52 protein-coding genes and 1 pseudogene (1 of these 53 only partly in view) are annotated in these 55308 nt (G+C 73.3%); 27 read left to right on the plus strand and 26 right to left on the minus strand.

Annotated elements, in window-relative coordinates; all coding sequences use genetic code 11:
- The 8 genes from ACFWI8_RS16765 to ACFWI8_RS16800 all read right to left on the minus strand — a co-directional run.
- The coding region (locus tag ACFWI8_RS16765; protein WP_387091468.1) for an SCO3242 family prenyltransferase at positions 1-564 on the minus strand (564 nt) is incomplete at its 3' end.
- Positions 561-1742 (minus strand): inositol-3-phosphate synthase, encoded by a 1182-nt coding sequence (locus ACFWI8_RS16770; protein ID WP_387091471.1) that lies wholly within the window; start codon positions 1740-1742, stop codon positions 561-563. The genes ACFWI8_RS16765 and ACFWI8_RS16770, both read right to left, overlap by 4 nt.
- Before the next feature lie 90 nt (positions 1743-1832).
- Positions 1833-3950, minus strand: coding sequence for a PQQ-dependent sugar dehydrogenase (locus ACFWI8_RS16775; RefSeq protein WP_387091474.1), 2118 nt, complete (start codon positions 3948-3950; stop codon positions 1833-1835).
- Positions 3951-4087: 137 nt separating this feature from the next.
- A complete protein-coding gene (locus ACFWI8_RS16780; RefSeq protein ID WP_387091477.1) occupies positions 4088-5032 on the minus strand; it encodes a sugar phosphate isomerase/epimerase family protein in 945 nt (314 codons plus the stop codon).
- Positions 5033-5118: 86 nt separating this feature from the next.
- Entirely contained in the window at positions 5119-6336 is a 1218-nt protein-coding gene (locus tag ACFWI8_RS16785) for a Gfo/Idh/MocA family protein (protein ID WP_387091479.1), read from the minus strand.
- 64 nt (positions 6337-6400) lie between these two features.
- Positions 6401-7468, minus strand: coding sequence for a substrate-binding domain-containing protein (locus tag ACFWI8_RS16790; protein ID WP_387091482.1), 1068 nt, complete (start codon positions 7466-7468; stop codon positions 6401-6403).
- A gap of 91 nt (positions 7469-7559) precedes the next feature.
- A complete protein-coding gene (locus tag ACFWI8_RS16795; protein ID WP_387091666.1) occupies positions 7560-8552 on the minus strand; it encodes an ABC transporter permease in 993 nt (330 codons plus the stop codon).
- Between the two features lie 130 nt (positions 8553-8682).
- Entirely contained in the window at positions 8683-10218 is a 1536-nt protein-coding gene (locus tag ACFWI8_RS16800) for a sugar ABC transporter ATP-binding protein (RefSeq protein ID WP_387091669.1), read from the minus strand.
- Between the two features lie 216 nt (positions 10219-10434).
- Between ACFWI8_RS16800 and ACFWI8_RS16805 the strand changes: the two genes are divergently transcribed.
- Entirely contained in the window at positions 10435-11649 is a 1215-nt protein-coding gene (locus ACFWI8_RS16805; protein ID WP_311598396.1) for an ROK family protein, read from the plus strand.
- 22 nt (positions 11650-11671) lie between these two features.
- On the opposite strand, the gene ACFWI8_RS16810 is transcribed toward ACFWI8_RS16805, so the two are convergent.
- Complete coding sequence (locus ACFWI8_RS16810) at positions 11672-12514, minus strand: SDR family NAD(P)-dependent oxidoreductase (RefSeq protein WP_387091486.1); 843 nt, start codon at positions 12512-12514, stop codon at positions 11672-11674.
- Positions 12515-12548: 34 nt separating this feature from the next.
- Complete coding sequence (locus tag ACFWI8_RS16815; protein WP_311598392.1) at positions 12549-13574, minus strand: LacI family DNA-binding transcriptional regulator; 1026 nt, start codon at positions 13572-13574, stop codon at positions 12549-12551.
- A gap of 199 nt (positions 13575-13773) precedes the next feature.
- Here ACFWI8_RS16815 and ACFWI8_RS16820 point away from each other — a divergent pair, with 199 nt between their 5' ends.
- The 6 genes from ACFWI8_RS16820 to ACFWI8_RS16845 all read left to right on the plus strand — a co-directional run bounded on the left by ACFWI8_RS16820 (position 13774) and on the right by ACFWI8_RS16845 (position 19434).
- On the plus strand, positions 13774-14835 hold the full coding sequence (locus tag ACFWI8_RS16820) for an asparaginase (protein ID WP_387091488.1): 1062 nt from the start codon (positions 13774-13776) through the stop codon (positions 14833-14835).
- Between the two features lie 90 nt (positions 14836-14925).
- Positions 14926-15813, plus strand: a complete 888-nt coding sequence (locus ACFWI8_RS16825; RefSeq protein ID WP_387091491.1) for a polysaccharide deacetylase — start codon at positions 14926-14928, stop codon at positions 15811-15813.
- 85 nt (positions 15814-15898) lie between these two features.
- Entirely contained in the window at positions 15899-17245 is a 1347-nt protein-coding gene (locus ACFWI8_RS16830; protein WP_387091493.1) for an MFS transporter, read from the plus strand.
- Positions 17238-18008 (plus strand): SDR family NAD(P)-dependent oxidoreductase, encoded by a 771-nt coding sequence (locus ACFWI8_RS16835; RefSeq protein ID WP_387091495.1) that lies wholly within the window; start codon positions 17238-17240, stop codon positions 18006-18008. Before ACFWI8_RS16830 ends, ACFWI8_RS16835 begins: the two co-directional genes overlap by 8 nt.
- A 23-nt stretch (positions 18009-18031) precedes the next feature.
- Positions 18032-18745, plus strand: coding sequence for an SDR family NAD(P)-dependent oxidoreductase (locus tag ACFWI8_RS16840; RefSeq protein WP_387091498.1), 714 nt, complete (start codon positions 18032-18034; stop codon positions 18743-18745).
- Positions 18745-19434, plus strand: a complete 690-nt coding sequence (locus ACFWI8_RS16845; protein WP_387091500.1) for a hypothetical protein — start codon at positions 18745-18747, stop codon at positions 19432-19434. The genes ACFWI8_RS16840 and ACFWI8_RS16845 overlap by 1 nt, the downstream gene beginning before the upstream one ends.
- Positions 19435-19533: 99 nt before the next feature.
- Here ACFWI8_RS16845 and ACFWI8_RS16850 read toward each other — a convergent pair whose 3' ends face one another.
- On the minus strand, positions 19534-20319 hold the full coding sequence (locus ACFWI8_RS16850) for a lytic polysaccharide monooxygenase (protein WP_387091503.1): 786 nt from the start codon (positions 20317-20319) through the stop codon (positions 19534-19536).
- Positions 20320-20707: 388 nt separating this feature from the next.
- On the opposite strand from ACFWI8_RS16850, the gene ACFWI8_RS16855 reads away from it, so the two are divergent.
- Positions 20708-21262 carry a hypothetical protein gene (locus tag ACFWI8_RS16855; RefSeq protein WP_387091506.1) on the plus strand — a complete coding sequence of 185 codons (555 nt, stop codon included), beginning with the start codon at positions 20708-20710 and terminating at the stop codon, positions 21260-21262.
- Here ACFWI8_RS16855 and ACFWI8_RS16860 read toward each other — a convergent pair.
- Together ACFWI8_RS16860 and ACFWI8_RS16865 are read right to left on the minus strand one after the other, a co-directional pair.
- A complete protein-coding gene (locus tag ACFWI8_RS16860) occupies positions 21207-21551 on the minus strand; it encodes a GNAT family N-acetyltransferase (protein WP_387091508.1) in 345 nt (114 codons plus the stop codon). The two genes, ACFWI8_RS16855 and ACFWI8_RS16860, sit on opposite strands and share 56 nt — an antisense overlap.
- Positions 21548-22549: a pirin family protein gene (locus tag ACFWI8_RS16865; RefSeq protein WP_387091511.1), complete on the minus strand. Its 1002-nt coding sequence runs from the start codon at positions 22547-22549 to the stop codon at positions 21548-21550. Before ACFWI8_RS16865 ends, ACFWI8_RS16860 begins: the two co-directional genes overlap by 4 nt.
- Positions 22550-22657: 108 nt before the next feature.
- Here ACFWI8_RS16865 and ACFWI8_RS16870 point away from each other — a divergent pair, with 108 nt between their 5' ends.
- The gene (locus ACFWI8_RS16870; protein WP_387091672.1) at positions 22658-23170 is read left to right on the plus strand and encodes a carboxymuconolactone decarboxylase family protein; all 513 of its coding nucleotides are present in this window, start codon (positions 22658-22660) and stop codon (positions 23168-23170) included.
- A gap of 97 nt (positions 23171-23267) precedes the next feature.
- The gene (locus ACFWI8_RS16875; RefSeq protein ID WP_387091514.1) at positions 23268-25094 is read left to right on the plus strand and encodes a proprotein convertase P-domain-containing protein; all 1827 of its coding nucleotides are present in this window, start codon (positions 23268-23270) and stop codon (positions 25092-25094) included.
- A 7-nt stretch (positions 25095-25101) separates the two neighbouring features.
- Here ACFWI8_RS16875 and ACFWI8_RS16880 read toward each other — a convergent pair whose 3' ends face one another.
- The 4 genes from ACFWI8_RS16880 to ACFWI8_RS16895 form a co-directional block, all read right to left on the minus strand.
- Complete coding sequence (locus ACFWI8_RS16880; RefSeq protein WP_387091516.1) at positions 25102-26421, minus strand: geranylgeranyl reductase family protein; 1320 nt, start codon at positions 26419-26421, stop codon at positions 25102-25104.
- A 45-nt stretch (positions 26422-26466) separates the two neighbouring features.
- A complete protein-coding gene (locus tag ACFWI8_RS16885) occupies positions 26467-28056 on the minus strand; it encodes a multicopper oxidase family protein (protein WP_387091520.1) in 1590 nt (529 codons plus the stop codon).
- A 253-nt stretch (positions 28057-28309) separates the two neighbouring features.
- Positions 28310-29257, minus strand: coding sequence for a M56 family metallopeptidase (locus ACFWI8_RS16890; protein ID WP_387091523.1), 948 nt, complete (start codon positions 29255-29257; stop codon positions 28310-28312).
- Between the two features lie 126 nt (positions 29258-29383).
- A complete protein-coding gene (locus ACFWI8_RS16895; RefSeq protein WP_387091526.1) occupies positions 29384-29788 on the minus strand; it encodes an ATP-binding protein in 405 nt (134 codons plus the stop codon).
- Positions 29789-30049: 261 nt separating this feature from the next.
- Between ACFWI8_RS16895 and ACFWI8_RS16900 the strand changes: the two genes are divergently transcribed.
- Positions 30050-30706: an HAD family hydrolase gene (locus ACFWI8_RS16900; protein WP_387091529.1), complete on the plus strand. Its 657-nt coding sequence runs from the start codon at positions 30050-30052 to the stop codon at positions 30704-30706.
- Between the two features lie 190 nt (positions 30707-30896).
- Here the strand turns inward: ACFWI8_RS16900 and ACFWI8_RS16905 are convergent, their stop codons facing one another.
- Genes ACFWI8_RS16905 through ACFWI8_RS16915 form a run of 3 tightly spaced genes read right to left on the minus strand, consistent with a single transcriptional unit; the run spans position 30897 to position 32253 of the window.
- Positions 30897-31175, minus strand: coding sequence for a hypothetical protein (locus tag ACFWI8_RS16905; RefSeq protein WP_387091531.1), 279 nt, complete (start codon positions 31173-31175; stop codon positions 30897-30899).
- A 37-nt stretch (positions 31176-31212) separates the two neighbouring features.
- The gene (locus ACFWI8_RS16910) at positions 31213-31413 is read right to left on the minus strand and encodes a DUF397 domain-containing protein (protein WP_387091534.1); all 201 of its coding nucleotides are present in this window, start codon (positions 31411-31413) and stop codon (positions 31213-31215) included.
- Positions 31414-31419: 6 nt separating this feature from the next.
- Positions 31420-32253, minus strand: a complete 834-nt coding sequence (locus tag ACFWI8_RS16915) for a helix-turn-helix transcriptional regulator (RefSeq protein WP_387091537.1) — start codon at positions 32251-32253, stop codon at positions 31420-31422.
- Between the two features lie 336 nt (positions 32254-32589).
- Between ACFWI8_RS16915 and ACFWI8_RS16920 the strand changes: the two genes are divergently transcribed.
- The 3 genes from ACFWI8_RS16920 (at position 32590) to ACFWI8_RS16930 (ending at position 36166) form a co-directional block, all read left to right on the plus strand.
- Positions 32590-33174, plus strand: coding sequence for a hemerythrin domain-containing protein (locus ACFWI8_RS16920; RefSeq protein WP_387091540.1), 585 nt, complete (start codon positions 32590-32592; stop codon positions 33172-33174).
- Between the two features lie 82 nt (positions 33175-33256).
- A complete protein-coding gene (locus ACFWI8_RS16925; RefSeq protein WP_387091543.1) occupies positions 33257-33919 on the plus strand; it encodes an RNA polymerase sigma factor in 663 nt (220 codons plus the stop codon).
- Between the two features lie 264 nt (positions 33920-34183).
- Positions 34184-36166, plus strand: a complete 1983-nt coding sequence (locus tag ACFWI8_RS16930) for an amino acid transporter (RefSeq protein ID WP_387091546.1) — start codon at positions 34184-34186, stop codon at positions 36164-36166.
- Between the two features lie 45 nt (positions 36167-36211).
- Here the strand turns inward: ACFWI8_RS16930 and ACFWI8_RS16935 are convergent, their stop codons facing one another.
- On the minus strand, positions 36212-37660 hold the full coding sequence (locus ACFWI8_RS16935) for an MFS transporter (RefSeq protein ID WP_387091549.1): 1449 nt from the start codon (positions 37658-37660) through the stop codon (positions 36212-36214).
- A gap of 227 nt (positions 37661-37887) precedes the next feature.
- Here ACFWI8_RS16935 and ACFWI8_RS16940 point away from each other — a divergent pair, with 227 nt between their 5' ends.
- Positions 37888-39465, plus strand: coding sequence for a class I tRNA ligase family protein (locus tag ACFWI8_RS16940; protein ID WP_387091552.1), 1578 nt, complete (start codon positions 37888-37890; stop codon positions 39463-39465).
- Between the two features lie 52 nt (positions 39466-39517).
- Here ACFWI8_RS16940 and ACFWI8_RS16945 read toward each other — a convergent pair whose 3' ends face one another.
- Positions 39518-40582, minus strand: coding sequence for a LuxR C-terminal-related transcriptional regulator (locus tag ACFWI8_RS16945; protein ID WP_387091554.1), 1065 nt, complete (start codon positions 40580-40582; stop codon positions 39518-39520).
- A gap of 272 nt (positions 40583-40854) precedes the next feature.
- On the opposite strand from ACFWI8_RS16945, the gene ACFWI8_RS16950 reads away from it, so the two are divergent.
- The 5 genes from ACFWI8_RS16950 to ACFWI8_RS16970 are packed head-to-tail and all read left to right on the plus strand — an operon-like array spanning position 40855 to position 46921.
- Complete coding sequence (locus ACFWI8_RS16950) at positions 40855-41838, plus strand: LacI family DNA-binding transcriptional regulator (protein ID WP_387091557.1); 984 nt, start codon at positions 40855-40857, stop codon at positions 41836-41838.
- 47 nt (positions 41839-41885) lie between these two features.
- Positions 41886-43097, plus strand: coding sequence for an extracellular solute-binding protein (locus ACFWI8_RS16955; RefSeq protein WP_387091560.1), 1212 nt, complete (start codon positions 41886-41888; stop codon positions 43095-43097).
- A complete protein-coding gene (locus tag ACFWI8_RS16960; protein WP_387091563.1) occupies positions 43094-43981 on the plus strand; it encodes a carbohydrate ABC transporter permease in 888 nt (295 codons plus the stop codon). Before ACFWI8_RS16955 ends, ACFWI8_RS16960 begins: the two co-directional genes overlap by 4 nt.
- A 5-nt stretch (positions 43982-43986) precedes the next feature.
- Complete coding sequence (locus ACFWI8_RS16965; protein ID WP_387091565.1) at positions 43987-44823, plus strand: carbohydrate ABC transporter permease; 837 nt, start codon at positions 43987-43989, stop codon at positions 44821-44823.
- Between the two features lie 43 nt (positions 44824-44866).
- Entirely contained in the window at positions 44867-46921 is a 2055-nt protein-coding gene (locus tag ACFWI8_RS16970) for a TIM-barrel domain-containing protein (protein ID WP_387091568.1), read from the plus strand.
- Between the two features lie 4 nt (positions 46922-46925).
- Here the strand turns inward: ACFWI8_RS16970 and ACFWI8_RS16975 are convergent, their stop codons facing one another.
- Both ACFWI8_RS16975 and ACFWI8_RS16980 read right to left on the minus strand, forming a co-directional pair.
- Entirely contained in the window at positions 46926-47765 is an 840-nt protein-coding gene (locus ACFWI8_RS16975) for an arylamine N-acetyltransferase (protein WP_387091571.1), read from the minus strand.
- Positions 47766-47799: 34 nt separating this feature from the next.
- Positions 47800-48297: a YbaK/EbsC family protein gene (locus tag ACFWI8_RS16980; RefSeq protein ID WP_387091573.1), complete on the minus strand. Its 498-nt coding sequence runs from the start codon at positions 48295-48297 to the stop codon at positions 47800-47802.
- Positions 48298-48580: 283 nt separating this feature from the next.
- Here ACFWI8_RS16980 and ACFWI8_RS16985 point away from each other — a divergent pair, with 283 nt between their 5' ends.
- Positions 48581-49054 (plus strand): nuclear transport factor 2 family protein, encoded by a 474-nt coding sequence (locus tag ACFWI8_RS16985; protein ID WP_387091576.1) that lies wholly within the window; start codon positions 48581-48583, stop codon positions 49052-49054.
- A 10-nt stretch (positions 49055-49064) separates the two neighbouring features.
- Here the strand turns inward: ACFWI8_RS16985 and ACFWI8_RS16990 are convergent, their stop codons facing one another.
- On the minus strand, positions 49065-49412 hold the full coding sequence (locus tag ACFWI8_RS16990) for a YybH family protein (RefSeq protein ID WP_387091675.1): 348 nt from the start codon (positions 49410-49412) through the stop codon (positions 49065-49067).
- Between the two features lie 99 nt (positions 49413-49511).
- Positions 49512-49898 (minus strand): annotated as a pseudogene (locus ACFWI8_RS16995) (YybH family protein); the annotation flags it as partial.
- Positions 49899-50075: 177 nt separating this feature from the next.
- On the opposite strand from ACFWI8_RS16995, the gene ACFWI8_RS17000 reads away from it, so the two are divergent.
- From ACFWI8_RS17000 to ACFWI8_RS17025, 6 genes are all read left to right on the plus strand, one after another.
- Positions 50076-50582, plus strand: a complete 507-nt coding sequence (locus ACFWI8_RS17000) for a SigE family RNA polymerase sigma factor (RefSeq protein ID WP_387091579.1) — start codon at positions 50076-50078, stop codon at positions 50580-50582.
- Between the two features lie 10 nt (positions 50583-50592).
- Entirely contained in the window at positions 50593-50994 is a 402-nt protein-coding gene (locus ACFWI8_RS17005; RefSeq protein WP_387091581.1) for a cellulase, read from the plus strand.
- On the plus strand, positions 50991-52214 hold the full coding sequence (locus ACFWI8_RS17010; RefSeq protein ID WP_387091583.1) for a mannosyltransferase family protein: 1224 nt from the start codon (positions 50991-50993) through the stop codon (positions 52212-52214). The genes ACFWI8_RS17005 and ACFWI8_RS17010 overlap by 4 nt, the downstream gene beginning before the upstream one ends.
- 237 nt (positions 52215-52451) lie before the next feature.
- Positions 52452-53138, plus strand: a complete 687-nt coding sequence (locus ACFWI8_RS17015; RefSeq protein ID WP_387091585.1) for a hypothetical protein — start codon at positions 52452-52454, stop codon at positions 53136-53138.
- Positions 53135-54085, plus strand: coding sequence for a copper resistance D family protein (locus ACFWI8_RS17020; protein ID WP_387091588.1), 951 nt, complete (start codon positions 53135-53137; stop codon positions 54083-54085). Before ACFWI8_RS17015 ends, ACFWI8_RS17020 begins: the two co-directional genes overlap by 4 nt.
- 65 nt (positions 54086-54150) lie before the next feature.
- Positions 54151-55308, plus strand: the 5' portion of a protein-coding gene (locus ACFWI8_RS17025) for a plastocyanin/azurin family copper-binding protein (RefSeq protein ID WP_387091590.1). The gene runs 6 nt beyond the window's last position; the window shows 1158 of its 1164 coding nt (coding positions 1-1158); its start codon is at positions 54151-54153; its stop codon lies beyond the right edge, outside the window.

Here is a 55308-nt window from a genome sequence, read left to right on the forward strand (position 1 = left end):
GCCGGCGAGGGCGGCGAGGGCCGCGCCGCGCGGTGCGCCGTGGACCTCGCCGCGGCTGAGGACGGTCACGCCGGCGGTGTGGGTGGCCATGGCGAGCGCGGGGACGGCCGCCGCCGAGGCGTGGCCGCCGGCGCCGAGCAGGACGTCGAGGCCGCGGGCGGCGGCCATGAACGCCGGCCCGGCGGCGGTGCGTTGGGCCCACAGGTCGTAGGCCCACACGGTTCCGGCCAGCGGCACCGCGACCCGCAGGGCGCGGCGGCCGCCGGCCACGGCGGCCAGGCCGAGGCCGGCGCCGGTCAGCACCGTGGCGAGGCCGAGCGCCTCGAAGGCGTCGACGCGTCCCGAAGGGATCGGCCGTTCAGGCCGCTCCCGCGCGTCCAGGTCGCAGTCGGCGAAGTCGTTGAGCGCCATGCCGGCGAGGTACAGGCAGACCGACGCGGCCGGCGCCGCCCAGCTGCGGCGGCCGTAGGGCCAGCCGGCCGCCGCCGCGCCGGCCAGGCTGTCGCCCGGCGCGGTCAAGGCGGCCGGCAGCCGGACGAGTTCGGCCGCGTCGCGAGCCCTCACGCCCGCTCCCCGAGCGCCGCGCACCACTCGGTGAGGGCGCGCCACTGGGTGCCGAGGTCGTGTGCGACGCCGTCGCCCGCCGGGTCCTTGAAGAAGAAGCCGAGCGCGGCGAGCGGCCCGGTCTCGCCCACCTCGGCGGCGCGTGCCGTGAGCCGTGCCAGGTCGAGCACCAGCGGCGCGGCCAGCGCCGAGTCGCAGCCGCTCCAGGTGAACTGGAGCGTCATGCGGGTACCGAGGAAGCCCTCGAAGGAGACGTGGTCCCAGGCGGTCTTCCAGTCGCCGAGGTCGGCGACGTAGTCGATGTGCATGGGCCCGTCGACCGGTCGGCCGAGGATGGCCTCCAGGCCCTGTCCCTTGGTGCGCAGCTTGCTCTCGGCCGCCGCCGGGTCGGCGAGGGTGCGGCCGTCGCCGCCGCCGAGGAGGTTGACCGAGGTCCAGGAGCGGACGGTCAGCGCGCGGCTGGCGAACATCGGGGCCAGCGCGGACTTGAGCAGGGTCTCGCCGGTCTTGCCGTCCGAGCCGGCCCACGGCAGGCCCTCGCGGGCGGCGAGTTGGACGAGCGCCGGCGGGCGCGGGCCCGGGCTCGGGGTGAAGGCGACGACGGGGCAGCCGGCCCGGTAGGCGGCGTAGGCGTACAGGGAGCTGGCCGGCAGCGGTGACTCGCCGGCGTCCAGGGCGCGTTCGAGCGCGTCGAGGTCGGCGAGCGCCGGGGTGTCGGGGGCGGGCGGCTCGGTGCTCGACACGTCGACGACGACCACCCGGTCGAGGCCGTGGCGGTCCCGGAACGCGGTGATGTCGTCGCCGATGCGGCGCGCGGCGGCCCGCTGGGTCTCCCCACCGGGGCCCGCGCCGGGGCGTATTCGACTGTCGGCCTCGGCGAGTTCGGTGCTGAGCGCGCGGGCGAGCTGGGCGGGGAACACGCCGCCGGCGGCCAACTCCTCGGCCCGCTTGGGCAGCGAGCCGTGCCCCAACTCGTGCCCGCCGGTGATCAGTTCGGCGAGCCCGGGCAGTCGGGCGGCGGCCACCTCCGGGAGTTCGGCCACGCAGCCGTCGGGCGAGCCGAGCCCGGCGCGCAGGGCGAGGGCGCCCACCGTGGCGGTGGTGGCCACCGAGCCCCTGGCGCCGACGAACCAGACGCCGATCCGGGGAGCGGGAGAGGGAGGGGACAGCGCGGACATGTGCGGACCTCCTGGTCGGTGTTTCCATGGGATTGCCCCGGCCGGGCCCCGGTGTCACCCGGGGCCCGGCCGGGGCTCACCCGGTCCCGGTCAGCCGACCGGGACGAGCGTCACCTCGGCGGTGCCGGTGAGCGGGGGAAGCCCGTTCACGCCGGGGTCGGTGTAGCTGGCCGTGAACACGCCCCGCAGGTTGTCGTGTTCCGGGTCGTGCGAGTCGTCCAGGGCGGTCGTGATCGAGCCGACGCAGCCCCTGGAGGTGGTGAGGGGGTGACCGTGCGTGTCGTGGCCCAGGGTGTAGGTCACGGAGACCCGCGAGCAGTCGAACGGCTGGTCGTCGGTGACGGTCACCTCGTAGGCGATCGTGTCACCGAAGGAGAACTCCTCGCCGCCGACCGGGGTGACGAAGGAGACCTGCGGCACGTCGTTGCCGATGACGATCTCCACCTCGGCGTTGGCGGCGCGGCCGGTGCGGTCGGTCACCCGGAGGGAGGCGAGGTGGACGCCGTCCTCGGTGTAGGTGAAGGTCGGGTTGGCCTCCCGGGAGTCGATCCGACCGTCGGAGTCGAAGTCCCAGGCGTAGCGCAGCCGGTCGCCGTCGGCGTCCTCGGTGCCCTCGCTGGAGAAGTTGACGGTCAGCGGCGCGTGTCCGCCGGTGACGTCGGCGGAGGCGCGCGGCACCGGGGTGTGGTTGCCGTCGCGTCCTATGTAGTCGATGCGGGCGAGCTGCGCCTCCGGGTTCTCGGCGAAGAAGCCCTTGCCGTACTCCAGCACGTAGAGCGCGCCGTCGGGGCCGAACTCCATGTCGATCAGCGAGGAGAAGTCGAGGTCGGCGAGGACCTCCTCGATACCGTTGAGGTTGTTGCGGCGGTCGACGTCGAAGCCCCAGATCCGGTCCCGGCTGAACTCGTAGAACAGCGGGTGCCCGTCGTACTCCCGGGGCCAGGCGCGGGAGCTGTTGCGGGCCTCGACCCGCCGGTCGTACTCGTAGGCCGGGCCGGCCATCGGGGCGATGCCGCCGGTGCCGAGCTCGGGGAAGTTCTCCGACTCGCCGTAGCCGTACCACATCTGCGGCTGGACGACGGTCGGCAGCTCACGCAGCCCGGTGTTGTGCGGCGACTCGTTCACCGGGGCCGCGCAGTCGAACGGCTCGCCCGAGGTGTTCGTGGCGAAGTCGTAGTCGACATAGGGGAGTTCGGGGGTGACGCAGTAGGGCCAGCCGTGGTTGCCGGCCTGCGTGGTCGCGAACCACTTGCCGGTGCCGTCCGGGCCGCGCCCCGGGTCGGCGACGCGCGCGTCGGGCGAGTAGTCGGCGACGTAGAGCGCGTCCGTCTCCTGGTCGATCTCGATCCGGAACGGGTTGCGCAGGCCCATCAGGAAGATCTCGGGCCGGGCGCCCTCCGTGCCGGGCCGGAAGAGGTTGCCGCGCGGAACGGAGTAGGAGCCGTCCCGGTTGACCTTGATCCGCAGCACCTTGCCGCGCAGGTCGTTGGTGTTGGCGGAGGTCCGCTGCGCGTCGTAGGCGGGGTTGCGGTCGGTCCGCTCGTCGATGGGGGTGTAGCCGCCGGAGGCGAACGGGTTGGAGTCGTCGCCGGTGGACAGGTAGAGGTTGTCGTCGCTGTCGAAGACGATGTCGCCGCCGACGTGGCAGCAGATGCCCCGGGTGGCCGGGACCTCGATGATCCGCTGCTCGGTGGACAGGTCGAGGCTGTCGCCGCGCAGCTGGAAGCGGGAGAGCTGGGTGTAGCCCTCGAACGGCTCGAAGTCCTCGGGGGTGCCGGTCAGGGGCGCGTCGCCCTCGTTGACGCCCGGGGTGGCCGGGTCGTCCACGGGGGTGTCGAGCGGCGGGGCGTAGTACAGGTAGACCCAGCTGTTGCCGCGACCGTTGAAGTTCGGGTCGATGGCGATGCTCTGCAGGCCCTCCTCGTCGTGCTCGTACACGTCGAGCTCGGCGGCGAGGGTGTTGAGGCCGTTGTCGGGGTCGTTGATCCACACCTGGCCGCCGCGGGTGGTGTGCATCACGCGGCCGTCAGGCAGGACGGCGAGGTCGATGGGCTCGCCTGGCGTGTCGTTGAGGGTGACCTTCTGGAACTCGGCTTCGGGCGCGTCGGGGGTCGGCTCGTGCCCCTCGTGGGCGTTGGCGGCAGCGGGTACGCTCAGCAGCGCGCCCACCATCACCGCCACGAGGGCTGGAATGGTTTTTCTTCGCATTGCTTCCTCTTCGTGCGCGTGTGGCCGGCGGTTCGATCGCCCTGCCGTTCGGTGCCAGCGAGCCGGCGGGGCGTTGCCTGGTGGCGGCCGGTGGGCCGCCACCAGGAGCGAGGGGGTGGCTGGGCCCTGGTCGCGCGTCAGGAGCTGAGGTAGCCGTAGCCGACCTCGGCCGACTGCAGCGGCGTGACGTCGGGGGTGTCGTTCTCGACGATGTACTCGTCGACCTTGTGGGCCCGGAAGATGCGGGGGAAGTCGATGACGCCGGTGCCGAGGTCGGCCATGTCGCCGTCGGCGGCGCTGCGGTCCTTGACGTGGAACTGGATGACGCGCTGCGGCGCGCGGCGGATGACGTCGAGCGAGAAGCGCTCCGGGTCGCGCTCGCCGAGCTCGACGGCGGCCCTGACCGTCCAGTAGAGGTCGATCTCCAGGTGGACGTAGCGCGGGTCGAGCTCCTGGGTGAGGATGTCCCACGGGGTGCGGCCACGGCCCAGGTCGGTGGTGAACTCGTGGGCGTGGTTGTGGTAGCCGTAGCGCAGCCCGAGGCGGCGGGCGGCGCGTGCCTCGACGTTCATCCGCTCGGCCCAGGCGTACCAGTCCTCGGCGTTGGCCGAGTTGAGGTAGGGCACGTTGACGTACTTCTGGCCCAGGATCAGGGCGTTCTGCAGCTTGGTGCGCAGCGCCGCGTCGTCCGCGCTGATGCCCTCGTGGCTCGAGGTGGTGCGGATGCCGAGGCTGTCGTGGAAGCGGCGCAGCTCGGTGGCGGTGCGGCCGTAGTAGCCGGCCTGCTCGACCTTGCGGTAGCCGATGCGGGCGAGCGAGCGCAGGGTGGCGTCGTAGCCGGCGGCGCCGCCCAGGTCCGAGCGGAGGGTGTACAGCTGGACGCTGATCTTGTTGCGGGGCACCAGCGAGTGGCCGTGGCCGCCGCCCTGGGACTGGGCCGCCAGCGCCGCGGGGGCGGCCGCGAAGGCCGCGCCGGCGCCGATGGCGCCCAGGGCCGCGCCGCGCAGCAGCGTGCGGCGCCCGAGGCCGCGCGCGGCGAGCGAGTCGGTGAGGGATCTGTCTCCGTCGAATCCGTAGCACATGACGGCTCCTGTGTTTCTCTGGTGGTTCACATGGGGGGTCGCGCGGCCAGGGCCCGAGAGCCCTGGCCGCGGCGCCTTGGGGAGGGTCAGGGAGCGGTGGCCGGCGTGGTCGGGGCGGGCAGCGTGGTCCAGGCGCCGCCGGCCTCGTGGGACTCCTCGACGGCGGCCAGCACCCGCTGCACCCGCAGGCCGTCCTCGAAGGACGGTTCCGGTTCTGTGCCGTCGGCGATGGCCGTCAGCAGGTCGACGGCCTGGTGGGCGAAGGCGTGCTCGTAGCCGAGGCCGTGCCCCGGCGGCCACCAGGCCTCGATGTAGGGGTGGGTGGGCTCGGTGACCAGGATCCGGGTGAAGCCCTGGACGTTCTGGTCGACGGTGGCGTCGTGGAAGTGGAGGACGTTGAGCTCCTCCAGGTCGAACGCCAGGCTGCCGCGGTCGCCGTTGAGCTCGATCCGCAGCGCGTTCTTGCGCCCGGTGGCGAACCGGGTGGCCTCGAAGGTGGCGAGCGCGCCGCCGTCGAACCGGCCGAGGAAGACGGCCGCGTCGTCGACGGTGACCTCGCCGGTGCCGCCGCCGTCCGGCAGCGGGCGCTCCCGCACGAAGGTGTCGGTGACGGCGCTGACCCCGGTGACCAGCTCCCCGGTGAGGTACTGGGCCAGGTCGACGGCGTGCGCGCCGATGTCGCCGAGCGCGCCGGAGCCGGCCCGCTCCTTCGACATGCGCCAGGTGTAGGGCGCCGACGGGTCGGTCAGCCAGTCCTGGAGGTAGCGGGCCCGCACGTGCCGCAGCCGCCCGAGCCGGCCCTCGGCCACCAGCCGGCGGGCCAGCGTGAGGGCCGGGACCCGCCGGTAGGTGAAGCCGAGCATCGAACGCACGCCGTGCTCCCTGGCCTTGGCCGCCGCCTCGACCATGGCCTCGGCCTCGGCGACGGTGTTGGCCAGCGGCTTCTCGCACAGCACGTGCTTGCCGGCCTCCAGGGCGGCGATGGCGATCTCGGCGTGCGTGTCGCCCGGGGTGCAGACGTCGACGAGGTGCACGTCGTCCCGCGCCACCAGTGCCCGCCAGTCGGTCTCCACCACCGGCCAGTCGAACCGGTCGGCCAGCTCGCCGGCCGCCTCCCGGTTCCGGCCGCCGAGGGCGGCGAGCCGGGGGCGCAGCGGCGGGGCGAAGAAGCTTCTGGCGTTGCGCCAGCCCTGGGAGTGGGCCATGCCCATGAAGCCGTAGCCGACCATGCCGATGCCGAGCGTCTCGCCTGCGGCTGGTGGGGCGGTGCGTGGGCGGTTGTTCGAGCTGCTGAGCGTGCTCATGCGACCTCCGTCGTCGGGGAGTGGGGACCTCCGGCTGGGCCTGCGGCCGTCGTGCCTCCGGCCGTCAGGACTCGAAGCCCATCGGGAGGTACTCCTCGACGTTCTCGGCGGTCACCACGGGGGCGTCGAGCACGATGCGGCGCGGCACCTCGACCTGGACCAGGTCGGACAGGCCGCGGTCCTGGGCGATCAGCCGGGCGAGCTTGATGCCGTCGCCGGCCTGGGTGGCCGGGTAGATGACGGTGGCCTCCATCTCGCCGCTCTGGATCCAGCGCATGGCGTTGGCCGAGCCGGCGCCGCCGATGAAGAAGAACTCGTCGCGGCCGGCGTTGTCGAAGGCGGCCTTGACGCCCACGCCCTGGTCGTCGTCGTGGTTCCAGATGATGTCGATCTCGTTCGCCGCCTGGAGCAGGTTGGAGGCGGCCTCCTCGCCCGACTCGACGGTGAACTCGGCGGCGACCCGGTTGTCGACGTCCTGCCCGCAGACCTCGAGCGCGTCGGCGAAGCCCTGGGAGCGCTCCTGGGTGAGCGGCAGCGAGTCGATGCCGGCGATCTCGGCGATGACGGCGTCGTCGCCGAGGTTGTTCTCGGCGACCAGCTGGCAGGCGTACTCGCCGGCGGAGACGCCCATGCCGTAGTTGTCGCCGAGGATGGTGGTGCGGGCGGCGGCGTCGTCGGAGAACTCGCGGTCCACGTTGACCACCGGTATGCCGGCCTCCATGGCCTGCGTTGCCACCTGGGTGAGCGCGGCGCCGTCGGTGGGCAGCAGCACGATGGCGTCGACGCCGTCGTTGATGAAGGTCTCGATGTGGCTGATCTGGGTGGACGGGTCGTTGGTGCCCTCGGCCATCCGCAGCTCGACGTCGGAGTACTGCTCGGCGGCCTGCTCCGCGAAGGTGTTGATGGCGGCCAGCCAACCGTGGTCGGCCTGCGGACCGGAGAAGCCGATCACGACGTTCTCGCCGGGCTCGTCGTTGGAGCTGGCGGCGTTCTGCTGCCCGCCGTCGGTCTCCTCCTCGCTCTCCTCGGGCGTGTTGCTGGTGCAGGCGGCGAGCAGGCCGACCGCGGCCAGACCGACGCCGACCCTGGTGAAGATCCGGCGGGCGCCGCTGCGGGGGAGGTTTCTGGACATGGCTGTCTCCGGTCAGGACGAAGGGGTGGTGAGCAAGAGAAAGGGGGGTGGCGGACGCCGGGCCCGGTGGATCAGGGCTCGACGGCTCGCCCTATGGGGTGCCGCGCCCGGCGACGCGCTGCTGGAGCAGCACCGCGGCGACGATGATCGCGCCCTTGGCGACGTTCTGCGTGGAGTTGTCGAGGTTGTTGAGGGTGAACACGTTGGTGAGCGTGGTGAAGATCAGCACGCCGAAGACGGTGCCGACGACGGTGCCGCGACCGCCGCTGAGCAGCGTGCCGCCGATCACCACGGCCGCGATGGCGTCCAGCTCCAGCAGGCCACCGTGGGTCGAGGTGCCGGCGGTGGTGCGGGCCAGGATCATCACGGCGGCCAGGCCGCAGGCGAGGCCGAGCAGCAGGTAGAGGATGGCGCTGTGCCGACGGACGTCGATGCCGGCGAGCCGGGCCGCCTCCGGGTTGCCGCCGACCGCGAGGGTGCGGCGGCCGAAGGTGGTGCGGTTGAGCAGCACCCAGCCACCGGCCGCGGTCAGCGCGAAGATGATCACCAGGACCGGGACGCCGAGCACCTCGGCGCCGAAGAAGTCGACGAGCCCGGTCTCGGTCACCACCTGGGTCTGCCGGTCCGAGATGAGCTCGGCGAGGCCGCGCGCCGCCGCCATCATGGCCAGGGTGGCGATGAACGGCGCCATCCGGCCGTAGGCGATCAGCAGCCCGTTGATCAGGCCCGCGCCGGCGCCCACCAGCAGGGCCGTGGTGACCATCACGATCCAGTGGAAGTCGGCCGCCATCTGCTGGGTGGACAGCGTGGTCGCCCAGACCGAGGCCAGCGCCAGCACCGCGCCCACGGACAGGTCGATGCCGCCGCCGGTGATGACGAACGTCATGGCGACGCTGACCACGCCGACCACCGAGGCCAGGCGCAGGATCGTCATCATGTTGTCGAGGGAGGCGAACCGGTCCCCCGCCGTGGCGACGCCGATCAGGCACAGCAGCAGCAGGGCGATGACCAGGCCCAGGTTGCGGCCCGCCGGGCTGGAGAGCAGCGCGCCGATCCGCGCGGCGCCCTGCGGCGCGACCCGCACGGCGTCGCCGGGCCGCTGCTCGGCTTCTGTCTGAGCGCTCACTGTGGACTCTCCTCGATCACTTCTCTGTCGGCGCTGTGCGGGCCGACGCCAGGTCGTACGCACGGGGCGGCGGCGACGGGCGCGCCGCTCACCGCGCTTCCCCGATTCCACTGGGCCCCGCGCCAGCGGTTGACGCGGCCACCGGCTGGCCCTCCATCACCAGGTCGAGGACCCGGTGTTCGTCGATGTCCTCGGCGGCCGACTCGGCGACGACCCGGCCGTCGGAGATCACCAGCACCCGGTCGGAGAGGCCGATGACCTCCTCGATCTCGCTGGACACCAGCACCACGCCGATGCCCTGGTCGGCGAGGTCCCGGATGAGGGCGTAGATCTCGGCGCGCGCGCCGACGTCCACGCCGCGGCTGGGCTCGTCGAGCAGCAGCACCTTGCAGCCGCGCAGCAGCCAGCGGGCCAGCACGACCTTCTGCTGGTTGCCGCCCGACAGGTTGCTCACCGGGCGGTTGACGCCGGCGGGGCGCACGTCGAGCGCCTCGGTGTGCTCGGTCGCCGCGCTCCGCTCCCGCGCGTTGTCCATGAAGCCGGCGCGGTGGAAGCGGGCCAGGCTGGCGAGCGTGACGTTGCGGTAGACGGCGTCGCCGAGGATCAGCGCCTGGCTCTTGCGCTCCTCTGGGCAGAAGCCGACCCCGGCGGCCATCGCGGCGCCGACCCGGCCGGGGCGCAGCGTCCGGCCGGCGACGCGCACGGTGCCGGCGGTGGCCTTGCGGGCGCCGTAGACGGTCTCCAGGATCTCGGAGCGCCCGGAGCCGACCAGCCCGGCGAGGCCGAGGATCTCGCCCGGCCGCACGCTGAACCCGACGTCGGTGAACTCGCCCTTCCTGCTGAGCCCCTCGACCTCCAGCACCGGCTCGGCCGGCGCCTCGGACGCGGCGGCGCGCTCGGGGAAGACGTACTCGATGGACCGGCCGGTCATCAGCCGGATGATCTCGAGGGTCGGGGTGTCGGCCGCCGGCAGCCCGGAGGCCGCGGTGCGGCCGTCCTTGAGCACGGTGATCCGGTCGCCGATCCGCCGGATCTCCTCGAGACGGTGCGAGATGTAAATGATCGCGATGCCCTGCGCCGCGAGGTCGGCGATCACCGTGAAGAGGCGGTTGACCTCCTCCTGGTCCAGGACGGCCGAGGGCTCGTCCATCACGATCAGCTGGGCGTCGTGCGAGAGGGCGCGGGCCATGCTGACGATCTGCTTGCCGGCCGCGGAGAGCGAGCCGACCTCCTGGGTCGGGGACATCTCGGGGTGACCGAGGCGTCGCAGCAGCTCACCGGTGGCGGCGTTGATCTCGCCGCGCGCGGTGAAGCCGAACTGGGCGCGCTCGTGACCGAGGTAGACGTTCTCGGCCACGGACAGACCGTCCACCAGGTCGAGTTCCTGGTAGATGGTCGCGATGCCGCGGTCCAGGGCCGCCACCGGGCGCGGGAAGCGGACCTCCTCGCCACGCCACAGGATCCGCCCGGCGTCGGGCTGGTGGGCCCCGGCCAGGACCTTGATCAGGGTGGACTTGCCTGCGCCGTTCTGGCCCAGGAGGCAGTGCACCTCGCCCGGCAGGACGTCCATGTCGATGCCGTCGAGGGCCTTCACGCCGGGGAAGTGCTTGACGATTCCGTGCATCGCCAACAGCGGTTCACGTACGTCCTCCGCCGCGGACGGGCCGGACGTCTTCGGGGGGCCAGTCATGGGCGACAAGGTAGGAAGGCTTTTGCCGGACGTCAATAGAAAGCGCAGCGGTTTCTGATCGAAGCTTGTGCGGTAACTGAACTAAGCCCCCTACGTTGTATCGTTGACCACGCACTTAAGGTCCGCAGGCGACAGAAGGGCAGGGCCACCATGGCGGAGAACGGCTCCCTCCCCGCCGGTCAGGCGGCGGGCACGGCCGCGCTGCTCTGGCTGGTGCGCGACGGCCGGCCGCGGACCCGAGCCGAGCTGGTCGCGGAGACCGGCATGGGCCGCTCGACCATCGCCGAGCGCGTCGACACGCTGCTCGGCTCCGGGCTGCTCACCCAGACCGACAACGCGCCCTCCACCGGCGGGCGGCCGCCGTCCACCTTCGTCTTCAACGCCGCCGCCCGCGTCGTACTGGCCGCCGACATCGGCGCCACCCACGCCAAGACCGCGATCACCGACCTGTCCGGCACCGTGCTGGCCGAGGAGGACCTGGCGCTCGACGTCGCGGCCGGCCCCGAGACGGTACTCAAGCAGGTCACCGAGCACGGCGAGGGGCTGCTGACCAGGGCCGGGCGCGGCCGCGCCGACCTGCTCGGCATCGGCCTCGGCCTACCGGGCCCCGTCGAGCACGCCTCGGGCAAGCCCACCAACCCGCCGATCATGCCCGGTTGGGACGGCTTCGACGTGCCCGGCTTCGTGGAGGAGTTGGTCGGCGCCCCGGCGCTGGTCGACAACGACGTGAACCTGATGGCGCTCGGCGAGCACCGCACCCAGTGGCACGACCAGCAGCACATGATCTTCGTCAAGATCGCCACCGGCATCGGCAGCGGCCTGATCGCCGACGGCCGGCTGCACCGCGGCTCCCAGGGCGCCGCCGGCGACATGGGCCACGTCCAGCTCCCGCACGAGGCCGACGTGCCGTGCCGCTGCGGCAACACCGGCTGCCTGGAGGCCGTCGCCAGCGGCGCCGCGCTCGCCGCCCGGCTCACCGAGCTGGGCAACGAGGCCCGCACCAGCGCCGACGTGGTCGCCCTGGCGCGCAACGGCTCGGTCACCACCCTGAAGCTGGTCCGCCAGGCCGGCCGCCACATCGGCGAGGTGCTGGCCACCGCGGTCAGCTTCTTCAACCCCTCGGTGATCGTCATCGGCGGCGCCCTCTCCCAGGCCGGCGAGCACCTCGTCGCCGGCATCCGCGAAGTCGTCTACCAGCGCTCGCTGCCGCTGGCCACCCAGGACCTGCGCATCGTCCAGTCCCGCGCCGGCGAGCGCGCCGGCGTCTACGGCGCCGCCGCCATGGTCGTCGAGCACGCCTTCGCCCCGGCCCACCTCCCCCGCTACCTGATGACCCCCGAGGCGGCCGACCCGGTCACGGCCTGACGCCCGGTCACCGGCCCTGGGCTCAGGCGGGCGTCGGAGCCCCGGTGAGCTCCACGCTCCTGTCCCACAGGCGCCGCCGGGCCGCGGCGTCATACGCCTGGGCGTGCGCCTGACTCTCCCGGATCCGGTCGTAGAACCGGCCGGTGGTCGTGGCGAGTTCGGGAGCGAGGACGAGGCGGCGGGTGGCCGCCAGGCCCTCCTCCAGGGTGTCGACGCTGCGGCCGAGGTCGGCGAGCACCATCTTCGTCGGCATGTAGGTGGCGGGATGGAGGCTGTTGACGGTCACCTCCCCGGCGGGCAGCCGGCCGGCGAGCTCGAAGCCGCACATGATCTGCGCCAGCTTGCTCTGGCGGTAGGCGCGCCAGCCGTCGTAGCCGTGCTCCAGCATCAGGTCGTCGAAGTCGATCGGGTACTGGCCGAGGGACGCCACGTTGACCACCCGGGCCGGCGCCGACGCCCGCAGCAGCGGCAGCAGTTCGAGGGTGAGCAGGAATCCGGCGAGGTGGTTGACCGCCAGCCGCAGCTCGTGGCCGTCCGCGCTGGTGCGGCGGGTGCGGCCGTCCGGCTCGCCGCCGCCGACGCCGGCGTTGTTCACCAGCACGTCCAGCCGCCCGGCCGTCGCACGGACCTCTTCCGCCATCCGGCGGACCTGGGCGAGCTCGGCGAAGTCCGCGACGACGGTCCGGGGTTCGCCGGCGCCGCCGGCCACCAGCTCGGCGACGAGGCGGTCCAGCCGCTCCGGGCTGCGGCCGTGCAGGATCAGCTCGGCGCCGCTGGCCGCCAGGTCGTGGGCCAGGGCCCTGCCGAGGCCGTCGGTGGCTCCGGTGACGAGAACGGTGCGAGGCGTTTCGGTGGGCTCGGTCACGGGTGGTCCTCCCGTTCGACGAAGTGGGTGGGGGTCAGCCGGTCGTGGAGGCGCGGACCTTCAACGTGGGGATGAGCCGCTCCGACTCCGCCGGCTCGCCGGCGATCAACCGGGCCAGCAGTTCCAGCGCCCGGCGGCCCATCTCGTGCATCGGGGAGCGCACGCTGGTCAGCGGCACCGGCAACTCGGCGGCCAGCGGCGTGTCGTTGAAGCCCATCACCGCCACGTCGGAGCCGACCTGACGGCCGTGGTCGCGCAGCGCGCCCATGGCGCCGATCGCGGCGAAGTCGTTGGCCGCGAAGATCGCGGTGGGCGCGGGTCCTGGCAGCGCCAGCAGCCGCTCGGTGGCCGCCCGGCCGCCCGCCGCGTCGAACGGCGAGTGCACCACGTGCTCGGGACGCACCGTCACGCCCGCTTCCCGGCACGCCTCGACGAAGCCCGCCGTGCGGTCGATGCCGGTGCTGGCGTAGGGCTCGCCGGCGAGCACCGCCATCCGCCGGTGCCCGAGGGAGAGCAGGTGCTCGGCCGCGAGCCGCCCGCCGAGGCGGTCGTCGCAGGTGACCGCGACATGGTCGGCGACATGCCGGCTGACCAGCACGAACGGCACCCCCCTGGCCGCCGTCTCGGTGAGGAACGCGCCGTCCGCGTGCGCGTCGCCGAAGATCATGCCGTCCACCCTGCGGGCCAGCACCATCTCCGTGTGCTCACGCTGGAGCCGGGGCTGGTCACGGGTGTTGGTGACGAAGGTCGACAGGGCGCGCTCGGATGCGGCCTCCTCGATCCCCTCGTAGATGGTGGCCAGCACCAGGTCGGACAGCCGCGGGACGAGCACCCCGACGAGGTTGCTGCGCTGGGTGCGCAGGCTGGTGGCGTGCGGGTTGGGCTGGTAGCCGAGCCGGTCGGCGAGCTCCCTGACCCGGGCGATGGTGGCCGGCGAGGCGGCCCTGCGGCCCTCGTCCGGCTTGGCGTGCAGGACCCGGGAGACGGTCGACACGTGCAGCCCCAGCTGGTCGGCCAGCGTCCGCAGGGTCACCTGGGGCCGGTGCGGGTCCGTGGCCATGGCTGATCGTGCCTCCGCTGCAGGGATCAACGACGCCGGGCGGGCGCGCCAGGTGCCAGGCGTGCACTCGGGGGGACGGCGCTTTTCCGCGATCGTAACAGCGGGGTAATTGACCGCGACAGGAAGGCCGTGCACACTGACGCAATCGATTGGGCCAATCGATTGGCCAAACCGCTCGCCCAACTTCGGGAGGCGCCCAGTGCGCAGGGTCGTAGTCCTCACCACCGGCGGAACCATCGCCTCGCGCCCGGACGGGCGCGGCGCGAGCCGGGCCGTGGACGGGGCCGGGACGCTGCTGGCCCGGCTGGCCGGCGAGCCCGGCGTGCCGGTCGAGGGCGTCGACGTGTTGCGCGTGGGCAGCTACCTCCTCACCCCCGGCGACATGGCGGGGATCGTCGCCCGCGCCCACGAGGCGCTGTCCGACCCCGACGTCCTCGGGGTGGTCGTCACCCACGGCACCGACGCCCTGGAGGAGACCGCCTTCCTGGCCGACCTGGTGCACGACGACCCCAGACCCGTCGTCTTCACCGGCGCGCAACGGGACGCCGGCGCCGTCGACACCGACGGACCGCGCAACCTCGCGGACGCCATCAGCGTCGCCGCCGCACCGGAGGCCGCCAGGCTCGGCGCCCTGGTGGTCTTCGACGGCCGGATCTACCCGGCGCGCGGGACCCGGAAGACCCACACGCTGGCCCCCGCCGCCTTCGCCGCCCCCGACTCGGGCCCGGTCGGCCTGGTGCGCGACGGGGTGGTGACGCTGACGGCCCGGCCCGTCCGGCTCCCCGGGCTGCCCCTCGGCGAACTCGACCTGGACGGCGTGCGGGTGGACATCGTCCCCTGCTACCCCGGCTCGGACACCGTGGCCCTGGACGCGGTCACCGCCGCCGGTGCCCAGGGTGTGGTGCTCGAGGCCACCGGCGCCGGCAACGCCAACCACGCCGTCTGCGCCGCCGTCGCCCGGCTGACCGCCGCGGGCGTCGTCATCGGTCTCTCCACCCGCGTGCACGCCGGCCCGGTGGCGGCGATCTACGGAAACGGCGGCGGCGTGGACCTGATCGAGGCCGGTGCCGTCCCGCTGGGCAGCCTGCGCCCCGCCCAGGCCCGCATCCTCCTCATCGCACTGCTGGCCCGCGACCGCGACCCGGCGCGCGCCACCCGCGACCTGCCGCTACTGGCCGGCGTCTCCCCCGGGCCCACCCCTCACCCGCTCACCGCCCACCGCGCATCCGACCACCCCGCTCCCGACCCGTCCCTGACCTGACCCGCCCCACTCTCGCCGCTCCGGAAGCGACTCCCCACCACTCTCCCCGGCCACCGACTCCGCCCATACCCCCGAAAGCAAGGACCGATCATGACGAACGTCAAGAAGGACATCCGTGTCGCCTTCGGCGTCGACGTCGACGCCGTCGCCGGCTGGCTCGGCTCATACGGCGGCGAGGACTCGCCCTGCGACATCTCGCGCGGCATGTTCGCCGGCGAGGTCGGCACCCCGCGCCTGCTGCGCCTCTTCGAGCGCTACGAGCTGCCCACGACCTGGTTCATCCCGGGCCACTCCATCGAGACCTTCCCCGACCAGACCCGGATGGTGGTGGACGCCGGCCACGAGGTGGGCGTCCACGGCTACTCGCACGAGAACCCGATCGCCATGACCCGGGAACAGGAGAGCGCCGTCCTCGACCGCGGCATCGAGCTGGTCGAGAGCGTGACCGGGCGCCGCCCGACCGGCTACGTCGCCCCGTGGTGGGAGTTCTCCCCGGTCACCAACGAGCTGCTGCTGGAACGCGGAATCACCTACGACCACTCCCTGATGCACAACGACTTCACGCCCTACCGGGTGCGCGTCGGGGACAGCTGGACCAAGATCGACTACTCCCGTCCGGCCCACGAGTGGATGAAGCCGCTGGTCCGCGGCGAGGAGACCGACCTCGTCGAGATCCCGGCCAACTGGTACCTCGACGACCTGCCGCCCATGATGTTCGTCAAGGCCAGCGCCAACAGCCACGGCTTCGTCAGCCCCCGGCATCTCGAGGAGTCCTGGCGCGACCAGTTCGACTGGGTCCACCGCGAGATGGACTACGCGGCCTTCACCATGACCATCCACCCCGACGTCTCGGGGCGCCCACAGAACCTCCTGATGCTGGAGCGCCTGATCGAGTACATCAACGGCCACGACGGCGTGCGCTGGTCGACGTTCGACGAGATCGCCTCCGACTTCAAGGCCCGCTCCCCCCGCGCCTGAACCCCCTCCCCCGGGTTCCCTACCCCCGTCCCCTGCCTTCTCCTCCCCTCCCTTCTCCGTCCCCCGCTCCCCGGAAGGGCATCCCATGTCCCCTGCGTCACCCCGCGCGGTGGCCGAGTCGGCCCCGCCGCCCGCCACCAGAACGTTCCCCCGGGTCGGCGTCCGCGCCACCCGCAAGGCCACCTTCATCGCCTTCCTCGCCTGGCTGTTCGCCGTCTACGACTACATCCTGTTCGGCACCCTGCTGCCCGAGATGTCCGACCACTTCGGCTGGAGCGACACCCGCGCCTCGTTCATCTCCACCCTGATATCGGTCGGCACGGCCGTCGTCGCCCTCGGCGTGGGCCCGGTCGTGGACCGCATAGGTCGCCGCAGGGGCATGATCCTCACGGTCTCCGGCACCGCCCTCGCGTCCGCCGCAACCGCCGTCACCCCCGGCGCCGGCTACCTCGTCGGGGTCCGCTCGCTCGGCGGCCTCGGCCTCTCCGAACAGGCCGTCAACGCCACCTACCTCAACGAGATCTACGCCGTCACCGAGGACGAGAAGATCAAGAAGCGGCGCGGCCTCGTCTACAGCCTGGTGCAGGGCGGTTGGCCGCTCGGCGTGCTGCTCGCCGCCGCCTTCGTCGCCGTCTTCCTGCCCGTCGTCGGCTGGCGCGGCTGCTTCCTCATCGCCGTCTTCCCCGCCCTCGTCATCGCCCTCGCCCGGCGCGGCCTCAAGGAGTCCCCGCAGTTCGAGCTGGAGTTGAAGCTCCGCGAGCTGCGCAAGCGGGGCCGGGACGACGAGGCCCGCGAACTCGCCCGCTCCTACGGCGTCGCCGAGGAGGAGTCGGCCCCGCTCGCCGCCATCTTCCGCGGCCCGGCCCTGCGCAACACCCTGGTGCTCGGCTTCGCGTGGATCGTCAACTGGTTCGGCATCCAGGTCTTCAGCGTCCTCGGCACCACCGTGCTCACCGAGGGCAAGGACGTCAGCTTCACCGGCTCGCTCGTGATGCTCATCGTCATCAACGCCGTGGGCTACCTGGGCTACGTCTTCCACGGCTGGGTCGGCGACCGCTTCGGTCGCCGCAACGTGGTGGGCGTCGGCTGGATCCTCTCCGGGCTCTTCTTCGCCCTCACCCTCACCGTCGCGCACGGCACCTTCCTCGTGGTGGCGCTCTACTCGCTCGGCATGTTCTTCCTCGTCGGCCCCTACGCCGCGCTGCTGTTCTACATGGGCGAGTGCTACGACACCCGCTGCCGCGCCACCGGCACCGCCTTCCTCAACGCCCTGTCCCAGCCGGGCGCGATCGTCGCCGGCCTCATCGTGACGGCGCTGCTCGCGGCCGACGTGAGCTGGAACGGCGCGGCCCTGCTCGTCGGCGCCGTCGGCACGTTCCTCTCCGGCTTCGTGATGTTCGCCGCCCGTCCCGTGGAGACCCTCGATGACTGACGCACCCTCCCAGGTCGCCCTCATCACCGGCGCCGCGAGCGGCATCGGCCGCGCCCTCGCCGTCGCGTACGCCGAACGCGGCGTGGCCACCGTCGTGGGCGCCTACCCCGGGGACCCGCACGACCCTGAGGAGACCGCCGCCGCCGTGCGGGCCGTCGGCGGCCGGTGCGTCGTCCACGAGGTCGACGTGCGCTCCACGGCCCAGGTCGACGCCTTCGCCCGGCGTGCCGTCGACGCCTGGGGCCGGCTCGACATCGCGGTGGCCAACGCCGGGGTGCTCCGCCGCGCTTCGCTGGCCGAGCTCGACGACGCGGCCTGGGACGACCTGGTCCAGGTCGACCTGACCGGCGTGCTGCGCACCCTGCGGGCCGCGGCCGCCCTGATGACGGGGCCCGGCGCGATGGTCGCCGTCTCCTCCATCGCCGGCGGCGTCTACGGCTGGGGCGAGCACGCGCACTACGCGGCGGCCAAGTCCGGGGTGTTCGGCCTGTGTCGCAGCCTGGCGGTGGAGCTCGCGCCGCGCGGCGTCCGCGTCAACACCGTGGTCCCCGGCTATGTCGTCACCCCGCAGTCCCTCGACCCGGTCAACTCCCTCGGCCCCGAGGGCCTGGACCGGGCCGCCGCCGGCATCCCGCTCGGGCGCGCCGGTCGCCCCGAGGAGATCGCCGCCGTGATCCGCTTCCTCACCTCGCCCGAGGCGTCCTACCTGACCGGCCAGGAGATCGTCGTCGACGGCGGCCTCACCGTCCGCATGCCGGCCTGAACCCTTGAACCCCGAGGATGACCATGGCTGTTCTTCGTGACCGCACCGCCCTCGTCACCGGCGGCGCCAGCGGCATCGGCGCCGCCATCGCCGCCGCGTTCACCGCCGAGGGCGCGCGCGTCATCGTCGCCGACCGCGACCCCGCGCCCGGCGACGCGTCCGCCATCCGGCTGGACGTCACCGACGAGGCATCCGTCTCGGCCGCCGTGGCCGAGGCGGAACGCCACCTCGGCGGCCTCGACGTGCTGGTCAACTCGGCCGGCATCCTCACCGAGTCGCCACTGGCCGAGATGTCGGCGGCGACCTGGGCGGAGACCATCGCGGTCGACCTCACGGGCGTCTTCCTGTGCTGCCGGTACGCGGTGCCGGGGATGATCGCCCGCGGCGGCGGCCGGATCATCAACATCGCGTCCCAGCTGGGCATCAAGGGCGGCGTCGGCCTCGCCCACTACGCCGCGGCGAAGGCCGGCGTGATCGGCCTCACCAAGTCGCTGGCCCTGGAGGTCGCCGGGCACGGCGTCCTGGTCAACGCCATCGCCCCGGGGCCCGTGGAGACCCCGATGGTCGACGGCATCACCGAGGACTGGAAGCGCGCCAAGCGGGCCGAGTTGCCGCTCGGCCGCTTCGGCCGCCCGGCGGAGGTGGCCCCCACCGCCGTGCTGCTGGCCAGCGATCCGGGCGGCAACCTCTACGTCGGGCAGACGCTCGGCCCCAACTCGGGCGACGTGATGCCCTGATGTGCGGGGGCTGCGGCGGCCGGGAGCCGACCGACTGGGCGCGCGGCCTGCACGCGGGGCCTCCCGCGCGGGCGGCGCTGGCCGCCGCGGCGACCCGGCTGGCCGACCGCCGTGGCCTGCGGGCAGTCGCCCGACCCGGCGGCTGGCTGGTCACCACCCCGACCGGCTCCACCGTGCCCTGCCACCAACTCACGACCCTGGTGGGCGCGTTGCGGCGGGCGGTCGGCGCCCCGCCCGCGCCGCCGCCCCCAGACCCGGGCCACGTGTCCGGCCGGCTGACCGTCCCACCGCCCGACGCCCGAACCCCCGTCCACCTCCGGATCGCCCCGGGCGCGCCGCCGGTGACCGGCGCGGACGGCCACTGGACCGCCCCCACCGACGAGGCCGCGCTCCCCCTCCTCGCCTCCCTGGCCACCGGGCCGCACGCCCTCCGCCACTACCTGGCGGAGATCTCGGGAGGCACCGCCGCGTGGGCCGGACCCGCCCTCTCGCCCTCCGAGTTCGCCGGCGCCACCCCGGAGCGCGCCGCCGACCTGCTGACCTGGGTCGAGTGGTGCCGCCAGGCCGGCACCTTCACCACGACCCCGCTGGCCGCCCGCCTGCCCCTCGCCCCGGAGGCCGAGCTCGACCTCGAGATCCGGGCCGGGCAGGTGGTCAGGGCGACCACCGCCGGGCGCCGGCCCGCGTGACCCGGGCAAGGCTCAGGGCCCGCCCCGTGGATCCTCACGATCCACCGGGCGGGCCCTTTCGCAACGCGTCGCCTGCCCCGGCCGAATGGCCGGCTGGGCCTAACGCATCAGGTCGAACGACGCGTCACGTGCTCGCTGCAGCACCCGGAGCGCCAGCGGGACGCTGGTGGGCGAGGAGGCCTCGGTGGCCTGCTCGCCGTGGCCCGCGTGGCTCGACTGGGCCGAGGAGCTGGCGTTCGTCGCCGCGTCGGCCGCCTCGGCGACCTCCTCGGCGCTCAGCGTCTGGCCGTTGCCGTAGGTGACCTGGCCGTTGCCGCCGTCGAAGACGATGTCCGAGCAGGAGTAGAAGTTCTCCTGGCTGTCGGACCGGATCCAGTGCACGAACATCAGCGCCGAGCCGCTGCGGCTGGGCAGCTGGACGTTCCAGTAGTAGTGGCCCGCCTCGCTGCCCACGTTGCCCCGCTGCGGCGGGTTGGTCACGGAGCTGATCCGCTCCAGGTCGCCCCAGCCGAGCGACTGGCTCGGGGACCAGCCCTGCCGGGTGATGTAGACGTCGAACCGGCCCGGGTGGTGCGCCCAGTTGCTGTGCCGCAGCTCGATGTTCGAGCCCGAGGTCAGGTGCGTGACCGGCCAGTCGGTGCGGGTCGCGTTGTAGGACGAGAAGTTGAACGGGCCGCGGTTGCCGCCGCTGCACAGCGTGCCGTCCGCGATGTAACCGGTCGTCCGGCCGCCGCCGTTGGAGTCGAGCACGGCGAACCAGTTGTACAGCGGGGTGGTGCCGGACTGCCGGACCGCGTTGGCACAGGCCGGGTTGGTCGGCATCTGGGTGCCACTGTTGCGCTGCAGGTCCAGGTAGCACAGGTACGTGCGCGAGCCCGGCAACATGGTGGCCCCGTGCGCCGACGCCGGGGACGGAAGCGACGCCATCACGAGAGCGAGCAGGCCCACTCCCAGGACGCTCGCCAGGCGGAACTTGCGGACCGGAGACCTTCGCCGGCCGGTGGGGGGTTGAATCGACACTGATTCTCCTCTGGAAGAGTCGTCTGCCTAGGCAGGCAGCCGACAGCACCGGCCCGCTGGCTGGCCCATCGGTGCACCGACGGCCCGTCGCCGGTACTGCGACCGCACATGGAAGCGCTCCCATAGCCAACGTAGCGTCAGCCGGCCCGTTCCGAAAGCGTCTGTTCGACTGAAAGCCGTGGCGCTCGCGCCGTGCCCGAGGCGAACCGACGGTCGGGTACCGCCACGAGCATTCGGGTGGGATGATCCGCGCATGCTGCACGGCCGGCTCGACCCCTACATCCCACTGCCACCCCGGCACCGACTGCCACCCGGCCCCGCCCGGAGCAAGCGGGGGCTGGCCGCGATCGCCGGGCTCATCGTGGCGATGCCGGTCCAGGCGCTCTTCGAGTTCGTGCTGGGGTCGGCGTTCCGGCTCGTCGGCAGGACGGTGCACGGGCGCCCCTGGCGAGGCGGCTGGGACAGCGACGCGGGCCGCTTCGCGCTCACCGTTTTCGGCTTTTACTGGGAGCGCTCCCGCATCACGGGGCGGGAGCTGCGGCTCGTTGTCGCGGACGCTGGCCTCGTTCCGCTGCCGCCCTGGGAGCCGGCGGAGCCGACGGCGGCGGTCCCCTGCCGGCTCCGGCCGGGCCAGCCGCCGGCCCGTCAACGGTCTCGGGTGGACGTGGCCTTCGGCGACGGGTCCTGGCTGGCCCTCCAGATGGACAACCCTCAGGAGGCCGGGCGGTTGCGCGGCCTCCTCGCGGGTGGGCTCAGCCCAGGGTCTCCTTCAGCCAGGCCAGGACCTCCCGGTCGACCGGATCGGTGATGTCCGCGAACTCCCCGTGCTTCTTGAGGTACTTGGCGACGTACGGGCAGACCGGCACGATCCGCATACCCGCCGCGCGGGTGTCGTTCAACGCGGCGGTGACCAGCGTGGCGGCGAGGCCGCGGCCGCCGAAGGCGTCGGCGATCTCGGTGTGGTAGAAGACGCGTCGGTCGCCGCGGTCCCGGTAGGCGGCGAGGCCGGCCGGCTCGTCGCCGACGCTGATCTCGTAGCGGTCGCGGTCGGCGGCCCGCGCGACGCGGGGGGTGGGCTCGGTGGCTGGCTCGGTCATCGGTCGCCTCTCCCTGGGTGGGGTCGCGGTGCGGGGTTGCGGCGCGGGGTGATGGTGGCGTTGGGCAGGGCGGGGGCCGGCAGGCGCTCCCCCGGGTACCCCTCGACGGCGCCGAAACGCTCGGAGGCGCGTTCCCATTCCTCCCTGGCCCGGACGATGTCGGCGTGGTCCCGACCGATGAAGTTCCACCACATCACTATCTCCTCGCCGAACGGCGGCCCGCCGAGGAGGATCAACCTGGCCGGCGCGTCCGCCTCGTTGGCCAGCGTCAGCTCCCGCTCGCCGGTGTCGAGGAAGCCCAACTCCGAAGCGGCCAGCGGCTGTCCCGCCACCCGCACGGCACCCTGGTCGACGAGGAGGCCGTGCTCGAACTCCGGGTCGACGGCGAGGGTGACGGACGCGCCCGCGTCGAGGACCAGTTCGGCGCCGAGCAGCGGGGTGTGGGTGCGCACGGGCGAGGTGACGCCGGCCAGGGTGCCGAGGAAGACGCGTGCCTGGCCGCCGTCGAGTGCGACCGGCTCGGGCGCGTGGTGCTGGAAGTCGCGGGGCGCGTTCCGGTGGGTCTCGGGCAGGGCGACCCACAGCTGGACGCCGTGCAGCAGCGTGGTCCGGTCGGTGGAGACCTCGGAGTGGCTGATGCCGTACCCGCCGGTCATGAGGTTGAGCTCGCCGGGACGGACGAACGCGTGGTTGCCCATGCTGTCGCGGTGCTCGATCTCCCCGCTGAACAGCCAGCTGACCGTCTGCAGGCCGGTGTGCGGGTGCGGGGCGACGTCCATGCCGCCGGACTCCGCGACGTCGTCAGGACCGTAGTGGTCGGCGAAGCACCAGGCGCCGATCAGCGTTCTGGCCCGCTGTGGCAGGGTGCGTCGTACGGTCATCGCGCGCGGGCCGCCGAGGGGGACGGAGCGTGCCGTGAGCACCTCGACGCGGGCGCCCTCGTCACCCGGCGCGGGCCCGCACCGCGTCTCCGTGGGCTTCAGCTCGACGTTGCTCACCTGGCTCCTCCGCTCGACCGCGGCCAATGTGGTTTCATATTCAACCAAATATCATGGCTCGATGACAGACCCACTGTGCCACCACGCGAGGGAGACGGAATGAGTGACATGGCGGAGCAGGACCAGGCCCGGGCGAACGGCCACCAGCACGACCAGGGGCGGCGGGTCTTCGTCGACAAGCAGAGCCCGGCCGCCTACCAGGCGTTCCGCGAGGCCGCCGAGGCGGTCCGGGCCACGGCCGCCGACGCCGGGCTCGACCGGCGGCTCGTCGAGCTGATCAACATCCGGGTCTCCCAGCTCAACGGCTGCGCCTACTGCCTCAGCCTGCACACCCGCGCCGCGCTGCGCGCCGGCGAGACCTCCCAGCGCCTCGGCGTGCTGCCGGCCTGGCGCGACACCGAGCTGTTCTCGCCGCGCGAGCGGGCGGCGCTCGCCCTGGCCGAGGCCACCACGGACCCGCGCGACGCCGTCGCCCAGGAGACCGCCTACGCGGTGGCGCGGCGGGCCCTCGGAGAGGACGAGATCTCCGCGGTGATCTGGGTCGCGATCGCCATGAACGCCTTCAACCGGGTCTCCATCCTCAGCAAGCACCCGGTCCGGGCGAGCGCCCAGCAGCAGTGAGCCGGGCGCGGGCGGAGCCGAGCCCATGGCCTGACGTGACGCTCTGCTCTAACCTGTTTCACCACGCGTTCGTTAGACCGCACGGGGGGTACTGAGCGTGGACCGCGCCGTGGGACCGGGGAAGGTGATCGGCGGGCGCTACGAACTCGTCGAGCCGATCGGCAGCGGCGGGTTCGGGAGGGTCTGGAAGGCACACGACCGGCGACTGCGGGCGGACGTGGCGATCAAGGGGCTGTCAGTGCCGCCGTCCGCCTCCCCGGTCGAGCAGGAGGAGCGGCTCAGGCGGTCGGAGCGCGAGGCACTCAACGCCGCGCGGCTGCGCGACCACCCCCACATCGTGAGCGTGTACGACGTGGTCGTCGAGGACGACGTCCCGTGGCTCGTCATGCAGCTCGTCGTGGGGCGTTCCCTGAGCGAGCGCCTGCGGGAGTCGGGACCGCTCTCCGCCGGCGAGGCCACGGACGTGGCACGGGCCATGCTGCACGCGCTCGACGCGGCGCACCGGGCGGGGATCGTGCACCGCGACATCAAGCCGGCCAACGTCCTGCTCGCCGACAACGGCGGGATCCTGCTGACCGACTTCGGGATCGCCACCCACGAGACGGACGTCTCGCTCACCGTCACGGGCGCCGTCATCGGCTCGGTGCCCTACATGGCGCCGGAGCGGATCCTCGGCCGGAAGAGCGAGACGCCGAGCGACCTGTTCTCCCTCGGGGTGACCCTGCACGAGGCCGTCGAGGGCGCCTCACCCTTCGATCGTGACTCCACTCCGGCGTCGCTGCACGCGGTGGCCTACGAGGATCCCCCGCCGCCGCGGCGCGCGGGGCCGCTGACGCCCCTCATCACGCGGCTGCTGGCCAAGGCGCCGGAGGACCGCCCGACGGTCGCGGAGGCGCTCGCGCTGCTCGACTCCCCGCCCGCTGAGGCCGCGTCGCGGCCCGACGCCGCCCCGCCGACCGCGGTCGTCACGGAGAAGGCGTCGATGCCGCCGGAGGCCATGCCCACGGCGACGGCCCTGGCCCCACCGCGGGCGGTGTCGACGCCCCCGGTGGCGCACCCCCTGTCGCCCTACGCGCCGGGCCCCGGTGGCGCCCCGGCGCCAGCCGCGCCCGCCGGCGGTTCGGCGGCGAACTGGCTGGGCTGGATCCTCGCCCTCGCCCTCGCCGCGTTCGTGGTCGTGCTGGTCGTCATCGGCCTCCGGGAGCGGGAGGAGGACTCGTCGACGGAGACGGTCTCGTTGGGGCCCGGCTCGTTCGGCAGCACGACGCCGCACGCCATCGAGGACCACAGCACCGTGGAATCGACCGTCACGGTCTCGGGCGTCGCCGGCAACGCCCCCGCGTCACTCGGCGTCGACATCGACCTCGACCACACCTACCTCAACGACCTCGACATCGAGCTCGTCTCACCCGACGGCACCACGTTCGACCTCGAACCGTACGACGAACCCCACGAGTACACCCTCGACGCCTCGGCCGCCACCGCGGACGGCACCTGGACCCTCCGCGTCGAGGACACCGCCTCCGCCGACCAGGGCACCCTCAACTCGTGGTCCCTGCACTTCGGCTCCCAGCGGGGGGAGCAGCCGACCTCCTCGGGCGGCGGGACGTTCGACAACACGACGTCGATGTCGATCGAGGACCTCGGCTCGGTCGAGTCGACGATCGAGGTCACCGGCGTCACCGGCAGCGCGCCCGCGACGCTCGGCGTCACCGTCGACATCAGCCACACCTACATCCGCGACCTCGACATCCAACTGGTCTCACCCGACGGCACCACCTTCGACCTCGAACCGTACGACGGATCCCGCGAGTACACGCTCGACGCCTCGGCCGCCACCGCGAGCGGCACCTGGACCCTCCGCGTCGAGGACACCCTCTCCTCCGACTCCGGCACCCTCAACTCCTGGTCGCTGCGGTTCTGAGGCCGCGTCACCGCCGACGGGCCGTCGGGGCCGGGGCCGGGACGGCGCGGACCAGGGCGTTGATGAGGCGGTCCGGCAGTTCGCGGCCGTCGTCCGTGGTGTTGGCGATCAGCCGGGTCAGGTGGCGCATGGCGGTGGGCGAGGTGACGATCCGGCGGCTGAGCAGTGAGGTGAAGGACGGCTTGGTCAGGACCGCCGCCCACAGGTTGCCGAGCCGGTAGTAGCGGCCGAGGCGGCGGTGGATCTCGCGGGGGTAGCGGTGCAGCGCGCGCTCCCGCGACGCGCCGTCCTGGCGGGTCAGCGCCGTCGCCGCCACCTCGGCGGCCAACTCGCCGGCCTCCATGGCGTAGGCGATGCCCTCGCCGTTCCAGGGGTTGACCATGCCGCCCGAGTCGCCGGCGAGGAGCAGCCCCCGGGTGTAGTGCGGCAGCCGGTTGAAGCCCATGGGCAGGGCGGCGCCGCGCACCGGCCCGTCGACCGAGGCGGGGTCGGCGAGACCCCACTCGGGCGGGGTGCGCGGCAGCCACTGGTCGAGCGCTCGCCGGGTGTCGGTCCGGCCCGCCGGCGCGCCGTGGACGATCCCGAGCCCCACGTTGACCCGGCCGTCCCCCATGGGGAAGATCCAGCCGTAGCCGGGGAGCGGCGGGCCACCGGGGCGGCTGTCGATGTCGCCCCAGATGGTGAAGTACGGGTCGTCGTGGCCGCCCGCCGACCGGTGGTAGCGCCGGATCGCGGTGGCCATGGGCCGGCGCGGCAGCCGCTCCACGCCGAGCGCCAGCGCCAGCCGGGCCGAACCGCCGTCGGCGGCGATCACCAGCGGCGCCTCGAAGCGCGCCACCCCGTCGCCGGCCTTCGCCAGCACTCCCCTGACCCGCCCCGCCCGGTCGAGTACGGGCTCGGTGACCTGCGTGGCGGTGCGCAGCCGGGCGCCGGCCTCGGCCGCCCGGCGGGCGAGGATCTCGTCGAAGTCGTGCCGGGAACGGCTGAGGCCGTAGCCGGGGTAGCGGGCGTTCTCCTGGAAGTCGATCTCCACCCGCGCCCCGTGGGAGCAGTACCGCACGCCGCGCGTCCGGTGCCAGCCGGGGCCTTCGGTGTCGACACCCATCCGGATGAGGTGGTGGACGGCGCGCGGCGTCAGGCCGTCGCCGCAGACCTTCTCGCGCGGGAACTCCGACTTCTCCAGCAGCAGCACGTCCCGGCCGTGCCGGGCGAGGTGGTAGGCGGCGGCGGAGCCGGCCGGTCCCGCGCCCACCACGATGACGTCGGCGGTCTCGGACACGTCCGGCCGGGAGACGTTCGACGCGGACACGATCGGTCTTTCAACCACGGGCATCCTCCTCCGAGGCACTGGCTACCCAGGCCCGCGGTCCGGTCAACCATGCCCGCCGTGTTGCGGGTGCGGCGACTGGAGCGTCGGCCGGCCCGACTCCGGCCAGTCGAGCCCGGTGGTGACGGTGCCCGCCTCCTCGCCCGGCTCGACGACCACGAACTGGCCCATGACGCCGGAGTCCTCGTGCCACAGCAGGTGGCAGTGGTACATGTACGGCAGGTTCGGGTCGGTGTACTTGTCGAACCGCATGATGAGCTGCATCGGGACGCCCGGCGGGGCGAACACGGTGTCCTTCCAGCCGGTGAGCTCGGGTGGCGGCGGCTGCCCGTTGTAGCTGAGCACCTCGAACTGCATGCCGTGTACGTGGAAGTTGTGCGGGAGGCGGCTGACGTTCTTGACGTCCCAGATCTCGATGGTGTCGACGGTGACGACCTCGTCGATCCGGGTCATGTCCATGGGCTCGCCGTTGATGCGGTCGCGGTGCAGCAGGAACTCGCGGCTGGTCACGGCGTGTTCGGGGGCGATCCGCTGGACCTCGGTCAGCCGCTCGGGCAGTTCCGGCGAGGGCCGCAGCTCGTCGGCGGCGATCAGCGGCAGCACGTCGAACTCGTGGTCGGCGCCGGTGGGGACGTCGAGGGCGCCGAGGTCCTGCGGGTAGGAGTGGAGGGTGACGCGCTCGCCCGGCGCCATGCGGACCACGATCTCGGCGCGTTCCGCCGGGGTGAGCTGGACGCGGTTCAGCGGCAGGGGCGCGTCGAGCAGGCCGCCGTCGCTGGCGATCAGGTGGAACGAACGGCCGTCGGAGAAGCCGAAGTTGTAGCTGCGGGCGGTGGAGGCGTTGAGGATCCGGAACCGGGTCAGCTCCGAGGTGACCCGGAAGGTGGGCCGGTACTGGCCGTTGACCAGCAGGGTGGTGCCGAGCATGCCGACGCCGCGGCGGCCGGTCTCGACGATCTGGCCCTGCTCGTCGAAGGTCTTGTCCTGCACGATGAGGGGGACGTCGTCCTCGCCGTAGCGGTTGGGGAGGAGGTCGCTGGTCGTCTCGTCGTCGTCGATGTAGAGCAGGCCGCCGAGGCCGCGGTAGACGTGCACCTCGGTGCTGCCGTGCGGGTGCGGGTGGTACCAGAGCGTCGAGCCCGGCTGGTCGACCCACCAGGTCGGGGACCAGGTGGCGCCGGCCTCGATCATCTGGTGCGGGCCGCCGTCGCTGTCCGCCGGCAGCCGCATGCCGTGCCAGTGCACGGTGGTCGGCTCGCCGAGCTCGTTGTGGACGTGGATCTGGATCTTCTCGCCGCTCCTGATGCGCAGGGTGGGGCCGAGGATCGGGCCGTTGTACCCCCACGTCTCGGCCTCGCCGCCGGGCATGATGGCCAGCCTGCCGGGCGCGGCGACGAGGTCGAAGACCCGGGTGTCGCCGTCCTGGACGGCGGGGGCGAGCGGCGGGATCCGCAGCGGGTTCTCCGTGGCCTCCTCGGCGGCGACCGTCCGCGGAGCGGTCCGTTCCGTGACGTCCCGGGGGCTGGCCCAGGCTCCTGGAGCGCGCCCGGTGAGGGCGGCGACGCCCACCCCCATACCCATCGCGGCGCGCGCGAGGAAGGCGCGCCGTCTGATTCCGAACCGTGGTGCGCTCATATGCGACAGGGCCTTTCGCTGCAATGCCTGGGCCGGCGCCGCCTGAGTCCCTGGGATCAGAGCCCGGGAGCACCGCGCCGGAGGGCGACATAACGCGCCTTGAGTGACGACACAGGACATTGCCACCACAATCGGCCCATATCAAAGAAGAGAATCCGCTCGTCGCGAAAGCTGACCCCTTTTCAGGAGAATTCCCAGGCCGCGCGGATCGAGTTCCACCATGCGGCCGACGCCCGGTAGGACTACACGGCCGTCAGCGGAGGGCGGCGAGCCCGGGGCCGAAGGTGATGAGCAGCGGCACCAGCGGGGCGAGGGAGGCGAGCACGGTGGTGGCGGAGCGCGGCACCGCCTCCAGGCGGGGCGGCGGGTCGAGCAGCCGCCGCACCCGGTGAGCGAGCAGCCGCCCCGGGCTGGCGCAGGACAGCACGCCGCGGTGCGCGTTGAGCTCGATCAGGGCCAGGGCCGCGTCCCGGTGGCCGCAGCGGCGGGAGGCGGTGTCGTCCGCGGCGAGCTCCACCAGGCGGTGCGTCTGCTCGTGGAAGTGGGCGAACAGCGGCACGGCGGGGAAGCCGAAGGACAGCGCCGCCGACAGGTGCAGCAGCCAGTCGTGGCGGGCCCGCGCGTGGCCGAGCTCGTGGGCCAGGACCGAGTCCAGCTGCCGTCCGGTGAGGCGACGCAACGCCCCGGTCGTGACCACGAGTTGGGGTGGGGTGCCGGCCAGCAGCCAGGCGTCGGGGTACTCGTCCTCGAGCACCAGCAGCGGCCCACGCTCGGCGCGCTCCGCCCCGAGGCCGGCCGGCAGCTCGGGGGCGCGCCGACGGAGTTGGGCGCGGCGCGCGAGACGGCGCCGCCGCCCCTCGTACAGCTCACGGGCGAGCATCGCCACCGTCCAGGCGGCGCCCCCGGTCAGCAGCAGCACGACGACGGCCGTCCAGGGCGGCGCCGCGGTCAGGTCGTAGGCCGCGGCGACCGGCTCGGGGGCCGGCGCGAAGAGGTGGACGCGGACGGTGTCGAACACGGCCGCCGCGCTGAGCAGCAGCGCGGCGAGGCAGCACAGCAGCACGGTGGCCACCAGACACTGCCACACCCAGAGCGCCGTGTTGGGCTCCCGCTCCGGCCAGGCGGCCCGGGTCAGCATCCGGACACCGGGGACGGCGGCGGTCGCGGCCACGGCCGCGAGCAGCGACAGGACGAGGATCACGCGGCAGGCTCCGTCACCTCGGTGGGCTGATGCTTGGCACCCCCATTCTGCCGGGCGAACAGCCGTGCGGTGAAGACGAGGCGGGCGGAAAGAGCGGCAGCCGTCGACGCCCCTGCCGCGGGTCCGCTACACCAGACTCCGGTCGCTCCGCAGTTCCGCCCAGACCCGCTTCCCCCACGCCAGGGAGTCCACTCCCCACCGTGCGGTCAAGGCGTCCACCACGGCGAGCCCCCGCCCACCCTGGTCCCCCTCCCGGGCCCGCCGCGGCACCGGCATCGCCCCCGACCGGTCCACCACCGAGATCCGCACCACGTCGACGTGCGGCCGACTGACGGTGACCCTGATCTGCCGCGACCTGGTGTGCTCCGCCGCGTTCCCCACCAACTCCGAGACCAGCAACACCCCGTCGTCGACCACCCCCTCCAACCCCCAGGCCCCGAAAGCCGCCCTGACCAGCGCCCGCGCCTCGGCGGCACTGCGCGCCGCACACGGCAGGCTCCTCGTGAACTCGTCCCACGCGGCAACTCGCATCACATCGCCACCAGTAGCCATGGTTTCGCCTCCCGGTCGTCGCCTACCGACAACCCAACGAGTGCCGCGCGCCGGCGGAGACCATGCATGCCACCTCGATACATTTACGCCGTTTAGGGCAATCCACGCCCCCAAACACGGCCAGGACGCGCTACGTCGCCTCACTCGCGGTACCGCCACGGGAACCCAGGGTGCGCGCCGCTGCCCTCCAACTCCCCGGCCCCGGACCGCGATCCGGGGTGCGAACAGTAGGCTGCCCCCTTGCCCTTCCTCATGCTGGACCTCGACAACACGCTGATCGACCGGGACGCGGCCTTCCGCTCCGCCGCCGCCGAGTTCCTGACCCAGCACGGCCTCCCGTCCGACGAACTCGCCTGGCTGCTGGCCACCGACGCCAGCGGCTACGCCCCACGCGCCGACGTCGCCTCGGCGATGAGCGGCCGCTACCGGGACCACGCACCCGCCGGCGCCGTCCACGCCCTCCTCGACACCGGCGACGCCGACCACGTCACCCTCGCCCAGTCCACCGCGAGCGCCCTCCACGAAGCCCGGGCCGCCGGCTGGACCTGCGTCATCGTCACCAACGGCCGCACGGCCCAACAGGAGGCGAAGATCCGCAACACGGGCCTCGACCGGCTCGTCCACGGCTGGGTGGTCTCCGAGGCCATCGGCCACAAGAAACCGGCCCCTGAGATCCTCCAGGCCGCGGCCACCCTCGCCGGCCTCCCCCTCACCGATGCCTGGCTCGTCGGCGACTCACCCCACGCCGACATCGCGGGCGCCCACGCGCTGGGCCTGCGCAGCGTCTGGGTCTCGCGACCCGACGCCCCATGGCCGTACGGCTCCTACGGCCCCACGCACCGAGCGGCCGACGCGGCGTCCGCGATCGCGCACGTCATCGGGGCCAACCGAAGTTGACGTCTTCCCGGCACCGGTAGCGGCCGTTCTCGGTTCTGAGAACAGCGTCACGGTCTTCGCCCTCGGGTCCACGATCAGATACAGCGGGACACCCATGACCGGATAGTCGCATGGCTTCCCCACTCAGTCGTTCTCCGGGTTGCTCGGCGAAACCAATTCCACGGCGCTCAAGGCCAATTCGGCCGGAACGTCATGCTGCGGTAGATCGACCGCCGCGTCCGGCAGATAGGTGAGGTCGGGGGTTCCGCACCTTGCCGACTCGCTCGGTGGCGATATCGCTGTTGCCCGAGCCGAAGTACCCCTCAGGGCAGTGGGCATCGAACTGGCGCTGAATGATCGCACGATTGCGTTGATGCAGGGCAGGTGGGGAAGCCTGCATGACGATCACGTCGCCGCTGAGCTCCACCTTGACACTCGTCGGCAGCGCTCGGCGGGCCCGCTCCAGCAGTCCGAAGCTGCGCGGATGCATCGGCGGTCCCGTCGACCTCAACGCGCGGTCGCCGGGGTCAGCCCCTCGCACTCCGCACGAACGCCGCCCACGCGCCGGCGGGGAAGACCAGGGCCGGAGCCTCGGGGGTCTTGCTGTCACGGACGGGGACCACGGCAGCGAAGCCGTCCGCCACCTCGACGCAGTTGTTCTGCCCCCCGTTGCTGTAACTGCTCTTGCGCCAGCGGGCGGTGCTCAGCTCGGGCCGACGGGCTCGCATGATTCTCTAGCCGTCCTTCAGGAGGGATCGGATGAACTCCACGGAGTCCTGCGGAGATAGCGCGAGGTCTCGTAGCCGATCGTAGGACAGCTTGAGCCGTTCCACCTCCTCCGGCTCCTCGATCACCTCGCCGGACTTGCTGCCCTCCAGATAGGCCGCCTCCTCGCCGTCCGGCAGCCACAGGACGGTCACCGCCCCGCCGAGCAGATCGTTCACCCCGGCCGCGAACGGCAGCACCTGCACGGTGACATGCGGCAGCTCCGCCTCGTCGAGCAGCCGCTGAAGCTGCCGCTTCCACGCCTCACGGCCCTTCAACGGCCGCCGGAGCACGGCCTCGTCGAGGATGACCCGCAGATGCGCCGGCACGGACTCGCCGCCGCGAAGTATCTGCTGCCGGGCCATGCGGAGCGCGAGCTGTTCCTCCAGCCCGTCTTCCTCGTCCGGGTGATGCGGCGTGGACCACAGCAGCTCCCCGGCGTACTCCTCGGTCTGGAGCAGCCCCGGGATGGTCTGCGGCACGTAGATCTGCATGACCTTGGCCATGGGCTCCAGCGCCATGAAGCGCTGATAGCGGCCGAGGTAGGCGTCGTCCTTCGCGAGCCTCCAGAGGTTCTGGAGGCTCCGCTTCGAGCCGTACACCTCGTCGAGCCACCTGGCCGTCTCCAGGTCCCCGAGGCGTTCGCCTCGCTCCAACTTGTGGAGATAGGACCGGTCGTACTTCGAGACCTCCGACAACTGCCCGAGGGACATGCCGGATTCCTCGCGGAGCCGGGCCAGCTCCTCCATGTACTGCAGGCGCGCCGGCGCGAGTCTCCGCGGTTCCGGCTTGCGTGAGGCCATCGCTACCCCCTCCTCGAACACGGCTGACCCTACTCACGATTGACCGATCTCCGTAGTGGACCGATTACGGAAAGCGTCACGCTCGGACCGCACGGCAGCAACCACCGCGACGCGTTACTCCAGGAGGAAACGGCCAAGCCGCCACTTCAGTCCCGACTCCTCCCGGCGGCCGACCGCCCGGCGCGCGCCCTCGACCACCCCAACGCGCTGCGTGGCCGTGCCGGGACGGCGCGGGCCGCCGTCGACTCGCGTCGCCGGCGATGCCGGGTTTGACTGGTGTTCGTGGGGTTACCGGCCATACGCGAAGAAGGCGCGGCAAGAAGGGAAGTGAGCTCCATGGCGCATGAGGGCGACGCCGACCGGAGGAAGGCGGCCGAGTTGCCGGAGGGTGACGTGGTGCGGATCCTGCTGGAGCAGCACGGCCGCATCCGTGACCTGTTCGCCGAGGTCAAGGGCGCCCAGGGGGAGGTCAAGCAGCAGGCGTTCGACGAGTTGCGGGCGCTGTTGGCGGTCCACGAGACCGCGGAGGAGATGGTCATCCGCCCGGTCGCCAAGGACACGGCGGGCAAGGCCGAGGTCGAGGCGCGCAACGAGGAGGAGCACGAGGCCAACGAGGTCCTGATGTCGCTGGAGCGGATGGACGTCACCAGCGCCGACTTCGAACGGGAGTTCGCCGACTTCGAACGGGCGGTGGTGGCGCACGCCGAGAAGGAGGAGAACGAGGAGTTCCCCACCATCAGGGCCGGCCGCAGCGAGGAGCAGTTGCAGCGGATGGGCCGGATGCTGCGGGCGGCCGAGAAGGTCGCGCCCACAAGGCCGCACCCGTCGGCCGCCGGCAAGCCGATGAGGCAGTTCGCCGTGGGGCCCTTCGCCTCCCTGGTGGACCGCACCAGGGACGCCATCACGGCCGCGTCCCGCTGACGACCGGCGCTCAGGGGCCCGCCACGCGACGCGTGGCGGGCCCCGGCGGGTTCGCCGTAGGCTGCTCGGCCGGGACGGCAGGGTGGAGGGAGCCGAGGTGCGGGAGGCCGAGCGGGTGACGACGCCCGACGCGCTGCTGGCCGTCCGGGCCGGCGAGGGGGACGAGGAGGCGTTCGAGGCGCTGCTGCGGCGGCACCTGCCGGTGCTGCTGCCGCTGGCCCGCCGGCTGCTGGGGGACCGCGCGGGGGCCGAGGGGGCCGTCCGGGACGCGTTCGTCGAGGCGTGGCGGCGGCTGCCCGAGTTCCGGGGGCGGGACCCGTTCCCGGAGTGGATCCGGGGCATCGTCGCGAGCCGCTGCGCCCGTGCCCGGCGCCCCGCCGGCGACGAGGCGGGTGAGGAGGCCGTGGCCGCCGCCGTGATGGCACTGGTGCGCCGCGAGCCGCGGCCCGGCGACCCCGGCGAACTGGCCGCGGCGCGGGCCTTCCGCGCGGTGGCCGACGCGCTGCCCGGGGTGCGCGCCGGCGGCTGCCGGATCACCCCACTCGCCGACCCGGCCGACGGGGGCCTGCGGGTCCGTCTCGAGGTGGCGGCCGGCCTGGACTGGACGGTGCCGGAGCTCGCCGGGCGGCTCAGGGAGCGGGTGACCGAGGCGGCGCGCGACCGGCTCGGGCTCGACGTGCGGGTGGTGGACGTCGCCGTCGTCGACCTCCTGCTCGAACCCGAGAAGAACGGCTCCTCCCGTTAAGGACCCGTATGGGTTTTCGCGTATCGGCGGGCCGCGCGGCGCGCGCCAGGTAGGCCCCAACGACCGCGCGCCGGCGCCTTCCCCCGGCTCAGCGGCCACGGGCGCTCCGCGGGCACCCCGGTGACCGGCCGGAGGGGAAGCCCCGGGGGCGTTATGAACGCGTGAAGACCGCCCGCCACGCGTCACCCGAATCGCCGATACTCGCTCTTCGTTGCCCTGCCCCGGACGAGGGACCGCAGGCACGAGACGAAGAGGTGTACGACGATGGCGAGTGCCACCGTGCAGTCGCCCGAGGTGGACGACGTCCCGTCGCCCCGCGGCCCAGGCCGGCTGAGGGCGTGGCTGCTCGACGGGCTGAGCGAACGGACCGCGCGCCACCCAGGACCGCATGCCACGGTCTCCGCCGAACACCGCGGCCACCGCTGGTGGCGCGTGATGTGCCTGACCGGCGTCGACTACTTCTCCACCCTCGGCTACCAGCCGGGCATCGCCGCGCTCGCCGCCGGCCTGCTCTCGCCGCTCGCCACCGTGGTGCTGATCGGCCTCACGCTGCTCGGCGCGCTGCCGGTCTACCGGCGGGTGGCCCGCGAGAGCCCGCACGGCGAGGGCTCCATCGCCATGCTGGAGCGGCTGCTGCCGTGGTGGTCAGGCAAGGTGTTCGTGCTCGTGCTGCTCGGGTTCGCCGCCACCGACTTCATGATCACCATCACGCTCTCGGCCGCCGACGCCTCGGCGCACGTGGTGGAGAACCCGCTGGCGCCGTCCTTCATGCACGACGGGAACGTGTGGATCACGCTGCTGCTGATCGCCGGGCTCGGCGCCGTCTTCCTCAAGGGCTTCCGGGAGGCGATCGGCGTCGCCGTGGTCCTGGTCGCGGTCTACCTGTCGCTCAACACGATCGTGCTGACGACCGCCGCCTGGCACGTGCTGACCGAGCCCGTGGTGGTCACCGACTGGTGGGACGCCGCCACCGCGGAGCACTCGTCGCCCTGGCTGATGGTCGGCGTGGCGCTGCTGGTCTTCCCGCGCCTGGCGCTCGGCATGTCCGGCTTCGAGACCGGCGTCGCCGTGATGCCGCAGGTGCGCGGCGACGCCACGGACACCGAGGCCCGGCCGGCGGGCCGGATCCGCGACACCAGGAAGCTGCTCACCACGGCCGCGCTGATCATGAGCGGCTTCCTGCTGGTGTCCAGCCTCGCCACCACGCTGCTGATACCGGCCGAGGAGTTCGAGTCGGGCGGCGAGGCCAACGGACGGGCGCTGGCGTTCCTGGCCCACGACTACCTCGGCGAGGCGTTCGGCACCCTCTACGACGTCTCCACCATCGCCATCCTGTGGTTCGCCGGCGCCTCGGCGCTGGCCGGGCTGCTGAACCTGGTGCCGCGCTACCTGCCCCGCTACGGCATGGCCCCGGAGTGGACCCGGGCGGTGCGGCCGCTGGTGCTGCTGTTCACGGTGATCGCGTTCACCATCACCATCCTCTTCCGCGCCGACGTCGACGCGCAGGGCGGCGCCTACGCCACCGGCGTGCTGGTGCTGATGGTCTCGGCCTCCGCCGCCGCCACCATCTCGGCGCGGCGCAGGGGCCACCGCCGGGCGTCCCTCGGCTTCGGCGCGATCGCCGCCGTCTTCGCCTACACGCTGGTCGTCAACGTCATCGAACGGCCCGACGGCATCCGCATCGCCTCGCTGTTCATCCTCGGCATCCTGCTCACCTCGTTCTTCTCCCGGATCCACCGCGCCTTCGAGCTGCGCACCGGTGAGATCAGCCTCGACGACGCGGCCGCCAGGATGATCGACCAGGCCGCCGCCCACGGCTGTCTGCGGATCATCGCCAACGAGCCGGACGAGCGGGACGCCGCCGAGTACCGCGAGAAGGAGTACAGCCAGCGGGAGGAGACCCACATCCCGAACGGCGGCCCGGTGCTGTTCCTGGAGGTCACGGTGCCCGACTCGTCCGACTTCACGGCCGACGTCACCGTGCGGGGCGAGGAGCGCCACGGCTACCAGATCCTGCGGGTGGACGGTCCTGTGGTGCCCAACACCATCGCGGCCGTGCTGCTGCACCTGCGCGACCGCGCCGGCGCCGTGCCGCACGCCTACTTCAACTGGACCGAGGGTCATCCGCTCGGCCACCTGCTGCGGTTCCTGGTCTTCGGCGACGGCGAGGTCGCCCCCGTCACCCGCGAGGTGCTGCGCCGCGCGGAGCGGCAGCTCTCCCGCCGCCCCCGCATCCACGTCGGCTGAGGTCGCCCACCGCGGTCGGCGGTGGGCGACCCGCCGTGGCGGCCGTCAGCGGGTTCCGGCGACGGCGGGCTCCCGCCCTTCGCCGACCGCCTCCGCCGCGCCGCCCCCGGTCCGCAGGGTCCCCAGGGCCAGTAGCGCGCCGGCGGCGGCGATGGCGGCGGCGCCGAGGAAGGCGGCCGAGAAGCCGTCGGTCAGGGCGGTGACGTCGTCCAGTTCCTCGGCGCCCCGGGCGGCGGCCACCGCGGTCATCGCGGCGAGGCCGAGCGCGGAGCCGATCTGGTAGCTGGTGTTGACGATGCCGGAGGCCAGGCCGCCCTCCTCGGGACGGGCCGCGGAGATCGCGGTGCCGAGGGAGGGCACGAAGGCCAGCGACATGCCGACGGCGGCGACCAGCGACGCCGGCAGCACGTCCACCGCGTAGCCGCCGTCCGGGCGGACGAAGGAGAGCCACAGCATGCCGGCCGCCAGCGCCAGCATGCCGGTGCCGATCATCGTCCGGGCGCCGAAGCGCTCCTGGAGCCGCGGGGCCACCACGATCATCATGAGCATGATCGCGCCGGTCATCGGCAGCAGCGCGGAGCCCGAGGCGAACGCGCCGAGGCCGAGGACCTGCTGGAGGTAGAGGTTGAGGAAGTACCACATCGGGATCCAGGCGCCGGCCAGCAGCAGTTGGGCCAGGTTGGCGGCGGCCAGGTTGGGGGTGCGCAGGATGGTCAACCGCATCAGGGGCTCGCGCAGCCGGGCCTGGAGCGCGACGAAGAGGCCGGTGAGCACGGTGCCGGCGGCCAGCAGGAGCCAGGTGGACGCCGCTCCCCAGCCGGCCTCCGGGGCGCGGACCACGGTGTAGACGACGGTGCCGAGCCCGGCGGTCACGGTCAGCGCGCCCAGGATGTCGACGCGGCCGCGCGCCGGCGGGGCGGCGGGCATCAGGCGGGGGGTGACCGCCAGGGTCAGCAGGGCGACCGGGATGTTGATGTGGAACACCCAGGGCCAGCTGGCGTACTCGGTGATGACGCCGCCGAGGAAGACACCGGCGGTGCCACCGGCCGGGGCGGCGGCGCCGTACAGCGCGAACGCCTTGGGCAGCTCACGCGGGTTGCCGCCGAACAGCGTCATCAGCAGGGTCAGCGCGGAGGGCGCGATCAGCGCCGAGCCGGCGCCCTGGACGGCGCGTCCCGCCAGTTCCACCCACACCTCGCCGGCCAGTCCCGCGACCAGCGAGCCGACGGCCAGGACGGCCCAGCCAAGGCTGAACACCCGTCTGGCGCCGAACAGGTCCGACAGCCGGCCGCCCAGCAGCAACAGGCCGCCGAAGGCGATGACGTACGCGTTGAAGACCCAGGACAGGTCGCCCTGGGTGAAGCCGAGATCGGTGCGCATCTCGGGAAGGGCCACGCCGATGATCGACGTGTCCATGATGACCATGAACTGCGCCAGGGCGATGAACGCCAGGGCCGCCCAGCGGCGCGGATCCGGTGCGTTCGGCACGGACATCCCACTCACCTCTCATACTCCCGGGGGGTATATTGGAAACACGGGGAGACTATACCCCCCAGGGGTATATGCGCAAACGCTGGCGGTCCCTCACCCCGCTGGCGCGCACACGCAGTTGCGTGCTTCCGACACCGCTCTGACGTGCGACGACGCCCCCTCCGCTGGGAGTCTTGACCGTGTCGGCCGGGGCACGTCCCGGCCGTGTCCGCCCCAGAAAGGAGCTCCAAGTGAGCGGGCCGCTCTGGATCACCGCCTCCCCGCCCGGCGCCCACGGCGAGCTGCACGTCGGCCACCTCGCCGGGCCCTACGTGGCCGCCGACGTGCTCAGCCGTTTCCTGCGCGCCGAGGGCAGGACCGTGCGCCTCACCACCGCGACCGCCCAGCACACCGACGCGGTCGAGCTGCGGGCCAGGCGCGCGAACCGCGACCCCGGCGACATCGCCGAGGGCTACCACGAGGCGATCGTCGCCGACCTCGCCCACGCCCGCGTCGCCTTCGACCTGGTCACGCACCCGGCCGCCGACGTCGGATTCCACGCCTGGCTCGGCGAGACGTTTCGCCGGCTGCACGCCGAGGGTCTGATCGCCGCCAGGACCCGGCCGCTGCCCTACTGTCCGGCCTGCGAGACCTGGCTGTACGGCACCCTGGTCACCGGTGGCTGCCCGCGCTGCGGCGCCACGCGCGGCGGCGACGTCTGCCGGGCCTGCTCCCGGCCCGGCGGCGAACTCGTCGAGCCGCGCTGCGCGGTCTGCGCCGCGCCGCCGACCACGCGCCGCCTCCGACGCCTCCACCTGCTGCTCGAACCGCTCAGGGACCAGCTCACCGACTACTGGTCGAGCTCCGACCTGTCACCCCGGTTGGCCGCGCTCTGCGAGGACCTGGCCGAGGACACGCTGCCCTCCCCCGCCGTCACCAGGCCATCCCGCTGGGGCCTGCCGGTCCCCGTCGAGGGCTACCCGGACCAGCGGATCGACGCCGCCTTCGAGAACGCCGCCGCCCAGCTCCACGCCTGGGGCCCCGACGACCGGCCACCGCCGGAACACGCCATCGCCTTCGCCGGGTTCTCGCACGCCTTCGAGCAGGCGGTCGTGCTGCCCGCCCTGCAGATCGCCCGCGGCCTCAAGCTGCCGACCACCCTGCGCCTCAACGACCCGTACGAGCTCGACGGCCGGCCGCTCTCGCACGGCAGCCGGCACGGGGCCTGGGTGCTCGACCTGGTCACCGAGTGGGGCTCCGACACGCTCCGCCGCCACGTGCTGCGGGACCGGCCGGGCACCCGGCCCACGGCGTTCCGCGCGGCCGACCTCGAACGGTCCTGGCAGGTCCTGCGCGAGCCGTGGGAGGCGTGGCTCGAGCGGCTGCTCGGCGCCGTGCGGACGGACTGCGGCGGCGTCGTCCCGGCGGTGGAACCCGGGGGCGCCGGCTGGGAGCGGCTGCGGGGCCGGCTGCTGCGCACGGCCGCCGACCTGCGGGAGGCGTACGGGCCCGAGGAGTTCGACCCGCGCCGCGTGCTGGCCCTGCTCGACGAGGTCGTCCACCAGGCCGCCGACTTCGGGCACACCAACGCCCACCACCATCGCGACCGCCCCGAGGGCGCCCGCCGCCACCAGGGGGCCCTGGTGGCGCAGCTCGCGGTGGCCGCCGCGCTGGCGGCGTGGGCCTGGCCGGTGATGCCGGAGGGAGCCGCCAGGCTGGCCGCCGCGCTCCGCCTGCCGGCGGTCCGCCGGGTGGACGAGCACGCCCTGACGCCGCCCCCGCCGGGGACCCGGCTGCCGCCCCCGCCGGCGCCGGTCTTCGGCAGCTGAGTGCGGCTGAGGCACCGGTGCGGACGGCCGCGCGGACGCCGGCGCGGAGGTGTCAGTCCAGCCAGCCGCGCCGGGCGGCCCGCACCCCCGCCTCGAACCGGCTTGCCGTGTTCAGCTCCTGCATCAGCTCCGCGACCAGCCGGCTCACGGTGCGCAGCGACACCCCGAGCGCGCGGGCGATCCGCTCGTCCTTCATGCCGGCCCCCAACATCCGCAGCACCGCGTGCTGTTGCTCCGTCAACGCCTCGGCGCCGCGCTGCGCCGCGTCGCCCTCGGGGCAGGGTGCCGCCGCGTACCAGCAGTGCTCGTAGAAGGCCCGGTAGGAACGGACCAGCGCCGGCCCGCGCACCAGAACCGCGCCCGCGTCCCGGTCGTCGGGGTCGGCCGGCACCAGGGCCAGGTGGTCGTCGACGAGCACCAGGTTCATCGGCACCACGGTCGACAGCCGGATCTCCACCCCCGCCTCGCGGCGCCGGGCGATCAGGTCGGCCGAGTCCGGCTGGGCCCAGGCGTGCCTGCTGTAGATGGACCGCACCGTGACGCCCCGCCCGATGACGCGCCGGTCCCGGTCCAGGACGCGCTCCGGCAGTTCCCGGCCCGGGGCCGCCGGGGAGAGGGCCCTGATGTCCTGCCGGGCGAAGTCGGCCATGTCGTTGAGGAACTGCTGGATGCGGCGGTAGTCCGCGACGAACTCGACCTCCGTCTCCGGGTCCGCCAGGTCGCCGCCGGTGGCCAGGAAGCGGTTGGTCAGGGCGGAGACCACCTCGTGGAACCGGTCGGCCCGGTCCAGGTGCTCCCGCAGCGTGCCCCGCTCCCGGTCCAGGACCCGCAGCAGCGCGATCTCCGGCAGCACGGCCGTCACCCGGTCCCGGTCGCCAGGGAGCGGCCGGCCACCGTCCAACTCCTCGCGCGGCGCGTGCCGGGCGCCGGCGGGCACGAGCAGCCCGAGCCGCAGCAGCTCGGCCCGGTGCCGCCCGCTCTCCTCCGCCGTCAGGCCGAGCTCCGCGGTGACCTCGCCGAAGTCGGCGGAACCACGCGCCCGTATCTCCTGGTAGACGGCGATCACCGGATCGTCGCCGACCGCCGACCGCCGGTTGCGCCCCGCCCTGCCCGTCATGCGCCGGTACCCCCTCGTCGTATCCGATCCCTGACAGAACGGACCGTCAGGACGACGGAATCCTAGCCACCGGCACCACACGCCCCGAGACCGGCCGGCGACCGGGAACCCGCCGGATCGTCGAAATACGTCGAAACCGGATCGAAGCTATGGACAGCCCGTTTAACCCGCCCTAATGTCGCCGACGCCGCGTACGGAGGACGAGCTCCCCGATCGATCGTCGAAGGTTTTCGACGACGCTCCCTCCGCGCGCCCGTGAGGAGGGGCAGGGCATGGTCAGCATCACCGAGGTCGCTCGGCACGCCGGTGTCGCGGTCAGCACCGTGTCCTACGTGCTCAGCGGCAAGCGCCCCATCTCGCCGCCCACCAGGCAGCGGGTGCTGGACAGCGTCATCAGCCTCGGCTACCGGCCGCCGCGCGGGACGAGGGCGGGGATCGTCGGCCTCGCGCTGCGCGTCGACGACGGCACGCACCGGCCGCTGCTGGCCGAGTTCATGCTCTCGGCGAGCGTCGCCGCCCGCCGGCACGGCCGCAACGTGCTGCTGCTGACCGAGGAGGAGGAGCACGGGCTGCTCGACGCCGCGCTGCTCGACGGGCTGATCCTGATGGACATCGAGGTCATGGACCCGCGCCTGGACACCGTCCGCCGGCTGCCGGTGCCGACCGTGCTGCTCGGCCTGCCGCGCGACCCGGCGGGCCTCGCCTGCGTCGACCTCGACTTCCGGGCCGCGGGCCGGCTGTGCGTCGACCACCTCGCCGACCTCGGGCACCGCGAGGTCGTCCTGCTCGGCGCCCCGCCCGCCGCCTACCGGCGGCGGGCCGGATTCGCCGAGCGCACGGTCGCCGGCGCGCTGGAACAGGCCGCGGCCAGGAACGTCAGGCTCACCCACCGCCCCACCGAGGGCGACTGGGACGCCACCGCCGGCACCCTCACCCGGGTGCTCCAGGAACGACCGGGCGCCACCGCGCTCATCGTGCAGAACGAGGCCGCCACCCCGCACCTGGCGCCGCTGCTGCGCGGCTACGGCCGGGCCATCCCCGAGGACCTGTCCGTCGTGGTGCTCGGCTCGGACGCCGTGGCGACCGCCGGCACCCCGCCGCTCACCTCCGTCGCGGTGCCCGCCGGTGAGATGACCGCCACCGCGATGGACCTGTTGATGACCGAGCAGGGACCCGACCCGGGGCCCGTCCTGCTCACCCCCCGACTGACCGCCAGGGGAAGCACCGCGCCGCCCGCCCCGGGCCGCGCCGACTGAGATCCCCACCACCGCACGTTTCGGAGAGCCACCCCCATGGACCAGCCATGCCCGCCCGCCGTTCCCTAGCCGCCACCGCCACCGCCGCCGTGCTGGCCACGGTCCCCGGCTGCGGCCTGATCACCGCGCAGACCGGGCCCAACACCCTGACGGTCGCGGACTACTACACCGCCGAGCCCGGCAACACCGCGCTCACCGAGATCCTGCGCGCCTGCGGCGAGCAGACCGGGGTCACCGTGGTGCGCGAGGTCATGCCGCGCTCCCAGCTGGTGCCCAAGCTGCTCCGCGACGGCGCTGCCGGCACCCTCCCCGACCTGGTGCTCAGCGACAACCCGGACCTCGCCAAGCTGGCCTCGACCGGGGCGCTGCTGCCGCTCGACGGCCACGTCGACACCGAGGGCTTCTACGACAGCGTGCTCGCGGCCGGCAGCTACCAGGGCGAGCTCTACGGCGTCGCGCCCGGCGTCAACGGCCTGGCACTCTTCTACGACCGGGCGGTCTTCGCCGACGCCGAAATCGAACCGCCCACCACCTGGGAGGAGTTGCGTGCGGCGGCCGCCGCGCTCACCGAGGGCTCGCGCTACGGTCTCGCGCTCTCGGCGATCGGCACCGAGGAGGGCACCTGGCAGTTCGAGCCGTTCCTGTGGGGCGCGGGCGCCGAACTCACCGACCTGGACTCGCCGCAGGCCGTCACCGCCCTCACCTTCTGGGCCTCGCTCTTCTCCGACGGCTCGGTCTCCGCCTCGGCGCTCAACTGGCAACAGTCCGACGTCGCCGAGCAGTTCGTCGGCGGACACGCCGCCATGATGATCAACGGCTCCTGGCAGCTCGCCGCGCTCGACGCCGAGGAGGACCTGGACTACGGCGTGGTGCCGCTGCCCACGCCGAACGCCGGCGACCGGCCCGCCACCCCGCTCGGCGGCGAGACCTGGGCCGTGCCGCGCGGCGAACGGCAGGAGCAGGCCGTCGAGTTGCTGGACTGCGTACTGTCCCCCGACCACATGTACGAATGGGCGCGGCTGCGTGCCGACGTGCCGGCCCATCCGGACGTGGCCGAACGACTTGTGGGTGAGCAGCCCGACCTGGCGCCGTTCGTGGCCAGCGCCCCGAGCGCCGAGGCCCGCACCGTCGACCTCGGCACCGGCTACCCGGCCGTGTCGCAGGCGATATCCACCGCGCTGCAGCGGGTCGCCACCGGGCAGCTCGACCCGGCGGAGGCCCTGGCCAGGGCCCAGCGAGAGGCGGCCGACGCATCATGACCATGACCCCGCGCCTGGCCAGGCTCAGCTTCTACGTGCCGGCCGTGCTCTACCTGGCCGTGTTCTTCGGCTACCCGCTGGTCGCCAACGTCGTGATGTCCTTCCAGGACTACACGGTGACGTCGTTCTACGACGGCGGCGCCCCCTTCACCGGCCTCGACAACTACGCCGAGGTGTTCGGCGACGAGCTGTTCTCCACCACCCTGTGGAACACCCTGGTCTTCACCGTCGCCTCGCTGGCCTTCCAGTTCGCCATCGGCCTCGGCCTCGCGCTGTTCTTCCGCCGCCACTTCCCGCTGGCCGGCGTGCTGCGCGCCCTGCTCCTGCTGCCCTGGCTGCTGCCGCTGCTGGTCTCCGGCACCGTCTTCCGCTGGCTGCTCGACCAGGACTACGGCGTGCTCAACCACGTCCTGCTGAACCTGCGGCTGATCGACGACCCGGTGCCGTGGCTGGTCAGCCCCGACCACGCGATGGCCGCCGTCGTCATCGCCAACGTGTGGATCGGCATCCCCTTCAACATGGTGATCCTCTACGGCGGCCTCACCTCCATACCGCCGGGGCTCTACGAGGCCGCGGCCCTGGACGGCGCGGGCGCCTGGCAGCGGTTCCGGCACATCACCTGGCCGCTGCTGCGCCCGGTCACCTCCGTGGTCCTGATGCTCGGACTCGTCTACACCGTCAAGGCGTTCGACGTCGTCATGGTCCTCACCCAGGCGGGCCCCGCCGACGCCACCCAGCTGCTGTCCACCTGGTCCTATCAACTCTCCTTCACACAACTGCACTTCGGTCAGGGAGCGGCCGTCGGCAACGTGCTGATCGTCATCGCCATGCTGTTCGCGCTCGTCTACCTGCGGGCCGTGCGCCGCGAACAGGCCGGGAGGTAGCCACCATGTCCATACCCAGAGCGACGACGGGCGCCCGCCGCCTCGGCCTGACCCTGCTGGCGCTGCTGATCGTCGGCGTGCTGCTCTTCCCGCTGTACTGGATGTTCAACGCCTCGCTGCAACCGAGCCACGAGCTGCTGAGCATCCCGCCCCGCTGGTTCCCCGACCACCCGACGCTGGACGGCTACCGCGCCGCGTTCGACTCCCAGGGCCGGCACCTGGTCATCAGCCTCTTCGTGGCCTGCGGCAACGTGCTGATCACCCTGGCCCTCGCGGCGCCGCTGGCCTGGGCGTTGGCGAAGTTCCGGCTGCGCTACGCGGCGCTGCTGCTCTTCGTGCTGCTGATCGTGCAGATGCTGCCCGGCATCGTGAAGGCCAACTCGCTCTTCGAGCTGTACAGCGAACTCGGGCTGCTCAACAACACCATCGGCCTGATGTTCGCCCAGTCCACGCTGTCCGTGCCGTTCGCGGCCGTGCTGCTGCGCGCCCAACTCCGGGAGATCCCGGCCGAGGTGGTGGAGGCGGCGGCGCTCGACGGCGCGGGCGCCTGGCGCACCTTCCTGCGGATCGTCGTGCCGATGAGCCGCAACAGCGTGATCACCGCGGGCCTGTTCGCGTTCCTCTTCTCCTGGGCCGACTTCCTCTTCGCCGTCACCCTCACCTCGCGGGACGCGATCACCCCGGTCACCGTCGGCATCTACCGCTTCGTCGGGGCCAACGCCACCGACTGGAACGCGCTGATGGCCTCCGCCGTCCTCGCCTCGGTGCCGGCCGCCGTGCTGCTGGTGGTCGCCCAGCGCTACATCTCGGTCGGCCTCACCGGCGGCTCGGTCAAGGACTGACCACCTTCCATCCCCCACCGCACCATCTGGAGAGCACCACACCATGCCGAGCACCGACCCGGGCGCGACGTTCACCGAGTACGCAGGCGGCCTCGAATGGACCGGCGAACACGAGACGTTGCGCGTCGAACCCTGGGGCCCGGACGCGGTCCGGGTCCGCGCCACCCTCGGGCCGATCCGCGACGACATCCCCGGCGCGCTGCTGGAACGCCCCGCTGGCCGGGCCGAGATCACCGTGCCCGACCTGACCGGGCTCACGGTGTTCGCCAACGGACTCGGCTCGCCCACCGACCCCGTCCCGCCGGCCCGCCTCGTCAACGGCCGCCTCACCGCCGAGCTCACCGTCGACGGCCGGCTGCGGTTCGTCCGCACCGACGACGGACGGGAGCTGCTCGCCGAGCGCCGCGCCCACTTCTGGTGGCCGGGCACCCGCGTGCACACCCCCGTCGGCCACGGCTACCGGCGCCTCGAACAGCACTTCGCCGCGTACGAGGGCGAGCGGCTCTACGGTCTGGGCCAGCACCAGCAGGGCCGTCTCGACCGCAAGGGCACCGTGCTCGACCTGGTGCAGCGCAACACCGAGATCTCCATCCCGTTCGCGCTCTCCAACCGCGGCTACGGACTGCTGTGGAACAGCCCGGCCGTGGGCCGCGTCGAGCTGGTGGAGACCGGCACCCGCTGGGTCGCCGACGCGGCCCGCCAGATCGACTACTGGATCACCGCCGGCGACACCCCGGCCGACATCCTGCGCTCCTACGCGGACGCCACGGGCCACGCCCCCGAGATGCCGGAGTGGGGGACCGGCTTCTGGCAGTGCAAGCTCCGCTACCGCACCCAGGACGAACTGCTCGCCGTGGCCAGGGAACACAAGCGGCGGGGCCTGCCGATGTCGGTGATCGTCGCCGACTTCTTCCACTGGACCAGGCTCGGCGACTGGCGCTTCGACCCGGCCGAGTGGCCCGACCCGGCCGCCATGGTCCGGGAGTTGGCGGACCTCGGCATCAAGCTGATGGTCTCCATCTGGCCCTCCGTCAACCAGTCGAGCGACAACTACGACGAGTTGGCGCGCCGCGGCCTGTTCGCCGCCAACGAGTACGGCACCGCGGCCCACGCGACGTGGGTCGACAAGGGTGCCGACCACCGGATCACCGTCTCCTTCCTCGACCCCACCAACCCGGCCACCCGGGCGTTCGTGTGGGAGAAGGTCCGCGCCAACTACCAGTCCCTCGGCATCAACCTGTGGTGGCTCGACGCCTGCGAGCCGGAGATGAAGCCGGCCCACCCGGCCAACCTCCGCTACCACGCGGGCCAAGGCCAGGAGGTCGCCAACCTCTATCCGAGGGAGATCGCCCGCACCTTCCACGAGGGCATGGCCTCCTCCGGCGACACCGACGGCATGTCGTTCAGCCGCTCTGCCTGGGCCGGCAGCCAGCGCTACGGCACCGCGGTCTGGTCGGGCGACATCGGCACCGACTTCGCCGCGCTGCGCGCCCAGATAGCCGCCGGGCTCAGCATCGGGATCTCCGGCATCCCCTGGTGGACCACCGACATCGGCGGCTTCCACGGCGGCGACCCGGACGACCCGGCCTACCGCGAGGTGCTGGTCCGCTGGTTCCAGTTCGGCGCCTTCTGCCCCATCTTCCGGCTGCACGGCTTCCGGCTGCCGTGGCTGCCGCTCGGCGGCGCGATGACCGGCGGCCCCAACGAGGTCTGGTCCTACGGCGAGGAGGCGTACGACATCATGGCGCGCTACCTGGCGGTGCGGGAGCGTATCCGCCCCTACGTGGGCGAGCAGATGCGCACCGCGGCCCGCGAGGGGCTGCCGGTGATGCGGCCGCTGTTCCTGGAGTTCCCGGACGACGACCGGGCCTGGACCGTCGCCGACCAGTTCCTGCTCGGCCCCGACCTGCTGGTGGCCCCGGTCACGGAGGCCGGCGCCACCAGCCGGGAGGTCTACCTGCCGGCCGGGGCGACCTGGACCTGCGCCTGGACGGGCGAGGCCTATCCGGGCGGCGCCACCGTGGCGCTCGACGCGCCGCTGGACCGGATCCCGCTGCTGTTGCGGGACGAGGCCCGACTGCCGATCGCCGGGGAGTGACCCGTCACCGGCGCGCCGCCGCCTCCCACTCCTGGTGTGCGGCGCGCACGCGGTCCCACAGCGCCGCCCGCTCGGGGGCGGCGACATCGGTCAGGTTCAGGTGGAACACGTCGGCCAGTACGTCGTACCAGTCGTCGGCCGAGTCGATGGTCCGCTCGTCCGTGCTCTGGGCGTCGATCCGGCGCAGCACGCAGCCGCGCAGCATGTCCACGCCCTTGGCGTCGCGGAGCTGGGCCTGGAGGACCCGGACGAACCCGGACTCGGGAGACGTGGACAGCCGGTGGTGCTCCGCGGCGAAGGAGGACAGCTCCACGGGCTCCGGCGCGAAGACCATCGCCGTGAAGGCGCCGCGGGGGTCGTGGGCGAACCGCCAGCCGCCGGGCACCACCGTCGACGGGGCCATCGCGTAGGTGAAAGGACCCTGGGTGTAGGTGCCCTCGCGCAGCGGCAGCGGCTCGTACATCCCGCCGGCGAGCCCGGTGTCGACCAGCCACCGCTCACCGTCGAGCCCCACGGTGAGCGCGAGGTGGTCGCCGCCCGGGCCCTCGGGGTCCTCGACCTCGTCCTGCACCCCGGCCCGGTGCAGGGTCACGTCGTAGCCGAGGGCCTTCAGCAGCGCGGCGAAGGCGCCGTTGAGGTGGAAGCAGTAGCCGCCGCGGCCGCGCAGGATCCGGGCCACGGACTCCGCGGCGCCGATGCCCGACGGGCGGCCCAGCTGGTTGTCGAGGGTCTCGTAGGCGACCCGCTCCACCTGTGCCCGGTGCAGCGCCCACAGCGCTTCAGCGGTCGGGGCCGCCGGCCGGTCCACCCCCAGCACGGCCAGGTACCCGTCGACGTCGATCATGCTCTTCCCTCATCTGTTCGAACTGGTGAACAGACTAGTCGCCGGAGGATCCCTGCCCCACGTCGACCGGATCACCGCCGGTCAGCGTGACCAGCTGGGCGAACGTCGTGCGGAGCATGGCGTGCGAGACACCGGCGCCCGCCCACACCTCGGGGTGGTCGGCCAGCGCCGTGTCCACCAGGGTCCGCAGCGGCGCGGGATGACCGACCGGCGCCACGCCGCCGACCAGCTGCCCGGTGGCCTGGAACACGAACTCCGGGGTGGCGCGCCTGACCTTGCGCACCCCGAGGTGGCGCGCGGCCTTCTTCACGTCCACCCGGTGGCCGCCGCTGGCCACCACCAGCAGCGGCGCGCCGTCGGCCTCGAAGACCAGGCTGTTGGCGATCGCCCCCACCGGGCAGCCCAACTGCTCGGCGGCGGCCGCCGCGGTGGGCACCTCGGTGGCCAGCTCGACGATCTCGTCCGCGTGGCCGGCACCGACCAGGGCCACCCGCACGCGCTCCAAGGCTGATGTCGCATCCGTACTCGTCACAGGGCGCGAGCGTAGCCATCCGGCCAGCGCCCGGCAAAGGCGCACCGCGCGGTGCGCGCGGGATGGGCCCGCGGCGGCTCCGCCACCGGGTGCCCGGCGCCTCGCACGGGGGCTTGTTTCCCCACCCACCCGCCCTCCGCGCGGTGCGCGCGGAATGGGCCGGCGCCCCCGGCCCGCGGCGGCTTCGCCGCCGGGCCACGCGGCCTCTGCCGCGCGACGACGCGGCGTCGTGGCTCGAAAAAAGCGATGTCGGCGCTCGGCCCGTCGCTGCTAGGACTGGGGGATGGACCTCGAATCCCTCTCCCCGACGGATCGTCTCATCGCCGAACGCGCCTGCGAACGTCTGATCGTCGAGCTCGTCCACCGGCTCGACCTCGGCCGACCGGAGACGGTCGCCGAGCTGTTCACCCCGGACGGCGTCTGGGAGTGGCCGGCCGGGGACCGCCGCGTCGAGGGGCGCGAGGCGCTGCGCCGCTACTTCGGCGGCCGGCCCGCCGACCGGCTCTCCCGCCGGCTGTGCACCAACATCCTGGTCACGCTCACCTCCCCCACGACCGCGACGGCGACCTCCTACCTGACGACCTACCGCGTCGACGGCCACACCGGCGGCCTGCTGCCGCCCCGGCCGCCCACCCAGGTCGGGCACTACGAGGACACGTTCCAGCGGCGGGACGGCGAGTGGCTGCTCGCCCACCGCACCCTGTTCCTCGCCTTCGGCGGGCCGACCGAGCGGCTGGGTCGGGCCGAGCGCGGCTGACCGGCCGTCGCTACGGGGTCAGGTCCGTCCTCGCCTCTCCGGTCTCCGGGTCGTAGGGGTATGACAGGTGCTGGTGGACCGCCACCCAGTCGCCGTCCCGCCGCTGGAACACGCGGGTGCCGCGGGACCAACTCTCGACCGGCGTGCCGTCCTCCGCCTCGGCCGTCATCCGGTTGAGGCCCCAGGCGACCGCGAGGTCCCCGTCGACCAGCACCCGCATCCCGGGGACCTCCCAGCCGACCGGCCCGGACGACGCCGCGAGCCCGCTCCGGCAGACCTCCCGGACGCGGTCGACGCCGACATGCTCCAGCGGGGCGTCGTGCTCGTAGGAGACGACGTCGTCGGCGATGTGGGCCATCAACCCGTCCAGGTCCTTCGCGGCGGTGTCGTCGAACCAGTCCCGGTGGATCGCCCGGATCCGCCGCTCGGCGGTCTCCCGCTCGGCCTCCGGGGCGTGGGGGAAGGAGTGGTGTTCGTGCGCGACGACCCACCGGCCGTCCTCCTTGCGGAGGCCGAGGGTGAGCCGCAGCCGGTTCTCCGGGCTCTCGGCCAGCTCCTCGGGGGTGCCGCAGCGCAGCAGGGCGTGCGCGAAGGCGACGTCGTCACCCGCGGTCACCTGGAGGGACTCGATCTCGAACGAGGCGCCGCCCGCCTGCCAGGTGAAGAACGGCGGCCAGACGGCGCGGTAGGCGTCGATGCCGCGGACGCCCTCGTAGGGCGGCGGCACGTCGAACATGACGATGTCGTCGGCGTGGTCGGCGAGCACGCCGGCCATCTCGCCCCGGTGCACGGCGGCCGCCCACCGCTCCACCAGGGTCCTGATCTCTCGCTCGTCCTCGGGCATGTCGTGGCTCCCCACACGAGGTGTCCTGTTCCTCCGCGAGTACCGACTCTCCACGGCACGCGAACTCATCGTGACCGCCGCGCCGTGATCAGCGTCACAGCCGTTGGGCGCATAGCGGAACGGGTGCCAGTGTCTTCCCCGTGATGGAGGCATCCGGCGAGAGCAAGGACAGCGTGGATGGAGCAGGCTCGGGCCGGTGAGTTCGACGAGTTCGTGACGGCCCGCTGGTCGAGGCTGCTGCACCTCGCCCGGCTGCTCACCGGAGGCGATCGGCACCGCGCCGAGGACCTGGTGCAGGAGTCCCTGGTCAAGCTGTGGTTCGCCTGGCCGAGGGTCGCCGACGAGGCCCCCGAGGCCTATGTGCGCAAGGTGATGGCGCGGGCGGCGGCCCGCTCGGCGCGGCGGCGCTGGTGGGGCGAGCGCCCCGTGGCGCAGCTGCCCGAGCCGCCGGCCGCGGGGGACGTGTCCGCGACCGTCAGTGAGCGCTCGCGGCTCGAGGCCGCGCTCGCCCAGTTGCCGCCGAAGCAGCGGGCCGCGGTGGTGTTGCGCTACTACCAGGACCTGTCCGAGGGCCAGGTGGCGGGCGTCCTCGGGTGCCCGGTGGGCACGGCCAGGTCACACGTCGCGCGCGGCGTGGCGCGGCTTCGGCGGCTGCTGGCCGACGTCATCGAGCCGGTGGGCTGAGGGAGAGGCCATGGACCAGACGAAGCAGACGGAGCAGCACGACCAGTTCGAACGGCGGCTGGCACACCTGATGCACAGCGCCCCGGGGCAGGCCCCGTTCGAACCACGGCACCGCGAGCGCCTGATGGCCGGGGTCCGCGCCCGCCGCCGCGCCCGGGCTGCGCGCAGGGCGGCCGGTTCGGTCCTGGTCGCCTGCGGGCTCGTGCTCGGCCTCCTGCTGCTGCCCGACACCCTCGCCGGCGACGGGTCAGGACCCGCCGACCCCCGCCCCGCGTCCACGCCGTACCACCCCGAGCCCTCGGAGACCTCCGACGCGACCGAGGCCCCGCCACCGCCGGCGGACACCCGGGAGGCCACGACCCGGGACGACGCCACCGTCTCCGGTACGGAAGACGGATCGGACGCCCCGTGAGGAACACGACGCTGATCCCCCGACAGGACGTGGGACCTCGGCCCCACCACGCCGCGGGTCCCGCCCCCCGGCGCCGGCCGCGCGACCTGCTGACCCCCACCGACCTGCGGGTGCTGCGGCTCTACCTCCTCACCCGGCTCGGGCTGTGGCTCGTCACCTACTGCAGCACCTGGCTGGTCCCCGGGCGGGACGCCACCACGCCCGTCTCGTGGCTGTCCCGCTGGGAGCAGTGGGACTGGGGCCACTACCAGCACATAGCCGAGCACGGCTACTTCGGCGCCATGGCAGGCGTCGAGCCGGCCGAGAACAACCGGGTGGCGTTCTTCCCCGGCTTCCCGCTGGCGCTGCGCGCCGTGCACGCCGTCCTCGGCGACTGGACGGTGGCCGGCCTGCTGATATCGCTGGTCAGCGGCGCGGTCGCCGTGGTGGCCCTGGCCCGGATCGCCGGCCTCGACCGGGCCGACGGCGCCCTGGCCGGCCCACGCGCCGCGGCCTTCCTGCTGCTCTCGCCCACCGCCGTCTTCCTCGCGGCCGGCTACACCGAGGCCCTGTTCCTCGCGTTCGCGCTGCCGGCCTGGCTGGCGGCGAAGAACCGCCACTGGCCGCTCGCCGGTCTCCTCGCCGCGGCCGCCACCACCGTCCGGATCAGCGGCCTGTTCCTGGCCGCCGCGATCCTGGTCGAGTTCCTGCTCGCCCACCGCGGCCACCCCTGGGCCCGCCGCCTGCGGGCGCTGCCCTGGATCGCCCTCCCGGCACTCCCGGCCGCCCTCTACACCGGGTACCTGCGCCTCAGGACCGGCGACTGGATGGCCTGGAAGCACGCCCAGGAACGCGGCTGGAACCGGGAGTTCCACTCCCCGGTCGAGGCGTTCGGGAACACCTGGCGCGCCGCCTTCGACCACGTCCAGACCACCGGCTTCGCCCTCGGCTTCCAGCTGGAACTGATCGCGATGGCCGTCGGGCTCGCGCTGCTCGTGGTGCTGCTGGTCCACCGCCGCTGGCCGGAGGCGGTGTTCGTCGCCCTCAACCTCTGGGCCCTCGGCACCTCCTACTGGTACCTCTCCGTCCCCCGCGCCGCCCTCCTGTGGTGGCCCCTGTGGATCGGCCTCGCCCACTGGAGCCTGCGCCGTCCCTGGGTGCGCGAGGCCTATCTCGTGGTGGTGGCGCCCCTGATGGTCGTCATCACCGTCCTCTTCACGTCGGGCCGCTGGGCCGGCTGAGCGGCCGCGCGGCGGTGGTGTGCGGGGCCTCGGCACCCACGCACCTCGTCTTCGCAGTGCGGGCCTTTCCTTCGCGCCGAGAGCACGCCTTCACGGAACCCGACGAACTCACAGCTCACCGTCGGTGAGAGCGGAGTGGCTGGCAACCCCGGCTTAATCGACGTGTAGTTGGCGCGAATTCGCGCTCCGGTCGACTCGTGACCCGCCCATGGAGCAGCTCATGTCAGGAGGCGTGTCATGCCGTTCTTCGCCCGGGCCGTGTGGCCCCGGGACCATCGGGACGAGATCGTCGCCGGCGCCCTGGTCGGCGCGGTGGTGATCGTCCTCGGATACGCCTCCGGGATCGGCCTCACCGCGCGGGACGACGGCGCGCGCTCCGCGGCGCCGCCCCCGGCGGCGACCGAACCCCCCGCCGACCCGGAACCAGAACCCGAGCCCGAACCCGAGACGGGACCCGAGCCGGAAGACGACGGGTCAGGCGGCCTCGGAGCGGGCGGCGGCTTCGGCGGCGGTGGCGGTGGCGGTGGCGGTGGCGGTGGCCTGCCCGTCCAGCAACCGTCCCCCGTTCCCGACCCCGGGACCGACGCCGGGCACGGGGAACACAACCCGTCGCCCATCGTGCCGGGACCCGACGCCCCGGAGAGCCCCTCCGCCCCGGAGTCGCCCGAGGACCCCGAGGACCCCGAGGTCCCCGAGAACCCCGAAGAATCCGAGGACGCCTGCCCGGAGGGCGAGGTACGGCTGGTGGCCCCGGTGCTCACCACCGTCGTCGACACCGTCACCGGCCTGCTGGACGGCCTGACGGGCCTCGCACCCGCCCCCGCCGTCCCCTCGGCGGAGCCGCCCCCGCTGTGCACCGGTCTCGAACCGCCGTCCGACGACCTGCTGACCGCCGCCGAGGACGCCGCGGAGCCGGCCCGGTGACCGGCGGACTCGTCGCCCACGGCGGGCCGGCCGCCGCCGACCCCGCCGTCCGCGACTGGCTCGCCGTGGCCCACGGCGCCGGCTATCTCGGCCTGGCGCTGTTCGTGGGCGGGCTGGCGTTCCTCGCCCTGCTCTGGCCGGACGGCGGCACCGACCGCCGAGCCCGCGCCGCGCTCGTCGGCGCCTGGCTGACCGGCCTGGCCGGCACCGTCGCGACCGCGGGACTCGAGGGCGCCTACGCCACCCGCGGCTCCCTCGGCGACGCGTTCACCCCGGGCGCCTACCGGGCCGTGCTCGACACCGACCCCGGGGTGGCGCTCGCCGCCCGCGGCCTGCTGTGGGTGCTCGCCGCCGTCGTGCTGGCCACCGTTCTCCAGGGCGGCGCGGCCGCCGCCAGGTCGCCCGGCTGGCGGGTGGGCGCCGCGGCCGTCGCCCTCGGGCTGCTGCGGGCCACCGGAATGTACGGCCACCCGGCGGAGGGGCCCGACCCGACGCTCGGTCAGCTCGCCGACCTGCTGCACCTGCTCGGCGTCTCGCTCTGGATCGGTGGCCTCGGGCTGCTGCTGGTGGCGGTGTTGCCGCGCCGCAGTCCTGAGGAGCTGGCGCGGGTGGTGCCCGCCTACTCACGCCTCGCGGCCGGCTCGGTGGCCGTCATCGCGCTCGCCGGCCTCGTCCTGGCCTGGCAGGTGGTGGGCACCGTCGACGCCCTGCTCGGCACCTCCTACGGCCGGCTGCTCGTGGCCAAGGTCGCGCTGGTCGGCGCGGTGCTGCTGGCCGCCCTGTTCAGCCGCCGCTGGGTGCTGCGACGGCTCGACACCGCCGTGCGGCTCGGCGGCGACGCCGCGACCGTCCGGCCCTTCGTCTACTCGGTCGCGGCCGAGACGGCACTCGTGCTCGCCGTGCTCGCCGCGACGAGTGTGCTGGTCACGTCCACTCCGGGCCGCTGACCCGCCTTCCCGCGTCGGCCGGCCCTCGGCCGACGCGTCCCCCTCCGAGAGGAGTTCGTTCCGACATGACCGACAACGACAGCCCCGACGCCGGCGGCGGGACCCGGCGGCGCGAACCACCGCGCCCCACCGGCAACCGGACGCTCCTGATCGCCGGCCTGGGCGCCGCGCTCTCGGCCGTGCTCTGCCTGGGCGTGCTCCAGAGCACCGGCTCGGGCGCCGCCCCGGCGCCCGCCGCCGCACCGGTGGCCGCCGCCGCACCGGTGGCCGCCGCCGCACCGGTGGCCGCCGCCGACACCGAGCCGGCGGCGGAGCCGGCCGCGCCCGTCGCCGCCGTCGACGACGAGCAGCCGAGCACCATGGCCGACCAGGTGGTGGAGATCGCGGACTACGCCTACGGCCCGGCGGCCCTGACCGTCAGTGTGGGTGACACGGTCACCTGGGTGAACAACGACTCCGCGCCACACAACGTCGTGACGACGTCGGGGCCCGCGGCCCTGGAGTCCGGCACGCTGGAGACCGGCGACAGCTGGTCGTTCACCTTCACCGAGGCCGGCACCTACGAGTACTACTGCTCGATCCACCCGAACATGACCGCGGCCATCACCGTCGTCGAAGGCGACGGCGGCACCACGGGCGGCGGCGACAGCGGTGGTGACACGGGCGGCGACACCGGTGGGGACAGTGGCGGCGACAGCGGCGGCCACTCCTCCGGCGGGGGCCACTCCGGCGGCTCGGCCGACGGCGGCACCTCCGGCGGCGGATCCTCCTCGGGCGGCACCTCCGGCGGCGGATCCTCCTCGGGCGGCACCTCCGGCGGTTCGACCGGCGGCTCCACCGGCGGCGGTGGCGACGAGGAGGACGAGGACGAGGAGGCCTGCCGCAGCGTCGACGAGGTGCTGGTGCCGATCCTCGAACACCTCGACTCCGCGCACCTGGAGCGCTCCCTCAGCGGCCAGGTGGAGGACGCCCTGGACCTCGACCAGTACGTCCAGACCCACACGGCCTGGGTCGCGAGCATCCTCGACCCCCTGGCCGAGGGCGCCGGCGGCGTCCTGGACGACACCCTGACCGTCCTCATGGACCACATCAACGGCGCCCACCTCCAGACCCCGCTCAGCCAGCAGATCGCGGAGGCGCTCGACGTCGACGACTACGTCCAACTCCACACCGTCTGGGCGCAGAACCTGCTCCAGCCGGCCCGTGACTACCTGATCGACAAC

The organism is Streptomyces sp. NPDC127098 (genome assembly GCF_042722465.1).
GTDB lineage: Bacteria > Actinomycetota > Actinomycetes > Streptomycetales > Streptomycetaceae > Streptomyces > Streptomyces millisiae.

Bases quoted from the DNA above. Each gene is read 5' to 3' on its own strand.
- ACFWI8_RS16770 (WP_387091471.1), bottom strand. From the start codon at position 1,742: ATGTCCGCGCTGTCCCCTCCCTCTCCCGCTCCCCGGATCGGCGTCTGG.
- ACFWI8_RS16775 (WP_387091474.1), bottom strand. From the start codon at position 3,950: ATGCGAAGAAAAACCATTCCAGCCCTCGTGGCGGTGATGGTGGGCGCG.
- ACFWI8_RS16780 (WP_387091477.1), bottom strand. From the start codon at position 5,032: ATGTGCTACGGATTCGACGGAGACAGATCCCTCACCGACTCGCTCGCC.
- ACFWI8_RS16785 (WP_387091479.1), bottom strand. From the start codon at position 6,336: ATGAGCACGCTCAGCAGCTCGAACAACCGCCCACGCACCGCCCCACCA.
- ACFWI8_RS16790 (WP_387091482.1), bottom strand. From the start codon at position 7,468: ATGTCCAGAAACCTCCCCCGCAGCGGCGCCCGCCGGATCTTCACCAGG.
- ACFWI8_RS16800 (WP_387091669.1), bottom strand. From the start codon at position 10,218: ATGCACGGAATCGTCAAGCACTTCCCCGGCGTGAAGGCCCTCGACGGC.
- ACFWI8_RS16805 (WP_311598396.1), top strand. From the start codon at position 10,435: ATGGCGGAGAACGGCTCCCTCCCCGCCGGTCAGGCGGCGGGCACGGCC.
- ACFWI8_RS16815 (WP_311598392.1), bottom strand. From the start codon at position 13,574: ATGGCCACGGACCCGCACCGGCCCCAGGTGACCCTGCGGACGCTGGCC.
- ACFWI8_RS16825 (WP_387091491.1), top strand. From the start codon at position 14,926: ATGACGAACGTCAAGAAGGACATCCGTGTCGCCTTCGGCGTCGACGTC.
- ACFWI8_RS16830 (WP_387091493.1), top strand. From the start codon at position 15,899: ATGTCCCCTGCGTCACCCCGCGCGGTGGCCGAGTCGGCCCCGCCGCCC.
- ACFWI8_RS16835 (WP_387091495.1), top strand. From the start codon at position 17,238: ATGACTGACGCACCCTCCCAGGTCGCCCTCATCACCGGCGCCGCGAGC.
- ACFWI8_RS16840 (WP_387091498.1), top strand. From the start codon at position 18,032: ATGGCTGTTCTTCGTGACCGCACCGCCCTCGTCACCGGCGGCGCCAGC.
- ACFWI8_RS16845 (WP_387091500.1), top strand. From the start codon at position 18,745: ATGTGCGGGGGCTGCGGCGGCCGGGAGCCGACCGACTGGGCGCGCGGC.
- ACFWI8_RS16850 (WP_387091503.1), bottom strand. From the start codon at position 20,319: ATGTTGCCGGGCTCGCGCACGTACCTGTGCTACCTGGACCTGCAGCGC.
- ACFWI8_RS16855 (WP_387091506.1), top strand. From the start codon at position 20,708: ATGCTGCACGGCCGGCTCGACCCCTACATCCCACTGCCACCCCGGCAC.
- ACFWI8_RS16860 (WP_387091508.1), bottom strand. From the start codon at position 21,551: ATGACCGAGCCAGCCACCGAGCCCACCCCCCGCGTCGCGCGGGCCGCC.
- ACFWI8_RS16870 (WP_387091672.1), top strand. From the start codon at position 22,658: ATGGCGGAGCAGGACCAGGCCCGGGCGAACGGCCACCAGCACGACCAG.
- ACFWI8_RS16885 (WP_387091520.1), bottom strand. From the start codon at position 28,056: ATGAGCGCACCACGGTTCGGAATCAGACGGCGCGCCTTCCTCGCGCGC.
- ACFWI8_RS16895 (WP_387091526.1), bottom strand. From the start codon at position 29,788: ATGCGAGTTGCCGCGTGGGACGAGTTCACGAGGAGCCTGCCGTGTGCG.
- ACFWI8_RS16905 (WP_387091531.1), bottom strand. From the start codon at position 31,175: ATGCATCCGCGCAGCTTCGGACTGCTGGAGCGGGCCCGCCGAGCGCTG.
- ACFWI8_RS16910 (WP_387091534.1), bottom strand. From the start codon at position 31,413: ATGCGAGCCCGTCGGCCCGAGCTGAGCACCGCCCGCTGGCGCAAGAGC.
- ACFWI8_RS16915 (WP_387091537.1), bottom strand. From the start codon at position 32,253: ATGGCCTCACGCAAGCCGGAACCGCGGAGACTCGCGCCGGCGCGCCTG.
- ACFWI8_RS16920 (WP_387091540.1), top strand. From the start codon at position 32,590: ATGGCGCATGAGGGCGACGCCGACCGGAGGAAGGCGGCCGAGTTGCCG.
- ACFWI8_RS16930 (WP_387091546.1), top strand. From the start codon at position 34,184: ATGGCGAGTGCCACCGTGCAGTCGCCCGAGGTGGACGACGTCCCGTCG.
- ACFWI8_RS16935 (WP_387091549.1), bottom strand. From the start codon at position 37,660: ATGTCCGTGCCGAACGCACCGGATCCGCGCCGCTGGGCGGCCCTGGCG.
- ACFWI8_RS16945 (WP_387091554.1), bottom strand. From the start codon at position 40,582: ATGACGGGCAGGGCGGGGCGCAACCGGCGGTCGGCGGTCGGCGACGAT.
- ACFWI8_RS16950 (WP_387091557.1), top strand. From the start codon at position 40,855: ATGGTCAGCATCACCGAGGTCGCTCGGCACGCCGGTGTCGCGGTCAGC.
- ACFWI8_RS16955 (WP_387091560.1), top strand. From the start codon at position 41,886: ATGCCCGCCCGCCGTTCCCTAGCCGCCACCGCCACCGCCGCCGTGCTG.
- ACFWI8_RS16960 (WP_387091563.1), top strand. From the start codon at position 43,094: ATGACCATGACCCCGCGCCTGGCCAGGCTCAGCTTCTACGTGCCGGCC.
- ACFWI8_RS16965 (WP_387091565.1), top strand. From the start codon at position 43,987: ATGTCCATACCCAGAGCGACGACGGGCGCCCGCCGCCTCGGCCTGACC.
- ACFWI8_RS16970 (WP_387091568.1), top strand. From the start codon at position 44,867: ATGCCGAGCACCGACCCGGGCGCGACGTTCACCGAGTACGCAGGCGGC.
- ACFWI8_RS16975 (WP_387091571.1), bottom strand. From the start codon at position 47,765: ATGATCGACGTCGACGGGTACCTGGCCGTGCTGGGGGTGGACCGGCCG.
- ACFWI8_RS16985 (WP_387091576.1), top strand. From the start codon at position 48,581: ATGGACCTCGAATCCCTCTCCCCGACGGATCGTCTCATCGCCGAACGC.
- ACFWI8_RS16990 (WP_387091675.1), bottom strand. From the start codon at position 49,412: ATGGCCCACATCGCCGACGACGTCGTCTCCTACGAGCACGACGCCCCG.
- ACFWI8_RS17000 (WP_387091579.1), top strand. From the start codon at position 50,076: ATGGAGCAGGCTCGGGCCGGTGAGTTCGACGAGTTCGTGACGGCCCGC.
- ACFWI8_RS17005 (WP_387091581.1), top strand. From the start codon at position 50,593: ATGGACCAGACGAAGCAGACGGAGCAGCACGACCAGTTCGAACGGCGG.
- ACFWI8_RS17015 (WP_387091585.1), top strand. From the start codon at position 52,452: ATGCCGTTCTTCGCCCGGGCCGTGTGGCCCCGGGACCATCGGGACGAG.